Annotated in this window: 46 protein-coding genes, 1 pseudogene and 1 riboswitch (1 of these 48 running past the window's edge); of the genes and pseudogenes, 17 read left to right on the top strand and 30 right to left on the bottom strand. The window is 55.2% G+C overall.

Annotation, left to right across the window (positions count from 1 at the left end):
* Positions 1–10 precede the first annotated feature (10 nt).
* Positions 11–1,321 carry an IS3 family transposase gene (locus PG722_RS08160; protein WP_330674669.1) on the bottom strand — a complete coding sequence of 437 codons (1,311 nt, stop codon included), beginning with the start codon at positions 1,319–1,321 and terminating at the stop codon, positions 11–13.
* Between the two features lie 479 nt (positions 1,322–1,800).
* On the opposite strand from PG722_RS08160, the pseudogene PG722_RS08165 reads away from it, so the two are divergent.
* A pseudogene (locus tag PG722_RS08165) lies at positions 1,801–2,972 on the top strand (IS256 family transposase).
* Between the two features lie 211 nt (positions 2,973–3,183).
* On the opposite strand, the gene PG722_RS08170 reads toward PG722_RS08165, so the two are convergent.
* From PG722_RS08170 to PG722_RS08205, 8 genes are all read right to left on the bottom strand, one after another.
* Entirely contained in the window at positions 3,184–3,795 is a 612-nt protein-coding gene (locus PG722_RS08170; protein WP_110436750.1) for an ECF transporter S component, read from the bottom strand.
* 90 nt (positions 3,796–3,885) lie between these two features.
* Positions 3,886–4,017: riboswitch (FMN riboswitch) on the bottom strand.
* A gap of 109 nt (positions 4,018–4,126) precedes the next feature.
* The gene (argF, locus tag PG722_RS08175) at positions 4,127–5,041 is read right to left on the bottom strand and encodes an ornithine carbamoyltransferase (RefSeq protein WP_270385745.1); all 915 of its coding nucleotides are present in this window, start codon (positions 5,039–5,041) and stop codon (positions 4,127–4,129) included.
* A gap of 113 nt (positions 5,042–5,154) precedes the next feature.
* Positions 5,155–6,336 (bottom strand): aspartate aminotransferase family protein, encoded by a 1,182-nt coding sequence (locus PG722_RS08180; protein ID WP_270580236.1) that lies wholly within the window; start codon positions 6,334–6,336, stop codon positions 5,155–5,157.
* A gap of 65 nt (positions 6,337–6,401) precedes the next feature.
* Positions 6,402–7,274 (bottom strand): acetylglutamate kinase, encoded by an 873-nt coding sequence (argB, locus tag PG722_RS08185; protein WP_270580237.1) that lies wholly within the window; start codon positions 7,272–7,274, stop codon positions 6,402–6,404.
* A 149-nt stretch (positions 7,275–7,423) separates the two neighbouring features.
* A complete protein-coding gene (argJ, locus tag PG722_RS08190) occupies positions 7,424–8,632 on the bottom strand; it encodes a bifunctional glutamate N-acetyltransferase/amino-acid acetyltransferase ArgJ (protein ID WP_270580238.1) in 1,209 nt (402 codons plus the stop codon).
* A gap of 21 nt (positions 8,633–8,653) precedes the next feature.
* Positions 8,654–9,574 carry an N-acetyl-gamma-glutamyl-phosphate reductase gene (gene argC / locus PG722_RS08195; RefSeq protein ID WP_270580239.1) on the bottom strand — a complete coding sequence of 307 codons (921 nt, stop codon included), beginning with the start codon at positions 9,572–9,574 and terminating at the stop codon, positions 8,654–8,656.
* Complete coding sequence (gene argH, locus PG722_RS08200; RefSeq protein ID WP_188886199.1) at positions 9,564–10,958, bottom strand: argininosuccinate lyase; 1,395 nt, start codon at positions 10,956–10,958, stop codon at positions 9,564–9,566. The genes argC and argH overlap by 11 nt, the downstream gene beginning before the upstream one ends.
* 70 nt (positions 10,959–11,028) lie before the next feature.
* Positions 11,029–12,282, bottom strand: a complete 1,254-nt coding sequence (locus PG722_RS08205) for an argininosuccinate synthase (RefSeq protein WP_118564137.1) — start codon at positions 12,280–12,282, stop codon at positions 11,029–11,031.
* 252 nt (positions 12,283–12,534) lie between these two features.
* Between PG722_RS08205 and PG722_RS08210 the strand changes: the two genes are divergently transcribed.
* Positions 12,535–13,977 carry a nicotinate phosphoribosyltransferase gene (locus PG722_RS08210; RefSeq protein ID WP_110436742.1) on the top strand — a complete coding sequence of 481 codons (1,443 nt, stop codon included), beginning with the start codon at positions 12,535–12,537 and terminating at the stop codon, positions 13,975–13,977.
* A 272-nt stretch (positions 13,978–14,249) separates the two neighbouring features.
* On the top strand, positions 14,250–15,458 hold the full coding sequence (locus PG722_RS08215; RefSeq protein ID WP_270580240.1) for an MFS transporter: 1,209 nt from the start codon (positions 14,250–14,252) through the stop codon (positions 15,456–15,458).
* Positions 15,459–15,503: 45 nt separating this feature from the next.
* Here PG722_RS08215 and PG722_RS08220 read toward each other — a convergent pair whose 3' ends face one another.
* A complete protein-coding gene (locus tag PG722_RS08220; protein WP_270580241.1) occupies positions 15,504–16,490 on the bottom strand; it encodes an alpha/beta fold hydrolase in 987 nt (328 codons plus the stop codon).
* A 255-nt stretch (positions 16,491–16,745) separates the two neighbouring features.
* Here PG722_RS08220 and PG722_RS08225 point away from each other — a divergent pair, with 255 nt between their 5' ends.
* The 3 genes from PG722_RS08225 to ftsH all read left to right on the top strand — a co-directional run bounded on the left by PG722_RS08225 (position 16,746) and on the right by ftsH (position 19,543).
* Positions 16,746–17,087: a phenylpyruvate tautomerase MIF-related protein gene (locus PG722_RS08225; RefSeq protein WP_110436739.1), complete on the top strand. Its 342-nt coding sequence runs from the start codon at positions 16,746–16,748 to the stop codon at positions 17,085–17,087.
* Positions 17,088–17,252: 165 nt separating this feature from the next.
* The gene (locus tag PG722_RS08230) at positions 17,253–17,708 is read left to right on the top strand and encodes a MarR family winged helix-turn-helix transcriptional regulator (RefSeq protein ID WP_270339103.1); all 456 of its coding nucleotides are present in this window, start codon (positions 17,253–17,255) and stop codon (positions 17,706–17,708) included.
* Complete coding sequence (ftsH, locus tag PG722_RS08235) at positions 17,705–19,543, top strand: ATP-dependent zinc metalloprotease FtsH (protein WP_270580242.1); 1,839 nt, start codon at positions 17,705–17,707, stop codon at positions 19,541–19,543. Before PG722_RS08230 ends, ftsH begins: the two co-directional genes overlap by 4 nt.
* 127 nt (positions 19,544–19,670) lie before the next feature.
* On the opposite strand, the gene PG722_RS08240 is transcribed toward ftsH, so the two are convergent.
* Together PG722_RS08240 and PG722_RS08245 are read right to left on the bottom strand one after the other, a co-directional pair.
* Positions 19,671–20,288, bottom strand: coding sequence for an HAD family hydrolase (locus PG722_RS08240; protein WP_118729818.1), 618 nt, complete (start codon positions 20,286–20,288; stop codon positions 19,671–19,673).
* On the bottom strand, positions 20,285–21,259 hold the full coding sequence (locus PG722_RS08245; protein WP_270580243.1) for an ROK family protein: 975 nt from the start codon (positions 21,257–21,259) through the stop codon (positions 20,285–20,287). Before PG722_RS08245 ends, PG722_RS08240 begins: the two co-directional genes overlap by 4 nt.
* A 200-nt stretch (positions 21,260–21,459) precedes the next feature.
* On the opposite strand from PG722_RS08245, the gene PG722_RS08250 reads away from it, so the two are divergent.
* Positions 21,460–21,777, top strand: a complete 318-nt coding sequence (locus PG722_RS08250) for a hypothetical protein (RefSeq protein WP_270580244.1) — start codon at positions 21,460–21,462, stop codon at positions 21,775–21,777.
* A gap of 332 nt (positions 21,778–22,109) precedes the next feature.
* On the opposite strand, the gene PG722_RS08255 is transcribed toward PG722_RS08250, so the two are convergent.
* Together PG722_RS08255 and rpe are read right to left on the bottom strand one after the other, a co-directional pair.
* Positions 22,110–22,907, bottom strand: a complete 798-nt coding sequence (locus PG722_RS08255) for a hypothetical protein (RefSeq protein WP_270580245.1) — start codon at positions 22,905–22,907, stop codon at positions 22,110–22,112.
* A gap of 76 nt (positions 22,908–22,983) precedes the next feature.
* Positions 22,984–23,667, bottom strand: coding sequence for a ribulose-phosphate 3-epimerase (gene rpe / locus PG722_RS08260; protein WP_270580246.1), 684 nt, complete (start codon positions 23,665–23,667; stop codon positions 22,984–22,986).
* A 446-nt stretch (positions 23,668–24,113) separates the two neighbouring features.
* On the opposite strand from rpe, the gene PG722_RS08265 reads away from it, so the two are divergent.
* Positions 24,114–27,845: a phosphoribosylformylglycinamidine synthase gene (locus PG722_RS08265; RefSeq protein ID WP_270580247.1), complete on the top strand. Its 3,732-nt coding sequence runs from the start codon at positions 24,114–24,116 to the stop codon at positions 27,843–27,845.
* 532 nt (positions 27,846–28,377) lie between these two features.
* On the top strand, positions 28,378–28,794 hold the full coding sequence (locus PG722_RS08270; protein ID WP_270580248.1) for an acyl-CoA thioesterase: 417 nt from the start codon (positions 28,378–28,380) through the stop codon (positions 28,792–28,794).
* A 46-nt stretch (positions 28,795–28,840) separates the two neighbouring features.
* On the opposite strand, the gene PG722_RS08275 is transcribed toward PG722_RS08270, so the two are convergent.
* From PG722_RS08275 to PG722_RS08285, 3 genes are all read right to left on the bottom strand, one after another.
* Entirely contained in the window at positions 28,841–29,608 is a 768-nt protein-coding gene (locus PG722_RS08275) for a tRNA threonylcarbamoyladenosine dehydratase (RefSeq protein ID WP_270417947.1), read from the bottom strand.
* Positions 29,609–30,312: 704 nt separating this feature from the next.
* On the bottom strand, positions 30,313–31,632 hold the full coding sequence (locus tag PG722_RS08280; RefSeq protein WP_270580249.1) for an MATE family efflux transporter: 1,320 nt from the start codon (positions 31,630–31,632) through the stop codon (positions 30,313–30,315).
* A gap of 148 nt (positions 31,633–31,780) precedes the next feature.
* Positions 31,781–33,121, bottom strand: a complete 1,341-nt coding sequence (locus tag PG722_RS08285; protein ID WP_270580250.1) for an S-layer homology domain-containing protein — start codon at positions 33,119–33,121, stop codon at positions 31,781–31,783.
* Between the two features lie 206 nt (positions 33,122–33,327).
* Between PG722_RS08285 and PG722_RS08290 the strand changes: the two genes are divergently transcribed.
* Positions 33,328–34,704: an MBOAT family O-acyltransferase gene (locus PG722_RS08290; RefSeq protein WP_270580251.1), complete on the top strand. Its 1,377-nt coding sequence runs from the start codon at positions 33,328–33,330 to the stop codon at positions 34,702–34,704.
* Between the two features lie 13 nt (positions 34,705–34,717).
* Positions 34,718–35,875, top strand: a complete 1,158-nt coding sequence (locus PG722_RS08295) for a DHHW family protein (protein ID WP_270580252.1) — start codon at positions 34,718–34,720, stop codon at positions 35,873–35,875.
* Between the two features lie 84 nt (positions 35,876–35,959).
* Here PG722_RS08295 and PG722_RS08300 read toward each other — a convergent pair whose 3' ends face one another.
* The 4 genes from PG722_RS08300 to PG722_RS08315 all read right to left on the bottom strand — a co-directional run bounded on the left by PG722_RS08300 (position 35,960) and on the right by PG722_RS08315 (position 41,153).
* Positions 35,960–37,117, bottom strand: coding sequence for a Gfo/Idh/MocA family protein (locus PG722_RS08300; RefSeq protein ID WP_270580253.1), 1,158 nt, complete (start codon positions 37,115–37,117; stop codon positions 35,960–35,962).
* Positions 37,118–37,258: 141 nt separating this feature from the next.
* Positions 37,259–38,131 (bottom strand): mechanosensitive ion channel family protein, encoded by an 873-nt coding sequence (locus PG722_RS08305; protein ID WP_270580254.1) that lies wholly within the window; start codon positions 38,129–38,131, stop codon positions 37,259–37,261.
* A gap of 434 nt (positions 38,132–38,565) precedes the next feature.
* Positions 38,566–39,498 (bottom strand): DUF975 family protein, encoded by a 933-nt coding sequence (locus tag PG722_RS08310; protein WP_270580255.1) that lies wholly within the window; start codon positions 39,496–39,498, stop codon positions 38,566–38,568.
* Between the two features lie 20 nt (positions 39,499–39,518).
* Complete coding sequence (locus PG722_RS08315; RefSeq protein WP_270580256.1) at positions 39,519–41,153, bottom strand: VanW family protein; 1,635 nt, start codon at positions 41,151–41,153, stop codon at positions 39,519–39,521.
* A gap of 239 nt (positions 41,154–41,392) precedes the next feature.
* On the opposite strand from PG722_RS08315, the gene PG722_RS08320 reads away from it, so the two are divergent.
* From PG722_RS08320 to PG722_RS08330, 3 genes are all read left to right on the top strand, one after another.
* Positions 41,393–42,580, top strand: a complete 1,188-nt coding sequence (locus PG722_RS08320; RefSeq protein WP_270580257.1) for a cation:dicarboxylate symporter family transporter — start codon at positions 41,393–41,395, stop codon at positions 42,578–42,580.
* Between the two features lie 77 nt (positions 42,581–42,657).
* Entirely contained in the window at positions 42,658–43,233 is a 576-nt protein-coding gene (locus tag PG722_RS08325; protein WP_117750898.1) for a phosphatase PAP2 family protein, read from the top strand.
* The gene (locus PG722_RS08330) at positions 43,230–44,648 is read left to right on the top strand and encodes a lipopolysaccharide biosynthesis protein (protein ID WP_270478277.1); all 1,419 of its coding nucleotides are present in this window, start codon (positions 43,230–43,232) and stop codon (positions 44,646–44,648) included. Before PG722_RS08325 ends, PG722_RS08330 begins: the two co-directional genes overlap by 4 nt.
* A 217-nt stretch (positions 44,649–44,865) precedes the next feature.
* Here PG722_RS08330 and PG722_RS08335 read toward each other — a convergent pair whose 3' ends face one another.
* Positions 44,866–45,291: an RrF2 family transcriptional regulator gene (locus PG722_RS08335; protein ID WP_110436718.1), complete on the bottom strand. Its 426-nt coding sequence runs from the start codon at positions 45,289–45,291 to the stop codon at positions 44,866–44,868.
* Positions 45,292–45,361: 70 nt separating this feature from the next.
* The gene (locus PG722_RS08340; protein ID WP_270580258.1) at positions 45,362–47,929 is read right to left on the bottom strand and encodes a translation factor GTPase family protein; all 2,568 of its coding nucleotides are present in this window, start codon (positions 47,927–47,929) and stop codon (positions 45,362–45,364) included.
* Between the two features lie 242 nt (positions 47,930–48,171).
* On the opposite strand from PG722_RS08340, the gene PG722_RS08345 reads away from it, so the two are divergent.
* Positions 48,172–49,365 carry an aminotransferase-like domain-containing protein gene (locus PG722_RS08345; RefSeq protein WP_270580259.1) on the top strand — a complete coding sequence of 398 codons (1,194 nt, stop codon included), beginning with the start codon at positions 48,172–48,174 and terminating at the stop codon, positions 49,363–49,365.
* A 5-nt stretch (positions 49,366–49,370) separates the two neighbouring features.
* Positions 49,371–50,369: a D-isomer specific 2-hydroxyacid dehydrogenase family protein gene (locus PG722_RS08350; RefSeq protein ID WP_118645633.1), complete on the top strand. Its 999-nt coding sequence runs from the start codon at positions 49,371–49,373 to the stop codon at positions 50,367–50,369.
* A 12-nt stretch (positions 50,370–50,381) separates the two neighbouring features.
* On the opposite strand, the gene PG722_RS08355 is transcribed toward PG722_RS08350, so the two are convergent.
* The gene (locus PG722_RS08355) at positions 50,382–51,236 is read right to left on the bottom strand and encodes a LysR family transcriptional regulator (RefSeq protein WP_270384891.1); all 855 of its coding nucleotides are present in this window, start codon (positions 51,234–51,236) and stop codon (positions 50,382–50,384) included.
* A 43-nt stretch (positions 51,237–51,279) separates the two neighbouring features.
* Here PG722_RS08355 and PG722_RS08360 point away from each other — a divergent pair, with 43 nt between their 5' ends.
* Complete coding sequence (locus tag PG722_RS08360) at positions 51,280–52,194, top strand: AEC family transporter (RefSeq protein WP_270580260.1); 915 nt, start codon at positions 51,280–51,282, stop codon at positions 52,192–52,194.
* Positions 52,195–52,277: 83 nt separating this feature from the next.
* On the opposite strand, the gene tyrS is transcribed toward PG722_RS08360, so the two are convergent.
* The 6 genes from tyrS to dxs all read right to left on the bottom strand — a co-directional run.
* Positions 52,278–53,501 (bottom strand): tyrosine--tRNA ligase, encoded by a 1,224-nt coding sequence (gene tyrS / locus PG722_RS08365; RefSeq protein WP_270580261.1) that lies wholly within the window; start codon positions 53,499–53,501, stop codon positions 52,278–52,280.
* Positions 53,502–53,606: 105 nt separating this feature from the next.
* A complete protein-coding gene (gene recN, locus PG722_RS08370; protein ID WP_270580262.1) occupies positions 53,607–55,286 on the bottom strand; it encodes a DNA repair protein RecN in 1,680 nt (559 codons plus the stop codon).
* Positions 55,287–55,304: 18 nt separating this feature from the next.
* Positions 55,305–55,760 carry an arginine repressor gene (locus PG722_RS08375; protein ID WP_118761548.1) on the bottom strand — a complete coding sequence of 152 codons (456 nt, stop codon included), beginning with the start codon at positions 55,758–55,760 and terminating at the stop codon, positions 55,305–55,307.
* Positions 55,761–55,793: 33 nt separating this feature from the next.
* Positions 55,794–56,645 (bottom strand): NAD(+)/NADH kinase, encoded by an 852-nt coding sequence (locus tag PG722_RS08380; protein ID WP_118285992.1) that lies wholly within the window; start codon positions 56,643–56,645, stop codon positions 55,794–55,796.
* Complete coding sequence (locus PG722_RS08385; protein ID WP_442867839.1) at positions 56,642–57,463, bottom strand: TlyA family RNA methyltransferase; 822 nt, start codon at positions 57,461–57,463, stop codon at positions 56,642–56,644. Before PG722_RS08385 ends, PG722_RS08380 begins: the two co-directional genes overlap by 4 nt.
* Positions 57,438–57,671 carry the end of a 1-deoxy-D-xylulose-5-phosphate synthase gene (dxs, locus tag PG722_RS08390; protein WP_270580264.1) on the bottom strand. It continues 1,644 nt past the right edge of the window, so the window shows 234 of its 1,878 coding nt (coding positions 1,645–1,878); the start codon falls outside the window, past its right edge; its stop codon occupies positions 57,438–57,440. The genes PG722_RS08385 and dxs overlap by 26 nt, the downstream gene beginning before the upstream one ends.

Raw genomic sequence — 57,671 nt, forward strand, 5'->3', positions numbered from 1 at the left:
AAATCTTGGACTATGCCGATAGGCCGAGTTTTTGTCTATACTCCAGCGGACTAAGTCCACCAAGAGATATCTTAATTCGCTTTTCCCGATACCAAACCATATAATCTTCGACTGTATGAATGAACTCCTCTATTGAAACGTTTAGCCAGGAAACCCCATAAAACATCTCGTTCTTCATTCGCCCAAAGAAACCTTCACAGGCTGAATTATCAGGCGAGCACCCTTTCTTGGACATGGATCGATGCAAATGCGCTGCTTCCATACGACTGATCCAGCCTGGCCAGCGATAGTGGCACCCACGATCCGTATGGACAACTGGGTGCTCTCCGACTTTTAGAAGAGAAATCGCTTTGTCCAGCATTCCGTTTGTCAACTCTGCGTTCGGGCTGATGCCAATGCTCCAACAAACAGGCATGCCATCAAAGCAGTCGATGATTGGAGAAAGATAAACCTTGCCTGCAGGGATTGCAAATTCCGTAATATCTGTCAGCCACTTTTCATTGGGACGATTTGCGTGGAAATCCCGTTTTAGAAGATTGGGGACAGCTGGCGTGATTTCTCCCTGATAGGAACTGTAGCTTGTCTTCTTTCTGTTCACTCCCTGCACTCCTACTTGCTTCATAAGACGGCGAATTACCTTTTCGGATAGCCGCAAGCCCTCTTTTTTCAGCGTAGCATAAATTCGCCGATATCCATAATAGCGATGATTCGATTCAAAAATATCCTTGATTTTCTCTTTGACATGGCAGTATTTATCCTGCTTCTTTGCGCGCTTTTGCTTGTAATAATAGCTGCTGCACGGGCAGTGTAATGCGGACAGAAGTTCCGGCAGCGAATACTTATTTTTCAGGGCATCGATAATCGCTGCCTTCTCCTGGTTCCGGAGAGCTGTCTGATCGATGCCGGGGTCTTTTTTTAATACATTGATCGTTTCCTTTAAAATATCAATCTGCATCTGCATTTCCTGCACCTGCGCTTTAAGCTCAGCAATATCCTCTGTAGCCGAGAATGTTCCGGGTACGAGTTCCTCGCGAGGATCATCTGACGGATTCATGAGTGCAACCAGTCCTCTCTGGAGATACTTTCGGCGCCAGTTATAGATGCTGGCTCTGCTGTAACCGATCTCCTCTGAAACTGATTTTACATCTTCCCCGTGTTCAAAGCAACGGTGAAGCACCTGTAGTTTTACCTCAACCGATGGATGCCGCGGATGATCTGGTGTATTTTCCCCGCGTTTGGTCGATCTGACTTTCTCTGGTTGCCCTTTCTCGGAGATCCATCGATATAGCGTTGCTCGTTCTGGGTAGCCCAGGATGCGTATTGTCTCAGTTACAGAATGGGTTTGCTCATATAATTACAGGGCGCGGACTTTCTTTTCGTATGTGAACAATATACCTATTTCCTCCTTGCGGCCTCTGCTTTGTCCAACTTTTCGTCCGCACCCCAGAGTCCGCCCAATCTAGCCTTTACCAGACTGATTCTAACAGATGAAATGCTCAACTTGATATTGCAATTTGCGATTCTTTTTGTGAGCCATTAAGGTCTCTCCTTTGCATCATGATTTTTTCGACAACTATCATTTTACAGGAGCCCTAATGGCTTGTCTATTCTCTGTTTGCTTTTGCGAACTTGATTATGCACTATCGTTTAGTTTCTCCATAAATCCATGCTATTCTTCCTGATTCATATGATAAGGTACAATAAGTTGCGCAAATTGAAAACCGCATAAAAGAAGACATAGCTTGCAGGCTCTGGTAGAAGGAAGTTACCACACACCATTCTGAAAGGAGACAACAAACTATGTCCGAGAGAATTGTACAGCTGAATGAGGAAATTATCAAGGGGAAAAACAAGGAATTGGTCCGCAGCAGCGTGGAGGAAACCCGGAATGAGCTGCTGGAAAAGGAGACGGGGTCCCTGACACAGGCTGCCCGCTACGAGCGCAGCAAGGTCTGTCAGGGCTACCGCAGCGACCACTATGACCGGAATCTCACCACCGCCTCTGGTGACGTCACGCTCCATATGCCGCGACTCAAGGGCGTATCCTTTGAGACTGCCATCATCGAACGGTATCTCTGCCGGGAGAGCAGCTGGAGGAGGCCCTCATCGAGATGTATCTGGCAGGCGTCTCCGTGCGCCGTGTGGAGGACATCACGGAGGCACTGTGGGGCAGCAAGGTTTCGCCCGTCACCATCAGCGAGCTGAACAAGAAAGCCTACGTTCACATCGAGGACTGGCGGAACCGTTCATTGCAGGGCGGTAGGTATCCGTATGTCTACATGGATGGCATCTATCTGCACCGCAACTGGGGTGCAGAGTATGAAAATGTAGCCATTTGGGTGGCAATCGCCGTGAATGATGACGGTTTCCATGAGGTTTTAGGCGCCGCCGAGGGAATGAAAGAGGACAAGGCCAGCTGGGTCAGCTTCTTTCAGTGGCTCCGCGGACGCGGCTTGGACGGCGTAAAACTCATCGTCGGCGACAAGTGCATGGGGATGCTGGAGGCCGTAGGCGAGGTGTTCCCAGACGCCAAATACCAGCGCCGCACAGTGCATTTCTATCGCAATGTTTTCTCTGTTGTGCCTAAATCCAAGGTCAAAATTGTGGCAAAAATGCTCAAGGCGATCCACGCCCAGGAGAGCAAAAAGACATCCCGCGAGAAGGCTAAAGCGGTCGTTGCCGAACTGCGCGCCATGAAGCTGAAGGAGGACGGCATTGAGGAAACGCTGACCTACTGCGATTTTCCCAGCGAGCATTGGACATGCATCCGCACCAACAATGTGATCGAGCGGCTGAACCGTGAGATCCGCCGCAGAACCCGCGTGGTGGGAACATTCCCTGACGGCAACTCTGCTCTGATGCTGGTCTGCGCTCGGCTTCGCCATGTGGCGGGCACGCAGTGGGGCAGCAAAAAATGTATGAACATGAAGCACTCGGAGACGGCGCTGGACGATGCCTTCATTGCCGGCTGACTTCACTCAGACGGAGAACCTGCAAACAATTTTGCGCACAAATCTTGACGGGACCGAGTCTATTAGATGCACGCATGTGATATAATCTTGGCCACGCATTTTGTCAATTCGTATACAGATCTTTGTCGAAATCATAGATGCTACCGCACTGTTTTCGATTATTGAACAAAAAAGTGCTCTCCGCTTGCTGGAGAGCACCTTCGTTTTTTACTTAGCCGACACGCTGTCTGGAGTGGTGCAATTCGATCTGCTTGGACTTGATGAACACGCTCAGCTTCTTGTAGGCAAGCATGGTAATCGCAGTCAGGATTGCGCCTTTGATGAGATTGAACGGCAGAACGCCGAGCAGCAGATAGCCCTGCATGCCGGTCACATACGGGTTGATCGCGTTGCATGCATCAAAGATAGCCTGCAGCGGCATAACCTGCGAATAAAACGGAATGATAAGAAAATAGTTGGTCAACATGCCGACACACGCCATAGCAACCGAGCCGGCTGCACAGCCGAGGACAGCCATCTTGCGGCTCTTGTGTCCGCGGTACAGCAGCACGGCGATAACAACGAGCGTGGAAAGCATCAGAAAATCTGCGACCTCACCGGAGCCGCCGGTCTGGGTCTGGGTCAGATGAATAATGTCCTTGATGCCGATCATCGTGATTGCCGGAGCGATGCCGAAAATAAACGCACCGATGAGCACGACCGCGCCGGACAGATCCACCTTGAGGAACGGCGGCATGAACGGAATCGGGAATTCAAAGTACATCAGCACGGTTGCGATAGCCGCAAAAATTGCGGTGTAGGTGATTTTGCTGGTTTTTGTCATTGCTGTTTTTTCTCCCTTTCAGGAGTCCTGTTCCATAAATAAAACAAGCCCCTGGATTGCTCCAGAGGCATACAGACGTAGCGATAGGTACATCTGTTTCTCTCATCCGGACTATAACCGTCGGTTGGGATTCTAACCCATCATGCCTTGCGGCTCGCAGACTATCAGGCTCGAAGCCTGTATACTGCCGGTGGAGACTTTCACTCCGCCCTGAAACAGAACTGATTTATTTATATTGCTATTATAGTCACCAGTAAAGGACTTGTCAACACTTCAGCAAGAAAAAACATAAAAGCCGCCTTCCCTTGCGAAAGCGGCTTTTTATCAGAAATCAGTCTTCCTTGCTGCTCATCAGAGTAACCATAACGGCCTTCTGTGCGTGCAGGCGGTTTTCTGCTTCCTCGAAAATCTCGTTTGCGTGCTCCTCGAACACCTTGGTGGTGATCTCCTGCTCACGATATGCCGGCAGGCAGTGCTGCACCATGCAGCCCGGCTTTGCAGCAGCCAGCAGCTCATCATTGACCTGATAGCCCTGGAATGCCTTCATGCGGACTTCCTTCTCGGCTTCCTGACCCATGGACGCCCATGTATCAGTGATAACAACGTCTGCGTTCTCAGCAGCCTTCATCGGGTCATCGGTGATGAAGAAGTTCGGATTCGGCTCTGCGAATGCCATAACCTCAGCGTCCGGACGGTAGTCCACCGGCGTTGCGATGGAAACCTTCATGCCGGTCTTGAGACCGCCGACGATCAGCGAGTTGGCCATGTTGTTGCCGTCGCCGATGTAACACAGCTTGAGACCCTCAAGAACGGCAAACTTCTCGCGGATGGTCATGAGGTCCGCCAGAACCTGACACGGATGGCAGAAATCAGTCAGACCGTTGATGATCGGAATAGAGCCGTAGTTTGCCAGATCCTCTACTTCCTTCTGCTCGTAGGTGCGGATCATGATGCCGTCCAGATAGCGGCTGAGTACGCGGGCCGTGTCCTGTACCGGTTCACCGCGGCCGATCTGCAGATCACGGTTGGACAGGAACAGCGCCTGACCGCCCAACTGATACATGCCGGTCTCGAAGGAAACACGGGTACGGGTGGAGGACTTCTGGAAGATCATGCCAAGGCTCTTACCTTCCAGGTGACGATGGGAAATGTTGTGCTTTCTCTCATACTTGAGCTGATCCGCCAGATCGAGCAGACCGATGATCTCCTCGGTGGAGCAGTCAAGCAGCTTCAGTAAATGCTTCATTGTAATAAACCCTTTCTGCAAATTAGCAATGAATAATTAGTAGTTAGTAATTATTTGGGTGCTGCTGCACCAGTGCGATAATCACGTTAATTACTAATTGTCAAGGCCTTTGATTAAAATACCTTTGCCATGATAGCGAGTGCTTCATCCATTTCTTCCTTCGAAATGGTGAGCGGCGGGAGCAGACGAACGGCATTTTTGCCGGCGGTGATCGCCAGAACGCCGTTTTCGATCAGCTTATTGGCAAACACGGAGTGCTTTCCTTCCTCAACGATGATGCCGAGCATGAGACCCATGCCGCGCACGCCCTTGATATTCGGCGAGCCAAGGGACAGGATGCCGTTGCGAAGGTACTCGCCCTTTTCGCGTACTTTCATCAGGAACTGGCCGTCACCGACGGTATCAAGCACGACGTTTGCTGCGCAGCAGACAATCGGCGTACCGCCGAAGGTGGTCGCGTGTGTGCCCGGCGTGAGCACGTTGCAGCAGGTATCCGCCGCCATGACAGCGCCGATCGGCATGCCGCCGCCAAGGCCCTTCGCCATGGTGACAACGTCCGGCTTGATGTCGTACTGCTGGAAGGCAAACAGGCTGCCGGTACGGCCGATACCAGTCTGCACCTCGTCGATGATGAGCAGCATATCCTTCTCGCGGCAGAGCTTCTCTACCTCCTTGACGAACTCGCGGTCAAGCGGCAGAACACCGCCCTCACCCTGGATCAGCTCCATCATGATGGCGCAGGTCATATCGTCCGCCTTTGCGCGTACCGATTTGATGTCGTTGGCAACCGCGTAATCAAAGCCCTCGGTAAACGGGAAGAAATAGTTGTGGAAACGCTCCTGACCGGTGGCCTTCAGCGTGGTTACGGTACGTCCGTGGAAGGAATTGATGAGCGTCAGCACCTTGAAGCGGCCCTCGCCGTACTTGTCGAACGAGTACTTGCGCGCCAGTTTGATGGCACCCTCGTTTGCCTCGGCGCCCGAGTTGGCAAAGAATACCTTGCCGCCCAGATGCGTCTTTTCTACCAGCTTCTTGGCAACCTGAACCATCGGCTCGGTGGTGAACAGGTTGGAAACATGCATCAGCTTGTGCGCCTGCTTATCGATCGCGTCAATGATTGCCGGATTGGCATAACCAAGGCAGTTTACACCGATGCCGGAAGCAAGATCGATGTACTTCTTGCCCTCAACGTCCCACAGGGTCGCACCCTCGCCGTGGTCCAGCGCAATCGGAAACCGACCATAGGTGTTCATTACATATTTATTTTCTTCGCTTTTTAATTCATTGTAAGTCATAGGGTATCACCTTTTATCGGAGATACAGAGCGAATCATTCTCCATTCTCCATTTTCAATTCTCAATTACTGAAACATAGTGCCTGCGCCGACCTTGGAAAGCAGCTCGATCAGAATCGAATGCTTGACACGGCCGTCCAGAATGGTGGCACGCTCAACGCCCTTGCGGACTGCCTCAACACAGCAATCTACCTTGGGGATCATGCCGCCCTTGATGATGCCGTCACGCGCCAGCTTCGGCACCTCGGACACCTTGAGACGGTGAATGACACTGTCCGGATCGTTAATGTCCTGCATCAGACCGCGTACGTCGGTCAGCAGAATCAGCTTTTTTGCACCGAGTGCAACTGCCAGCTTGCTGGCTGCTGTATCAGCGTTGATGTTGTAGTTGGTTTCATCGTCGATGCCCTGTGCAACGGTCGAAACGACCGGAATATAGCCCTGCTGCAGCACATCGATAACCGGAGACGGGTCTACGTCCATAATGTCGCCGACGTAGCCGTAATCCGTACCCGAGCGGTCGGTCAGGCGCTTCGCCTGAAACAGGCCGCCGTCCATGCCGCCGAGACCGATGCCGCGGCCGCCTGCCTTCTCGATCAGGGTTACAAGGTCCTTGTTGACCTTGCCGCACAGCACCATCTGGACGATATCCATGGTTTCACGATCGGTATAGCGCAGGCCGTTGACAAACTTGCTCTCCTTGCCGATCTTTCCCAGCATTTCATTGATCTCCGGGCCGCCGCCGTGTACGATAACGACCTTGACGCCGACCAGATTGAGCAGTACCAGATCGTGGATGACCGCGTCCTTCAGCTCCTCATTGATCATTGCGTTGCCGCCGTATTTTACAACAACGGTCTGACCGTAATATTCCTGAATATACGGAAGTGCTTCGACCAGAATATTGGCGCGCAGCTCCGCATCAAGTTGAGTATCCATACTAATTCGTTCCTTTTCAAAGGGAATTTCTTATCATTTTCACAATCTTCCTAAGCAAGAGAAATCGTGTCAGCCGAGGAAGCCGCGCCCGCCGCGTACATCGGTACGCAAGGGTACGGGTGACGAAGGATCACGCGATCTATCGCCGCTTAGGTTCTGTAATCTCCGTTGATCTTAACGTAATCGTAAGTAAGATCGCAGCCCCATGCAGTAGCGCTGTCCTCGCCCTCATTTACGTCAACTGCAATGGTAACCTCGCTCTCGGAGAGCACCTTCTTCGCCAGTTCTTCATCAAAATCCAGAGCCGCACCCTTGTCGCAGACTGCTACGCTGCCTGCTGCGGACTCGAACGCCACAGAAACGTACTCCGGACGGAACGGTGCCTTGGAGTAGCCCATTGCACACAGTACACGTCCCCAGTTTGCATCTGCACCGAACATAGCCGCCTTGACGAGGTTGGAGCCGACAACGGCCTTGGCCAGTCGCTCAGCTGCCTCCTCGGAGCGGGAGTTCTTAACGGTGCAGGTAACCAGCTTGGTTGCACCTTCGCCGTCTGCAGCAATCTGGCGTGCCAGACGGGTGTTCACCTCGTTCAGCGCCTTGCAGAACGCCTGATATTCCTCGTCCTGCCACTCGATGAGCGTGTTGCCGGCCATGCCGTTTGCGAGCACGATGCACATATCGTTGGTGGAGGTGTCGCCGTCAACCGTTACGCGGTTGTAGGTCTTCTTGACGTTCTCCTGCAGGGCGTCGGTCAGCATTTCGTGCGTGATAGCGCAGTCGGTTGTGATGAAGGACAGCATGGTGCCCATGTTCGGATGAATCATGCCGCTGCCCTTGCAGATGCCGCCGATGCGGCAGGTCTTGCCGCCGATGGTGAACTCAACAGCCGCCGTCTTGGGCTTGGTGTCGGTGGTCATGATGGCACGATTTGCCTTCTCGGAGGCGTTGTCCTCCAGAACCAGTTCCGGCAAGTGCTCCTCGATGCACTCGATGTTCAGGCGCTGACCGATCACACCGGTGGATGCAACGGCAACATCGGTTTCGGCTACGCCGAGCAGCTTGGCCGCTGCCTGCGCCATACGGCGAGCGTTCTCCATACCGTCCGGTGCACAGGCGTTCGCGTTGCCCGCATTGGTAACGATCGCGCGTGCTACGCCGTCCTCGAGGTGCTCCATGGTAACGTACAGCGGAGCCGCCTTAACGCGATTCATCGTGTAAGTGGCAGCCGCGGTGCATTCGCATTCGCTGAAAATGATCGCGGTATCATCATTGGTTCGGCTTTCCTTGACGCCGCAGCGCACGCTGCCCGCCTTGAAGCCCTTTGCGGCACAAACGCCGCCTTCGATAATCTTCATAACTGTTTCCTCCTGCTGAAATCAGAGGTTTAAGCCGGTCGTTTCATCCAGACCGAGCATGATATTCATATTCTGCACGGCAGCGCCCGAAGCGCCCTTGCCGAGATTGTCAAACAGCGCGGTGACGATCGTCTGCTCCTCGTGGCCGCAGACAATGAGCTTTAAGCTGTCGTGACCGGCCAGCGTGTTGGCGTAGATCATCGGCTCTTCCCCGCCGAACGGCGCCACGGTGACGAGCTGCTGGCCCTCGTAGTGCTTCATGAGCGTTTCGTGAACGCGGTGTGCATCCACGCCGGGCAGCATGACGGTGGTCGCCATGCCCTTGTAGAAGTCGCCGACAATCGGAACGAACACCGGCGCCTGCGTCAGACCGCAGATGTAGCCCATCTCCGGCAGGTGCTTATGATGCAGGTTCAGGCCGTAAATGCGCTCAGAATCGTGCCGCGGATCGCGGTTCTCGTCCTGATACTCCGCGATCATCTTCTTGCCGCCGCCGGAGTAACCGGTCAGTGAAGCACAGGTAAGCGCGGTGTCCTCGGCAATGATGCCGTTTGCTACCAGCGGGTAAACCGAGGAAATAAATCCGCTCGCGTGGCAGCCCGGATTAGCCACACGCTTAGAGTTCTTGATGGCTTCGCGGTGCGCCTTGGAAAGCTCGGCAAAGCCGTAGTCCCAATCCGGGTCGGTGCGGTGCGCGGTCGATGCGTCAATAACGCGGGTCGTGTCGTTCTCGATGAGCGAAACGGCCTCGCGTGCCGCCGCATCCGGCAGGCACAGAAACGCAATGTCGGCTGCATTGAGGAACTTGCGGCGCTCCTCGATGTCCTTGCGCTTGTCCTCGTCGATGAGCAGCAGCTCGATATCGTCGCGGCCGCCGAGACGCTCATAAATCTGCAGACCGGTCGTGCCTTCCTTGCCGTCGATGTAAATTTTAGGCTTCATCGTCCTCAACCTCCGCGATGAACTTGTCGATCTTGTCGATCTGGCGGGTTACCTCCTGCGGAGCCGGACCGCCGATGACCTTACGCTCGGCAACACAGGTGCGCAGGTCGAGTGCGTCGTATACGTCGTCGCCGAACTTGTTGGAAATCGCTGCAAAGTCACGCATGGTCATGGTCTCAAGGGTCTCATCGGCCTTGATGCACTGGTTGACCAGACGGCCGACCGTCTTGTACGCATCGCGGAACGGAACGCCCTTCTTGGTCAGGTAATCGGCGCAGTCGGTCGCGTTGATGAAGCCGCGGGAAGCTGCCTTGCGCATGTTGTCGCGGCGGAGCGTCATGGTGGAGAACATCGGCGTGAATACCTCAAGGCACTGCTTTACGGTGTCGATAGCGCCGAATACAGCCTCCTTGTCCTCCTGCATATCCTTGTTATACGCCAGCGGCAGACCCTTGAGCACGGTCAGCATGGTAGTCAGCGCACCATAAACACGGCCGGTCTTGCCGCGGATCAGCTCGCAGACGTCCGGGTTCTTCTTCTGCGGCATGATGGACGAGCCGGTGGAGTATGCGTCGTCCAGCTCAACGAACTTAAACTCCCACGAGCACCACGAAATAATTTCCTCGGACAGACGGGACAGGTGCATCATCAGGATGGACAGCGCGGAAAGCAGCTCCACGCAGTAGTCACGGTCGGATACGCCGTCAAGCGAGTTATCGGTCAGGCGGGCAAAGCCAAGCTGCTGACGAACGAAGTCACGGTCGATGGGATAAGTGGTCGAAGCCAGTGCGCCCGAGCCGAGCGGCATTTCGTCCATGCGCTCGTAGCAGTCCTGCAGGCGGGATACGTCGCGCTTAAGCATGTTGGCATACGCCATCATATAATGTGCAAAGGTCGTCGGCTGTGCGCGCTGCAGATGGGTGTAGCCCGGCATAACCGCATCGAGATTCTCACGGCTCTTTACAGTCAGCGCCTTCATAAAGCCAAGGATCAGCTTGATGATCTCCTTGATCTCCTTCTTGACGTACAGACGCATATCGAGTGCAACCTGATCGTTTCTCGAACGGCCGGTGTGCAGACGCTTGCCGGTATCACCGATGCGCTCGGTCAGCAGCTGCTCGACGTTCATGTGGATGTCCTCGTAATCGAGTGAGAACTCAACCTTGCCGTCCTCGATATCCTTGAGGATGCCCTTCAGACCTTCGACGATCTTTTCGGCCTCATGCTCCTCGATGATGCCCTGCTTGCCCAGCATGGTAGCGTGAGCGATAGAGCCGGTGATATCTTCCTTATATAAGCGGCAGTCAAACAGGATGGAAGAGTTAAAGTCGTTTACCACCAGATCAGTTTCCTTCTGGAAACGTCCTGCCCATAATTTTGCCATATCTATGTTACCTCACAAAACACTCATAGGGCGGCACACGACGGGCGTGCCGCCCTATGATTTCTTTTACTTACTTTTCAACAGACGGGAAATGCTCACCGGTCTTCTTGTACAGGATCTGATCGTTCAGGGCACGAACCTTGAGCGGCAGACCGAACAGGTTGATGAAGCCTGCGGAATCTGCCTGATCGTAGCAATCATCCTCGTTGAAGGTTGCCATATCCTCGGAGTACAGGCTGTACGGAGAGGTTACGGAAGCCGGGATGATGTTGCCCTTGTACAGCTTCAGCTTAACATCGCCGGTAACGGTCTCCTGCGTGGAATCGACGAATGCGGAGAGCGCCTTGCGAAGCGGCGTGTACCACTGGCCGTTGTAAACCAGCTCGCCGAACTTGAGAGCAACCTGATTCTTGTAGTGCGAGGTTTCCTTGTCGAGGGTGATCTCCTCCAACTTTGCATGTGCTGCATACAGGATCGCACCGCCCGGAGTCTCATAAACACCGCGGCTCTTCATGCCGACCAGACGGTTCTCAACGATATCGAGGATACCGATGCCGTTCTCGCCGCCCAGCTTGTTCAGCTTCTCGATCAGGGCAACGGACTCGAGCTTCTCGCCGTCAACTGCGGTCGGAACGCCCTTTTCGAAGTGGATGGTAACATAGGTCGGCTTGTCCGGAGCCATTTCCGGAGAAACACCCAGCTCGAGGAAACCCGGCTTGTTGATCGGTGCTTCGTTGGACGGCAGCTCGAGGTCCAGACCCTCATGGCTGAGGTGCCACAGGTTCTTATCCTTGGAGTAGTTGGTCTCCTTGTTGATCTTCAGCGGAATGTTGTGTGCTTCCGCATACTCGATCTCCTTCTCACGGCTGTTCAGCTCCCAGAAACGCCACGGAGCGATAATATCCATCTGCGGTGCAAATGCGTGAATAGCCAGCTCGAAACGAACCTGATCGTTGCCCTTGCCGGTGCAGCCGTGGCAGATTGCGTCAGCGCCTTCCTTCAGCGCGATATCAACAATACGCTTTGCGATGATCGGACGAGCGAACGAGGTACCCAACAGGTACTGCTCGTAGGTTGCGCCCGCCTTCATGGTCGGGATGATGTAGTCATCAACGAAGTCCTTGGTCAGGTCCTCGATGTACAGCTTGGACGCGCCGGTCTTGAGCGCCTTCTCCTCCAGACCGTCCAGCTCGGTGCCCTGACCGACGTTGCCAGAAACCGCGATAACCTCACAGCCATAATGCTCCTTCAGCCACGGAATGAGTACCGAAGTATCCAGACCGCCGGAATATGCCAGAACAACTTTATTATATTTCTTTTCCATGTTTTTCGACCTCGCATTCTGCGTTTTTTTCGATGGTTTTATTATACTACCGCCATACTCATTTGGCAAGTAAAATTTATAATTATTTTCTCTATTGTATATTTATGCATGCTATGAATTTGAATTTGATAAATAATGCTTGCACTTTCTGTAAAAACGTACTATTATATTATAAATGCACTGTGTCAAGACAGATTGCACGGAATGAATAAAAGCGCACAAAAAATGGTGCGCAAAGGGGCGTTTTTCGCAATGACCGAAAGAAATTTAACCATGCTCACTGACTTTTACGAGTTTACGATGGCGAACGGATACTTTGAAAAGGGTATCGGCAACCGCCGCGCATACTTCGATATGTTCTTCCGCCGTGTACCGGACGGCGGCGGATATGCCATCATGGCAGGCGTGGAACAGCTGATTGAATACTTCAATAACCTGCATTTTTCCGAAGAGGATATTGCATATCTTCGCAGCCGCAAGTGCTTCTCGGAGTCCTTCCTCAATTATCTGCGCGATTTTGAGTTTGAATGCGACGTATGGGCCGTACCCGAGGGTACGCCGGTATTTCCTGGCGAGCCTCTCGTAACGGTGGCCGGTCCGATGATCCAGGCACAGTTTGTCGAAACCATGATCCTGCTGACCATCAACCACCAGACCCTGATCGCTACCAAGGCAAACCGCATCACGCGTGCGGCAGAGGGCCGTACTGTGCTCGAGTTCGGCTCCCGCCGTGCACAGGGCTACGACGGCGCTATCCTCGGTGCCCGCGCTGCCTACATCGGCGGCTGTCAGGGCACGGCCTGCGTTCTGTCCGACCGTGACTACAAGATTCCGGCCGGCGGCACGATGGCACACTCCTGGGTGCAGATGTTTGACAGCGAGTACGAAGCCTTCAAGGCTTATGCGGATATTTATCCGGATAACTGCGTATTCCTGGTTGACACTTATAATGTACTCAAGTCCGGTGTGCCAAACGCAATCCGCGTTGCCAAAGAACTGGAAGCGGAGAAGGGCATCCGCGCACGCGGCATCCGTCTGGATTCCGGCGATATCGCTTACCTTTCTATCGAGGCCCGCAAAATGCTCGATGCCGCCGGCTTTGAGGACATGCAGATCATGGCGTCCAATTCGCTCGATGAGTATCTGGTACGCGACCTGCTCGTGCAGGGTGCCCGCGTAGACTCATTCGGCATCGGTGAGCGGCTCATCACCTCCAAGTCCGAGCCGGTATTCGGCGGCGTATACAAGCTGGCTGCCGTTGAGGACGAAAACGGCGAGATCATCCCGAAGATCAAGGTTTCCGAGAACGTCGAGAAGATCACCACGCCGCACTTCAAGCAGGTGTACCGCCTGTTCGACAACAAGACCGGCAAGGCACTTGGCGATGTGCTCACCGTACACGACGAGCAGATCGATGCTTCCCTGCCGTATGTGCTGTTCCATCCTGTCTACACCTGGAAGCAGCGTATTGTTACCGATTATACGGTTCGTCCGCTGCGCGTACAGCTGTTCAAGCACGGCAAATGCGTTTACAACAGCCCGGATGTTGAGGACATCCGCAAGTACTGCATCCGTGAGGTTGATACTCTGTGGGATCAGATCAAGCGTTTCGAGAATCCGCAGACCTACTTCGTGGATCTCTCCAAAAAGCTGTGGAGCTGCAAGAACGAGCTTCTTGAAGCCTGCCGCATCTAACAAGCAAATTTGCAGACAGCGAACCGCAACGGTTCGCTGTTTCTTTGCGCCATCATCGCAAGATTGTATAAAAGCTGTGCAGCACCCCTGCACAGAATTTTACTACTATAGCCTGTTTCAGCAGTTTTTTCGCAGAAACACGCTATCTTTTCGCAGATGTAAATCGCAAGAATTTAGTAGCACATCGCACCGCAGGAGATTATACTAATAATCGTAATCGCGGTCAAAAAAAAGAAAACCGCATATTCCACACAAATTGAAGGGACACATCAATGAAAGCATTTTTATCTTCCCTGAGCCGCAGCAAACGCTATGTTGTCGCGGAACTGTTTCTTGTTTATTTCGCACAGGGACTGAGCTCCATCATGCTCGGCTCCGTGCTGCCGGATTTACGCGCGGCCTACGCGCTGGATTACCAGATCGGCGGTACGCTGCTGTCCGCGCAGTCGATCGGCTATCTCGGCATCGGCCTGCTGTCCGGTCTGGCTGCCATCAAATGGGGACTCAAACGCGCGTACCTCATCCTGTATTATGTATTCGCGGTCGGCTTTGTCATGCTGCTGACCAACGGCTCGCCGGTCTGGCTGCTGGCGGCCATGTTCCTGACCGGCATTTCCAAGGGCGCTATCACGGATTACAACAACCGCGTAATGAGCGAATACGCGAACGGCAGCGCGACCCCGCTCAACATGATGCACGCGGCGTATGCATTTGGTGCGTGTGTGGCGCCGCTGGCCGTACTCGCCTGCCATAAGCTGGGCGGTGACAACGGCTGGCGTCTCGCGCTCGAGATTTCCATTGTGCTGCTGACGGCTTCGTTTATCTTCGGTCTGTTTATGAAGATGGATGACGATAAATCCACGAAAACCGAGCAGAAATCCGCAACCGATTACGGCTTTTTCCACGAAAAGCTGTTCTGGCTGTGCACAGCGCTCTGCTTTTTCTACGAGGCTGTAGAGGCTTCCATGATGGGCTGGCTGACCAGCTTTTACATTGATTCCGGCGTGCTCGCCGCAGACGCTGCACAGATCATCACTTCCCTGCTGTGGGTTTCGCTGTTGATCGGCCGCTTCTCGTGCAGCGTGATCGCTGCGAAGTTCCGTCCGTGGCAGATGATCACGGTCATGTGCTTCGGCGTGGCGGCGTTCCTCGTGCTGCTTGTCACCGGAACCACGCTGCCGATTCTCGCCGTTGCGACGATCGGTCTGGGTCTGTGCATGTCCGGCATGTACGGCACAACGGTGGCCAATGCCGGAGATTTGTTCTCGCGCTATCCGGCATCCATGGGCATTTATGTTACACTTAACGGCTTCGGCGCAGCTATGGCTCCGGCTGCGATCGGCATCGCTGCCAACCGCGCGGGTATCCGCTGGGGTTTTGCTACCCTGCTGATCGCAGGCGTGCTGCTCGTTGTCTCGGCAGTGCTCAATGCACGGTATTTCAAGGGCAGACAGCATAGCAAGGCAGTTTCCCGCGCCTAAAAAGCACAAAAACCTCTCTCAAGCGTTTTGAGAGAGGTTTTATTTTTATTCCGCTGCTGTTTCCGGCTCCTGCTCGACAGCCTGCCTTGCAGCTCTTGCGGCAAGGTGTGTCTCCAGCCAACGGGAAATATCTCCGAAGGTTTCAAGTCTGTCAAGCTCGTTGAGCACCTCGTGGCGCGCATCCTTATAAAAGATGACCTCGATATTTTTCACGCCGCTGCCGCGATACAGATTGACCGTACGGCGCACACCCTCACCGTACCGCCCGACCGGGTCCTTATCACCCGAGATGAACAGCAGCGGCAGGTCCTTCGGTGTTTTTCGGAAGGTCACCGGATTGTTCGCCTTGGTGATGAGCGTAAACAGGTCGCGGAATCCGGTCGCGGTAAACACGAAATTGCACTTTTCATCCGACTGATAGAGCGACACGACCGCCTCATCGCGGCTGAGCCAGTCAAACACGGTTTTCGGCTGCTTGATTTTCCTGTTGAAGCCCTTGAACACCAGATTGGACAGCAATCCGCTGCGATAGGTGATGCCGCGCGAGCGCGCTACCGAATCCGCAAGATGTACGATGCTGCCGGAGGCAGCGATCGGACCGACCGTGCCGATGAGGATGCAGCCGGACAGCTTCTCTCCGTAATCGAGCAGGTACAGCCGCGCGATCAGCGAACCCATCGAGTGCCCGAGCAGGAAATACGGCAGGTCGGGATAGCGGCGCTGCATCAGGTCGGTCAGGTGCTTGACATCCTCAACAAGATACTTCCAGCCGTCACGAGCGGCAAAAAATCCGAGATCCGCCGTGCGTGAGACCGATGCTCCGTGTCCGATATGATCGTTTCCGCAGACAATAAAGCCCAGTCCGCAGAGATACTTCGCAAATGCGGTATAGCGCGAAAAATACTCGCACATGCCGTGAGACAGCTGTACGATACCGCGCACCTCTACTCCCTCAGGAGCAAGAATATAATAGGTGACATTGGAAACACCATTGGCACTTTTGTAAATATTTTGCGTACACTTGATATTCATATGCAACACCCGATCATGGACTGTACTTCTTCACTGTTAATACTATACCACAAATACACTTATTGTGCACCTGTTTTTGATAAAGTTCACAGTTCATTTAAAAATACACTGTCAAAAACTGCTGATTTTTAAATACCTTCCCCGACTGCAAATTATGCAGGATTACGATATTGCAAACAGCGACCGATGTGCTACAATAAAATAAATCACGGGCAGTGCTGTATTGCCCAATCCAAAAGAAAGAAGGATATACCCATGCCGTATATTGCTGTTACCACTTCCAAGGCCCTGTCCGACGAGCAGAAGGACGAGCTGAAGAAGACCATCGGCCAGAAGATTTCCCTGATTCCGGGCAAGACCGAGGCTGCTCTGATGGTTGACATCTCCGACAACCACACCATGTACTTTGCAGGTGAGAAGCGCAAGCTGGCGTACGTTGATGTTCGCTGCTACGGTTCGACCGAGTTTGAGAACAAGAAGGCGCTGACCGAGGCACTGTTTGATGCTGTCGAGCTGCACACCGGTCTGCACGATGACAGCATTTACCTGACGTACACCGAGTTCTCCAACTGGGGCACCCGCGGTACCATGAAGTAAACTGCAGAAAGACGCTGAGAGGGTTCTCGGCGTCTTTTTTGGTTTCGGATGGAGAATTGCGAATGTCTGAATTTTCAGAATGTTCACATTTGAGCGATTGACGTTCGCCCGCTTTCGGTCTATTATAGTTTACAAGTAAACCGTTTGCCGAAAGGAGGACACCGCATGTCCGGCTCTCCCCATGATTTTGCCGCCGATGCGTTCCACGCGGGTCAGCTATACCGCAGCTGCTTCCGCGAGCTGACCGAAAACTGCGGCTTTACGCCAAATGAGATGTTCGTGCTGCTGTTTCTGTACCGCAACGCGCCCGAGCAGGACACCGCAACTGTCATTGCACAGGCGTGGAACGTTTCCAAGCCGCTGGTGACGCGCAGCGTAGACGGACTGCAGAGGCGCGGTCTGCTCTACTGCGTGCGCGACGAGAACGACCGCCGTCTGGTGCACCTGCACCTGTCTGATGAAGGACACGCTGCCGCCAAAGCGCTCCATCACCGCTGCGAAACCTTTGCGCTGACACTGCAGCAGGGCATCTCCGAGCAGGAAATGCAGACCCTGTGCAGTGTGATGCAGAAAATGCAGCGAAACCTCAACGATTTACTCGAAAGGACGAAACTCACATGAATAACAACCCTAAAGGGGCGAAAAATCCCAAAAAACCGCTGATCTTCTATTATGCTGTCATGCTGCTCGTGCTTATGATGCTCAACTGGCTGCTGTTTCCGAGCTTGCTGCAGCGACAGGTGACCGAAGTCGGCTACGACGAGTTCATCGCCATGGTGGACGACGGCAAGGTGCAGACCATCGCCTACGACAAGCAGGATCAGGAAATTACCTTTGAGGCCACCAATGACAAGGGCAAGGACGCACTCTACAAGACCGGCATTTTCCCGGATGACGAGCTGGTCGGCCGCTTGCTGAAGGCCAATGTCAAGTTTGCTGCCGAGATTCCGACCCAGACCTCTCCCCTGCTGAGCATGCTCATCAGCTACGTTGTGCCAATTGTGCTCATTATCGCGGTCGGTCAGTGGCTGCAGAAAAAGATGATGAAGAACATGGGCGGCAACATGATGAGCTTCGGCAAATCCAACGCCAAGATTTACGCCGAGACCGAGACCGGCAAGACCTTTGCTGATGTCGCCGGTCAGGATGAAGCCAAGGAGGCCCTCACTGAGATCGTGGACTTCCTGCACAACCCGAACAAGTACGCTTCCATCGGTGCAAAGCTGCCGAAGGGCGCACTGCTGGTCGGCCCTCCGGGCACCGGCAAGACCTTGCTGGCGAAGGCCGTTGCCGGTGAGGCACATGTGCCGTTCTTCTCGATTTCCGGCTCGGAGTTCGTCGAAATGTTCGTCGGTATGGGCGCGGCCAAGGTGCGCGATCTGTTCAAGCAGGCCAGCGAAAAAGCACCGTGCATCGTGTTCATCGACGAGATCGATACCATCGGTAAAAAGCGCGACGGCGCAGGCATGGGCGGAAACGATGAACGCGAGCAGACGCTCAACCAGCTGCTGACCGAGATGGACGGCTTTGACGGCACCAAAGGCGTCGTTATTCTGGCGGCGACCAACCGTCCGGAGTCGCTTGACCCGGCTCTGCTGCGTCCGGGCCGTTTTGACCGCCGCATTCCGGTGCAGCTGCCCGATCTGCAGGGTCGTATCGCAATTTTGAAGGTGCACGCTAAGGATGTTCACATGTCCGGCAATATCGACTTTAACTCGATTGCCCGCGCAACCTCCGGCGCTTCCGGTGCTGACCTTGCCAACATTATCAACGAGGCGGCTCTGCGTGCCGTTCGTCTGGGACGAAACAGCGTCATTCAGGCCGATCTGGATGAGAGCGTCGAGACCGTCATTGCCGGTGCGCAGCGCAAGAACGCCGTACTCAGCGCCAAGGAGAAGGAGATTGTTGCGTACCACGAGATCGGTCACGCACTGGTGGCTGCCAAGCAGACCGACTCCGCGCCTGTCACCAAGATTACCATTGTACCGCGCACCTCGGGTGCACTCGGCTACACCATGCAGGTGGATGAGGGCGAGCACAATCTGATGAGCAAGGATGAACTGCTGAACAAGGTGGCAACGCTCACCGGCGGCCGTGCAGCCGAGGAGCTGATTTTCGGCTCGATTACCACCGGTGCATCCAACGACATCGAGCAGGCCACCAAGCTGACGCGCTCGATGATCACGCGCTACGGCATGAGCCGCAAGTTCGATATGGTTGCGCTCGAGACCGTGACGAATCAGTATTTGTCGGGCGATACCGCGCTCGCTTGCTCGGCGGAGACCGCTGCGAAGATTGATGAGGAAGTGATTGCCACCGTCAAGACCGCGCATGAGAAGGCCATCGGCATCCTGCAGAATAATATGGATGCCCTGCACCGTCTGGCGCACTTCCTTCTGGAAAAGGAAACCATCACCGGCGAAGAATTTATGGATCTGCTGCATAAATCCGAGTAAATCTGTGCAAAAGGAAACCCTCTCTCGTAATGAGGGAGGGTTTCCTTTTGCCTATACCCATAACAAGGAACAGACCAGAAAGAGAGGGCGGACACATTGGTCCGCCCCTAAGCATATACAATTATATTTATCTGAGCGACAGAATCTCTGCCGGATGCTCAAACCTCATATCCGACATTAACTTCTCCGCCTCGGAGCACCCCCACAGGGCGAGGACGCTCTTGACGCCTGCACTTTTCGCGCACTGCATATCATACTCGCTGTCGCCGATATAGACAGCGTCCTCGGGTTTACAGCCGAACCGACGCAGACACTCGAGCAGAGCGTCCGGCGCAGGCTTGGGATGCTCGACATCATCCGCACAGATGATCTCATCAAACCACGGCGTGAAGCCAATGGGTTCAATCCCCTGCTTGAGCTGCAAACGTGTCCGCGAGGTGACAATGCCACACGAACAGCCGGATTTTCTGAGTTCCTCTATCGTTTCGGGAATGCCGTCGTACATCGGGATTTCGTCCAGACGGTCATACGCCAGCGCTTCCCAGCGAGCCATGATTGGCTCAACCCGCTCGGCCGGAATGCCTAATTTCGCCAATGCGCGTCTGCCCGGCATACCGAAGGAGAAGATCAGCTGCTCGTAGGTGAACTCATAGCCGAACTCGGCAAGTGCAGTGCGCATGGCCCACTGATCTACCTTTGAGGAGTCGATCAGCGTGCCGTCAATGTCAAAAACAAAGTATTTCATGTGGTTTCCTCCATCTTTTTCGCCAAGGTAAATAACCCTCGGGTATAGTCCTGCTCGAAGGACTGAGACAGCTCTATGGTCGGCATAGCCTGCTCCGGCAGCGCTTGCGCACAGCTTTCGCGTATCCGCGATGCCTTATCGGTCAGACGGGAATCGGCATACAGCACCACCCTGTCCGGATTGATGAGCGCCGCACAGCCGCAGATGACCTTGATGAAATAGTCGCTTATATCCGCGCCTGCAAAGTGATTCTGCGCGTATTCGAGATTGTGTTCGATTGGAAGATAATGCAGTTCGCCGGCAAAGCCTGCGGCACCGCCCCAGACCTTTCCGTTCAGCACGATACCTGCGCCTGCACCCAGCTTGCCGATGTAAATGCACACAGCGGCTTTCGGTGCGGGCGTGTACTGCGCCGCGTAGCCTGCAGCCACGACCTGCATATCACGGGCCGCCATGCACGGCAGACCGGTTTTATCGTGAAGATACGCACTAAGGCTTACGCCCCGCAGCTCAGGGTAGCCAAAGCTCTCGGTGACAATGCCGTTATGCATTGTTCCGGCAAAGCCGAGCATCACCGCTGCAAGCCGCGGGTAACGCGCCCTAACACGCATCAGAAGCGTGTCGAGAAATTCGCGCACATCGCCGGAGCAGGTCTGCTGTTCCTGTTCGAGTGATGTGCCGTCGAGGTCACACACAAACCAGTGCAGCGTGTCCTGCTCCAGTCGCAGACACAGGAACAGCCGGTACTGCGGGTTCAGCCGGTACTGCATGGCGCAGCGTCCGCCGGTGGAGGCTGCCGTGCCGATTTCTTGCGCTTCTCCGCGCTCAACCATCTCATCCACAATGCGGCTGACGGTCGGAAAGCTGAGATGTGTCAGCCGCGCAAGATCGTTCTTGCCGGCAGAGCCGTGCTGCATCGCCTGCCGAAGCAGAGCCGTGTTCTCCCGCTTGAGTTTTCCTGTGTCTGCCATGGTGCGCCTCTTTTCAAAACACTTTTTAATAGTGTGTTAATTTCTATATACAGTATATCCTCTGTGGGCGGTTCTGTCAATGCTGAATTAGCAATTAAGCGTTAGGAATTAACGTGAGGGTTTATTGGCTGCGTAATATTGTCCTTTCCATTCCACCCATAATATGTTATATTGTTCGCAAAGGAAGGAGGAGACAAAAAATGTCCACTACAATTTCAATCTCGGTGATGTGCTCTGTGGGGAGCCTGACCTGCGGTATACTTTCACTTGTACTGCCGCTCATTGCACTGGCCAAACAGAAAAATGCACTACCGTTTGCAGCGGTCAGTATGGGTTTGTGCTCACTGGCGTTGCTCGGGCAGATTTTCGAGTACAATGTCCGCGTATATGCACAGGATTTCAGCGCCCTTCTGGATACATCGTTCGCTATTCGGTTCTGCGCAGTCGTACTGTTCCTGTTGGCGGCTGTTGTAAATGCAGGCGTATGCATATACCAGATGAAACGCAGCGTAAAATAACACCCGCAACATTAATTTACCATGGAAAATACATAATAAAACCGCCTTTGCAGGCGGTTTTATTATTTCGACAGGGTCTTACAGCTGCCGGTTTGAGCCGGATTGACCTTGCAGGTCTGACAAGATTTGAAACCCACGTTTGTCACTCCCTTTAGGAAGTGTTTGAGTTTATGCTGCTCGGGAGACCAATGGTCTCCCCTGCGATTAGGTCTATGCAGATGAGTTGCAGGCGATGTGCCAAGCCAACGTACCCTATGGTATACCTTTAATAATAAGATAGAATCATGTGAAGAAGGGTAAATCGCTACGTTATCTTCACTCTCCACTCTTAATTACTCCGTTGATTTCCGCTTCGGCAGATTGAAGTCAATCCCGGTGAGCATTTTCACAATCCACAGCAGGAACAGCAGTACGAGCACCGGCAGCACACACGAGGTAACGATCAGCACAGCGAGTGCCTCCATGACATTGCTGAGCAGTTTTTCGAACTTTTCCGTCACGCCGGAGACCGCATTCTGCACCGAGGACGTGATACCCGACCAGAAACCGTTCTTTTCGCTGTCCGAATCCGAGTCTGAACCCGCACTGGTATCGATAGCATCCGCTGCACTTTGCGCGTCCTCAATGGTCTGCGACAGCGAGGTTTCATAGGTGGCCTCGATCATGCGCGATACTGTGATGCCGCCCGGAACGGCAAGCCAAACCGCCATGCCGAACAGCGCCAGCTTGAATGCGAGTTTCGCCAGAATCTCACTGCTGCGGAACTGACGGACGATGAGCAGCACGCACGCTGCCGGTAAAATAAACCGAAAAACCGCGTATCCGGTAATGGTGAGCAGGTATTTCTCCAGCATAATGGCGCACAGTACGATCAGAAAGTCCGACGTGAGATCAGCCAGCTTTTCTGCGATAGCGCTGCCCGTGTCTCCCGGCAGAGCCGAAACAGCTGCAGATGCTGCCGTGGAAGCCGCAGTCAGCTTCATCACAGTCGCCTGCTTTTCGTTTAAATATTCAATGCTCGTCCGGTGCGTCTCCGGTGAAGACTGCCATCCCGAAATGCCGAAAAAGCACCCGAGTCCGATCATCAGCAGTAGCACACACGAAACGATTCGCTTTGTCAGTTCGTTCATTTTATCCCTCATCTCTATTAGGAAACCCCCAACGGTCAGACAGACTAACGATTGGGGGTTGTTCACACTTATATGATTACTTGCTCCAGGCTGCCTTGGCTGCGCCTTCCCTGAACACCTCATGGAAGCCCTTGACATTGGCTGCAATGTCACCGCCGAACACGGCAGAACCTGCTACGATAACGTCTGCACCGGCGGCTACGATGTCGGCGGTATTGTTCAGCTTTGCGCCGCCGTCGATCTCCAGCTCGCACTTATAGCCGTTCTTCTGGATTTCCGCGCGGACAGCCTTGATTTTGTCCATGCACTCCGGGATAAAGCCCTGACCGCCAAAGCCCGGCTCAACGGTCATGATGAGCACCATATCGCAGTACGGCAGCAGCGGGAACAACACCTCAGCGGGGGTTTTCGGCTTGATAACGCAGGCTGCCTTGACACCGGCTGCGCGGATTTTCTTCAGCTGCTCAAGCGTATCACCGTTGGACTCGTAGTGTACGGTGATAATATCCGAGCCGGCCTTGATGAAGTCGTCCAGATACTGATCGGGGTCCGAGATCATCAGATGTACATCGAGCACCTTGTCGGTCGCCTTGCGCAGCGCCTTAACCACCGGAGCGCCGATGGTGATATTCGGCACGAAGTGACCGTCCATAACGTCAACGTGAACGTATTCCGCACCGGCATCGGTGGCAATTTTAATATCGCGTGCAAGATTTGCAAAATCTGCGGACAGAATAGACGGTGAGAGCTTGATTTCCATAACAGTTCCTCCTGTAACCGCAGAGTGTTCCGCGGCATAATTTGATACCAGACGCGCCTGTGTGTTCAACCGGTTTGCACGGCGCCGTCTTTTTGAATACGAGGGCGGCATGTACAGTCGCCCTCCTCTTGACTTACATTATATCACACCTCTTTGGAAATTGAAAGAAAAGAGTGAGGAGCGGAGATCACCTCACGGCTTCATCTTCTTCCCACCGCTGCATCTTGTCACATCCTGCGGCTGCCATTTTTAATACGATATAACCATACGAAGAAGGCTGCACCCCCATCAATCACTGCTTACGAATGCCTGATTACTAATTTGTTCTAACGGTATAGAAAACTTCTCCATCGAAATCAACAATATTTTGTCGCCCTCACCGATTGATTTATCTGTGTGAAAAATGTAGAATAGAAGTATCATGCAATAAAGGAGCGAACACGATCATGAGCGTCAATCGTTGTTATTCCGAGAAAAAAAACGGCTTCGATGTCGAAGCACGCAGCCTGTTCTCCAGCCTGCACGACCTGTTGGAAATCAAAAACCTGACTCATGTGCGCTATCTCTGCCGCTACGACGCAGAGGGACTTGCACCTGAGACCTACGAGAAGGCAAAGGGCATCGTATTCTCCGAGCCTATGGCTGATGTGTGCTACGACGAGGACTTTCCCCGTCCGGAAGGCGCTCACACCATCCTTGCGGTAGAGCCGCTGCCCGGTCAATTCGATCAGCGCGCCGATTCCTGCGCACAGTGCATCCAGCTGCTCACCGGCGGCGAACGCCCGACCGTTGCAGCCGCTAAAATTTACGTTCTGGAAGGCGAACTCACCGCTGAGGACATGGACAAGATCCGCGGCTATCTGATTAACCCCGTAGACACCCGCGAGGCTTCGATGGACAAGCCTGCTACCCTCAAGGTAGAATACGCTATCCCGACCAGCGTGGCATCGGTTGTCGGCTTTACTCACATGGACGAGACGGCTCTCTCTGACCTGCTGCATAATATGGGTCTGGCGATGGATCTGGACGACCTCAAGTTCCTGCAGACCTACTTCCGCGACACCGAAAAGCGCGACCCGACCATCACCGAGGTTCGCATGGTCGATACTTATTGGTCCGACCACTGCCGCCACACCACCTTCCTCACCCAGATCGATGACGTAAAGTTCGAAGATCAGATGGTGCAGGACGCATTTGACCGCTACATGGCTGCCCGCGTAGAAGTCTACGGCGAGGAAAAGGCTGCGAAGCGTCCGGTAACGCTGATGGACATGGGTACGATCGCGGCTAAGGTGCTCAAGAAGCGCGGCTACCTGAAGAACATCGACGAGTCCGAGGAGATCAACGCCTGCTCCATTAAGGTAAAGGCGCTCGTGAACGGTCACTACGAGGACTGGCTGCTCATGTTCAAGAACGAAACCCACAACCACCCGACCGAGATTGAGCCGTTCGGCGGCGCTGCCACCTGTCTCGGCGGTGCGATCCGTGACCCGCTGTCCGGCCGCTCCTACGTTTATCAGGCAATGCGCGTAACCGGCGCAGGCGACCCGACCGTGCCGCTCTCTGAAACCCTCGAGCATAAGCTGCCGCAGCGCAAGCTGTGCCAGACCGCTGCTGCGGGCTACTCATCCTACGGCAACCAGATCGGCCTTGCGACCGGCCTCGTACACGAGATCTACCACCCGGGCTATGTCGCAAAGCGCATGGAGATCGGTGCTGTTGTCGGTGCAGCTCCGCTGGAGAACGTCATCCGCGAGGTACCCGAGCCGGGTGACATCGTCATCCTGCTCGGCGGCAAAACCGGCCGCGACGGCTGCGGCGGCGCTACCGGCTCCTCTAAGAAGCACACCGAGGAGTCCCTTGAGACCTGCGGTGCTGAGGTCCAGAAGGGCAATCCGCCCGAGGAGCGCAAAATTCAGCGTCTGTTCCGTGACGGCAATGTCACCCGCATGATCCGCCGCTGCAACGACTTCGGCGCGGGCGGTGTATCGGTTGCCATTGGCGAGCTGGCCGACGGCCTTGACATCGACCTGAATGCCGTACCGAAGAAGTACGACGGTCTGGACGGCACCGAGCTGGCCATCTCCGAGTCGCAGGAGCGCATGGCTGTCGTTGTCCGCGCAAAGGACGTCGATGCGTTCATTGCGGCTGCGGCCAAGGAGAATATCGAGGCTGTTGTCGTAGCCACCGTTACCGACAAAAACCGCCTGTGCATGACCTGGAACGGTGTTAAGATCGTGGATGTTTCCCGTGATTTCCTCAACACCAATGGCTGCTCCAAGCACGTTGACGCAGAGGTTGGCGCACTGCCGACTCCGTCTATCTCCTGTGCTCCGGCAGGCAATTCCGAGAAGGAAAAGCTGCTGAACCACGCCTCTACCCTCGGCATCTGCCTCGAGCGCGGTCTGGTCGAGCGTTTCGACGGCTCCATCGGCGCAAGCTCGGTATTCATGCCCTTCGGCGGCAAGTATCAGCTGACCCCGACGCAGGTCATGGCGGCTACCATGCCGGCACTGAACGGTCAGTGCGAAACCGCCTCTGTCATGGCGTTCGGCTTTGACCCCTACTTCACCGAGCAGAACCCGTATCTCGGTGCTTCTTCTGCGGTAATCGAGTCTGTAGCCAAGCTGGTTGCTGCCGGCTGTGACTTTGAGACCGCTTACCTCACCTTCCAGGAGTATTTCGAGCGTCTCGGCAAGGACCCGAAGCGTTTCGGCAAGCCGCTCTCCGCGCTGCTGGGCGCATACACCGCACAGGAGAACCTGTGTCTGGCAGCCATCGGCGGCAAGGACTCCATGTCCGGCTCGTTCGACGATATGGACGTACCGCCCACGCTGGTTTCGTTCGCCATCGCGCCGCAGGACGCTTCCCGCCTCATCTCTCCTGAGTTCAAGGCGGCAGGTCATCCGGTTTACTTCTTCGATGCACCGTACAATCAGGACGGCACGCCGGATTACACCACGCTCAAGTTCATGTGGAACGAGGTTGCAAACCTGATTGCGTCCGGCAAGGCGGTATCCGCATGGGCGCTGTCCACCGGCGGTATTGCCGAGGGTGTTTGCAAGATGGCGCTCGGCAACAAGATCGGCTTTAAGATGGACGACTCGTTCCCGGCTGACGCGCTGTACCTCAAGAACTTCGGCGGCATCCTGATCGAAGCCGCATCCGAACTCCCGGCTTACTGGCTGGTCGGCTATACCACCGACGATGAGAAGATCACGGTTGCCGGCGAGTCCGTAACGCTCGACGAGCTGACGAATGCCTTCGAGGGCAAGCTCGAGAGCGTGTTCCCGACTAAGGCGGCTGCTTCCGACGAGCATCTGACCAAGGTTTCCTTTACCGAGCGCAATGTATCCGCTCCGGCGGTTAAGAGCGCAAAGCCGCTGGCGGTTATTCCGGTATTCCCGGGCACCAACTGCGAGTACGACACCGCCCGTGCGGTCGAGAATGCAGGCGGTGCGGCTGAGATTGTCGTTGTCCGCAACTTCTCCGCGGATGCCCTCCGCGAGAGCGCTGAGCAGCTCGAAAACTCCATCCGTAAGGCGCAGATGGTTATCCTGCCGGGCGGCTTCTCCGGCGGTGACGAGCCGGACGGCTCCGGTAAGTTCATTGCATCCTTCCTGCGCGACGCAGGCATCAAGGATAGCATCCACGAGCTGCTGAACAAGCGCGACGGTCTGATGCTCGGCATCTGCAACGGCTTCCAGGCGCTCATTAAGCTGGGCCTGGTTCCCTACGGCGAAATCCGTGACGAGATGACCGGCGACGATCCGACGCTGACCTTCAACCTCATCGGCCGCCACCAGAGCCGCTACGCGACCACCCGCGTTGCGTCGGTTAAGTCTCCGTGGCTGTCCTCCTGCAATGTCGGCGACCTGCACTCCATCGCGTTCTCGCACGGCGAGGGCCGCTTCGTAGCACCGCAGAACGTCATCGACGACCTGATCAAGAACGGTCAGGTAGCGTTCCAGTACACCGATCTGAACGGTGACCCGTCCATGGACATCGCGTGGAACCCGAACGGCTCCATGTGCGCGATCGAGGGTATCACCTCTCCGGACGGCCGTGTGCTCGGCAAGATGGGTCACACCGAGCGTTACAGCCCGTTTGTCGGCAAGAATATCTACGGCGAAAAGTATCAGCCGCTGTTTGCAAACGGCGTGAAATACTTTAAGTAAAGCCTGTGCAGAAAGCGCCCTCAACGAGGGCGCTTTCCTATCAATAAATACAATATGAAAAAGCGGTTAAAAAAGAAATACTATAAGCGCATCATGCACGACGTTTTGGGGTATATCAGTTTATCCCCATATTGGCGACAAATTCTTCGAGATACTCCTGCATTTTCCCCAATTATATTAGAGAATGCCGATCTCGCACAGTTCGATTGTCATCTTGCTCATATTTGCCAACGAAATAGACTTTCTTTCGGTGTATATCGAATCGAATTTAATCCCATCAATAGTCACGAATGCTTGATCTTTATATATGCGAACGACTCATTTTGTTCGCATCTTTGTGCCGTTTCCTTCAATAATCTTGATTATTTATAACAGGAGCACCTACAACAGAAATTTATACAGAGCGTGGTTTCTATAACAGCTCCTATGAATTGTCTTTTCATGATCTATCCAAATATTCTTTAACGTCAAAGAACAAACTTGCAATCTAAAAACTTCGCAACTCACTTTCTTCCAATAACGAGGTATTTTTATGAACCCCTGTGAGCACAAAGTCCAATACTATGAAACCGATGGCATGGGCATCGTCCACCACTCGAACTACATCCGCTGGTTCGAGGAGGCGCGCGTGGATCTGCTCGAGCAGCTCGGCTTCGGCTACGACCGCATTGAAGAGGCCGGTTACAGCGGTCCGGTGCTGGAGGTTTCCTGCCAGTACAAAACCATGTCGAAATTCGGCGAAACCGTGCAAATCGAAGCATCTATCACGCAGTACAACGGCGTACGCATGACGCTGCACTATGATGTCTACGACAAGGCGACCGGCACGCTGCGCTGTACCGGCGACAGCCGCCATTGCTTTATCAACGCCGAGGGCAAACCGGCTATCCTCAAGCGGTGCTGGCCGGAGTTTGACGCGGCATTGGCTGCAAATATTGTCAAAGAGTAAAAAAAACCGTCATCTCTGCATTTGAGATGACGGTTTTTTGCCTGTGTTATCCTTTATTCTCCACGCCGGTCAGGTCCTGAACAACTTCACCTGCAATGATAAGACCCGCAACAGCAGGCACAAACGCCGTGCTGCCCGGAACCTGTCGGCGCTGTGTGCATTTTCTGGCAGTGCCCGGCGGACAGATGCAGTTCTGGCGGCAGCTGATCGCCATATCATCGATGGGCGTCATAGCCGGCTCCTTGGAGTACACGACCTTGAGCTTGCGGATGCGGCGCTTGCGCAGCTCGTAGCGCATAACACGCGCGAGCGGACAGCCGGAGGTCTTATAAATATCCGTCACTTCCAGCTTGTCAGCGTGAATCTTGTTGCCTGCACCCATGCAGCTGATGATGCGCGTACCGGCCTTGGTTGCCTGCTCGATCAGCTCGAGCTTGCCGGTTACGGTGTCGATCGCATCTACAACGTAGTCATACTGGGTGAAATCGAACTGAGAAGCGGTCTCAGGCGTGTAAAAGGTTTTGTAAACGTTGACCTTGCAGTCCGGATTGATATCGTGAATACGCTCGGCAGCGGCCTCTACCTTGTACTGACCGACCGTCCTGCGGGTAGCGATGATCTGGCGATTGATGTTGGTCAGGCACACCTTATCATCGTCGATGAGGTCAAGTGTGCCGACACCCGAGCGCGCCAACGCTTCTACTGTGTAGCCGCCTACACCGCCGATGCCGAATACCGCAACACGCGCGTTGTACAGGCGCTCCATTCCCTGCTTGCCAAGCAGCAGCTCGGTTCTCGAAAATTGATTGAGCAAGTTTTTTCTCCCTTTCGTGCAGTTTTTCGCTTAGTTATAAGTATAACGGGGAATGCCTACTGTGTCAATAGGAAAGCTGTCGTTTCCCTGCACTGATTGACCGGGGGGCTCGAACTGCGCAAGCGTGTTCGCCCCTGACGGGCGGGAAGTTTTTCGCTGAACCTCAGCGGGGGATTCGCCGTCTGCGGACGGCGGGAGAGCGCGGCACCCGCCGCGGGGGCAAAAAGGAAGGGACACCTGCGGTTTCCCTTCCTCTTTGAACTCCTACCTTTCCCTTATTTCTTAGTCTGACGCAAATCAGAGACCGGCGACCGCTGCGAAATAGAGGAACGACAGAGGATTTTTTCTCTGCTACGGACGAACTACCTGCGGAGTCCGTCCTCTTAAGCAACCTGTTCGCAGTGTCGGAGACCGTACTGCTACACAGGCGGTTTTGTCTCCGCAGGCGCGACATAACAGTGTCGCGCAAATCCTTGGCACGTTGTAACGCATGGCACCTACGGATTAGGTGTTTGATACAATTTATCTTCGCAGCCCTATCCGCTAACGAATTGCGCGGCATGATTATGCCGCGCTCTGCGCAGAGCAGTCCGTATGTGTAGCAGTATGTATCTGTGAACTGCGAATATGTTGCGAAACAAACAGAGTAGAAACCGCAGGTGTCTACCCTCTTGCCCACCGCCGCGGGCGCGGCGTCAGCGCAGTTACACTCGCTTCCAAGCGACCAATGCAACTCCTGCCGAGATAAACTCCGTCACCCAGAACGCATGCCAGACGCCATTCGCACCCATAATCTTACACAGCACGACCGAGATCGGCAGAATGACTACGGTATACCGGCACAGTGAAATCACGAGTGACGCCGTACCCTTTCCGAGTCCTTCCAGTGCGCCGGACGCCGTAACCGAAACCGCTGAAACAAGAAATCCCACACAGATAATGCGCAGCGCATGTGCACCGATAGCCACCGTCCGAACATTTTCGGTGAAAAGTGCCATCAGCGGAGACGCGAACGCCAGACACAGCACGGTGCCGATCATCATAATGCACGCACACAGCGCAAGCGCTACCTGAAAAATACGGCTGACGCGTTCCCGCTCACCCGCACCATAGTTGTAACCGATCACCGGACGCATCCCCTGAATAATGCCGCTCGCAGGCAGATACAGGAAAGTCTGCAATTTGTAATAGATGCCGAGCACGACCACATACGCCTGACTGAGCTCAGCCAGCAGCGCATTCAGACACGAGATGAGCAATGACGGCAGCGCCAGATTGAGTGCCGCCGGAATGCCGACCGCATACAGCCGTGCCGTGATGCCTCGAGTACCGTGCAGTCCCTTGCGTGTGATATGCACGGACACCGGCCGCAGCCGATATATCACCAGATAGAACGCCAGCGTTACCAGCTGGCCGATGCCGGTGGCGAGTGCCGCGCCGCGCATGCCGAGCTGCGGGAACGGCCCGATACCGAAGATGAGCAGCGGATCCAGCACGATATTTGTCACACAGCCGAACAGCAGCGCTGTCATGGTCACCTGCATGCGACCCATCGCCTGATAAATCTTCTCGAATGCGAGGCCGACCATGATAATCACCGAAAACGCGAACGCGATGGACGCGTACTGCGTACCCATCTCCGCTACCTGCTCAGAATCCGTGAACAGCCGCAGGAAACGCGGCATAACGGTGATGCACACGATCATGCTCACTACGCCGTGGATAACCGAGCACGCAATACCGCGCGTCGCCGCCGCGTCCGCCTTGTCGAGCTCACCGGCACCGAGATGATACGAAATCACTGCGTTAATGCCCACGCCGAAGCCGATAGCGAGCGCGTTTATCAAATTCTGTACCGGATAGACCAGTGACAGCGCTGTTATCGCGTCCTCCCCTATTTTTGCAACAAACAGGCTGTCGATGATGTTGTACAGCGAGTTCACCAGCATGGAAACCACCATCGGCAGCGCCATTGAGAGCAGCAGCGGCAGTATCGGCTTTTCCCGCATAAAGCGTTGGTTCACGTTCGGTTCCTCCCTTTTGTGCAAATAAAAAACCGCACGACCGGAATCCCGGTCGTGCGGCGAAAAAGAACATCTTGAGATGCTGTAAAAATCCACACAAATTTTAGTGAGATAAGTTTATCATAAAAGATGCGGAATTGTCAAGCCGTCAGTTAATCTCGGTCGGCAGATCGACATAGCTGCTCAGATCGGTCGGCAGCGTAATCTTAACCGCATCGCCGGTAGCGGTTACCTTAGCGGCTGCGTTCAGAGTTGCGCTGATGGTCTCGCCCTCTGCTGTAATATCAACCGTACCGGAAATCGCAGTATCGGTAAGCATGCCATTGACTGCCTTCGCGGTAACATTCATATCGCGGGTTTTGATGGAAACACCGTCCAGCATGCCGCCGAGCAGCTCGTCAAACAGGTCAGAGCTGAAGACACTGTTCATGTTGTACTTAACGGTCATACCGCCGCTGCCCTTGGTAATGCTCTCAATCGCGCTGACCGGAACAGAACTGTTCATAGCAGAAATCTCCATGCCGTTCAGCACATCATCAAAGGACATCGCCATTTTGTACTTGCCCTGTGCACCCATATCCATGTAGTAAGTGCCATTGGTGAAGTAATAGTTAATATCCTGCGAAATACTGGTATCGCCGCCGTTCGCCAAAGACGGGTCGATCGTCATGTTCAGCTTGCCGCTGAATGCCATCACGGACTTGTCCAGCTCCTTGAGGTTCATATCGGTCTTCATCGTCATCGGCATGGACATATCGAGCAGCTTGGTGCTGCCGAGTTTAACGCTTGCCTTGATGTTCATATCCATAGCCATCTTGGATTCCGTCGAGGTGTTCTTCGCAGCGGTGTTGAATGTGTCCGCGTCTGCGAAAAATGCGCCCAGAGAAGCAGCCTTGGTCTTGTCAACCGCACCGTCTGCAACCAGCTTATCGAGCAGAATGCTGTCACTGCCCTTGACATCGGTATCAAGCGCGGTCAGGCTCATTGCAACTACGTTGTCACGCAGGAAATTCTTGGTGCTGCAATTGACATCGTCCACCAGGCCAACCTGCTCACCGAAATCCAGTGCTTTGGCATAGGTAAAATCGCCCTTGGTATCCGAGTAGCCGAGTGCACGCAGCAGGAATGTGGTATACATCTGTGCAGAGCACTTGCCGGTCGGGTTATAGGCAGTCGCACTCATGCCGTTGGCAAGGCCGTTATCGTACAGGTACTGCACATACGGCTTTTCCCAGCCCTTCAGATCGGTAAACGGCGCGGTGTAGGTCAGCTTTTCCGCCTCGGCCTCCTTGCCCAGCAGGCGGACCAGCATTGCCGAAGCCTCGGCACGGGTGGGTGCCTTGTCAAGCTGGTAACCCTGATTCGTGCCCTGGAACAGCCCCACGTCCTTCAGGCGGTCCGCACAGTTTGTGAAGTTCGCCGCACCGGCTGTTGCCGTAATACCGGCAGCAACCAGCATGGATGCCAGTGCGATTCTCATCTTTTTCATATTGTCTTCCTCCTTTTAATCGAAACAGCCAATAGCTTATCCTTAATATAGCATAGTTCTTGGAAAAAGTAAACAACAATTCAGAAACGATGCGGCTATCTGATGCATGATTGCAAATCCGCGCAGAACATGGTAAACTAAAGGTGCTTTTTGTCGGTTGTTTTGCCTTTCTGACAGCAATTTTACCATACAGGGATGTTTGCTACATGGTTTTCAGCAGTCTGATTTTTCTATTTTTCTTTTTACCTGCGGCGCTGTTCTGCTATTATATCGTGCCGCAGAAATTTATCCGAGTGCGGAACGCGGTGCTGCTTTTATTCAGCCTGTTCTTTTATTTCTACGGAGAGCCAAGGCTGATCGGCATGCTGATTTTTTCGATACTGATGAACTACCTGTTCGGCCTGTCCATGCGCAGTACATACAGAAAACCACTGCTCATTTTGTGCGTTATCGCTAATCTGAGCCTGCTGGGCGTGTTCAAGTATCTCAATTTCTTCATCAGCACGGCGGACAGCCTGTTCGGACTGGGTATTCCGGTGACAGGCATTGTCATGCCGATCGGCATCTCGTTTTACACCTTTCAGGCGCTCAGCTACGTCATTGACGTATACCGCCGGGAGGTTCCGCCGCAGCACGACCCGTTTTCGCTGGCGCTGTACGTTTCCATGTTTCCGCAGCTGATTGCAGGCCCGATCGTACGCTACCACGATGTCAACGTGCAGCTTGCCGTGCGCAAGCACTCGTTTGCGCAGTTCTCCGAGGGTATCAGCCGCTTTCTGTTCGGTCTCAGCAAAAAGGTGCTGCTGTCCAATGTGTTCGCACAGATTGCGGACGGCGTATTCAAATATGCACCGAACGAGCTGTCTGCCGCCGGTGCGTGGATGGGCGCGATTGGCTATACGCTGCAGATTTACTTCGATTTCTCCGGCTACTCGGATATGGCGATTGGCCTCGGCAAAATGTTCGGCTTCGAGTTTCTCGAAAACTTCAACTACCCGTACATCAGCAAGTCGGTCACCGAGTTCTGGCGCCGCTGGCATATCTCGCTGTCCACCTGGTTCCGCGACTATGTGTACATTCCGCTGGGCGGCAACCGGTGCTCGCCCGCACGGCACATTTTCAATCTGCTTGCCGTATGGACACTGACCGGCTTCTGGCACGGTGCCAACTGGACGTTTATGGCGTGGGGTCTGTACTTCGGCGTGCTGCTCATTCTGGAAAAGGAATTCCTCGCCGGATGGATTACGCGCCTGCCGTCCATGCTGCAGCATGTCTATGCGCTGTTTTTTATCGTCATCGGCTGGGTGTTCTTCCGCAGCGATTCGATGGGACTGGCGGTGCAGTACCTCGGCAGCATGTTCACCTCGGCGGTGCCGCTCAACCGGTTCGTAATCGAATATCTGCTGCGGTTCTGGCCATACCTGCTGTTCGGTGTTGTATTGTCCGCACCGGTGTTCCCGCGTCTCAAGTCCACCCGTATCTGGCGTGTACTGGAGTTTCCGGTGCTGGCTGTCTTGTTCACGCTGTGCCTGATGCGCCTGCTCGCCAGCAGCTACAACCCATTTATCTACTTCCGTTTCTGAGGAGGGCTGAGACATGAAAAACGCGAAGCATATTGTCAAAACCGTGCTGTTCTGCGGTACACTGGCCGTTTTTTCGGCTGTCAGCGTATTCAGTCCGAAGGAAAAAGGCTCGTTTTACGAAAACCGCAGGCTGGCGGTCTTTCCGGTGCCAAGCGTCGATACCGTGCTGGACGGTACGTTTTTTTCCAATGTGGAAACCTATATCAGTGACCACTTTGCCTGCCGTGTTCCGCTGCTGCGGCTGAACGTCCGCAAGGAGCTTGCGCTGCACAATCCGGTCGTCAGCACCACGGTTATCGCGGGTGATACGCTGCTGCCCTATCACGGCAAGCCGCGCACCGATTACAACCATGAGGACATGCAGACCGTATTGGATGCGCTCTCGCAGGTAAACACGGCGTGTGAGACTGTCGGTGCAAAGTTCGTCTATCTGTCCATTCCCGAGCAGAGCAGTGCTTTGCGGTACAAATATCCGTCGTACCTCACGTCCGGCACCTACACGGATGATTCCATGCGCACGGACTTTCTCGCTGGACTGGATGCACGCGGCATTGACTGTCTGAACATGGCGGACTATCTCTGCACCGATCCGGAGAAATATTACAGTAAAACCGACCATCACTACAACTTTTACGGCGCGTATGAGACCTATCTGTGCACTATGGAGCACCTGCAGACGCTCGGCATAGACGCACCTGTCACCACCGATGTGACCATCGAGCAGATTGAGCGGCCGTTCCTCGGTTCCCGCTCCCGCAAGCTGCTCGGTGAGTACCCTACGAATGACAAGCTGTACCGCTTCACGCTTGGCACGCCTGTGCCCTTCACCCGCACGGATAATGGCAAACCGGTTGCCAGCACGGTGGTCAACGAGAATTTCAACAACGTATACGATTACTACATGGGCGGCGACATTGGCGAAACCATTATCAAGACAAACCGTCCCGGCCTGCCGCGTGTGCTCGTCGTCGGCGATTCGTTCACCAACCCCTTGGAGGGTATCCTGTATACCTCGTGCGATGAAATGCGCAGTCTGGATTACCGTCACTATGACGGAGAGAATATCCTCGACTATATCGCAAAATATCGGCCTGATGTCGTGCTGTATGTCCGCGATGATCTGACCTGCATCACCACCCAAGGCAACGGCACGATGGGACTTGCGGAATAAAAAAGACACCCCTTGGGGTGTCTTTTTCAGGTAGACATGCGGTGTAATTGAGAACGGAAAATCCTTCTCGGGCTTTTACTTCAATTACTGCCAATCAAGCGGCTTCGGCTGCTCAAATGTAGTTGTTGGCTCACAGAAGACGTGCTCATGCGCACTCTTGAGGATGCACTCCATCACCTCAAGCGAATGCAGCGCCATCTCGCCGGAGGCACGCGGCTTGCGACCCTCCTCGAGCGCGTAGACGAGATCCACCAGACCGATACCGCGCGGGTTCTCGGCGTGGCTGACCGAATTGTACGGATGGCTGTTCGGCACGACCGGCCACGGCGCGTTTACGTTCTCCGGACGGCGCTCGGCATCCGCCCAGCGGTACTGGTCGGGCGTGCGCATGAGCGTATCGCCGCCGAACAGGTTGGGACCGGAAATCGGGTCCTTCTCGTCAATGAGAACGGTTCCCTCGGTACCGTAAATCTCCATACGCGGCAGCTCGGAATCCCAGACGTCAAAACTGCAGGTCAGCGTCACCTGTGCGCCGCACACAAACTCAAGAATCGCGTTGATATGAGTATCCACGTCCACCGGCAGCACCTGTCCCTTGCTCGGGCCGGACGGCACGGTGCGCGTCTCTCCTGCCTTGGTAGCCATTGCGCAAACGCGCTTTACCGGGCCGAGCAGGCTGAGCAGCGCGGTGACGTAGTACGGCCCCATGTCGTACAGCGGGCCCGCACCCGGCTGATAGAAGAATGCCGGAGCCGGATGGTGGAACTCGTGCCCGTGACCGACAAACCACGCACCGCCGCCCGTGATGCGGCCCAGTCTGCCGCTGTCGATCAGCTCGCGGATGTTCTGCAAGCGACCGCCGAGGAAGGTGTCCGGCGCGCAGCCAATCAGCAGTCCCTTCTCCTTAGCAAGCGAAACCAGTTCCCTGCCCTGCTCAAACGTCATCGCCAGCGGCTTCTCCGTGTAGACATGCTTGCCCGCCTTCAAGGCTGCCAGATTATACTCATAATGTGCCTGCGGCGTCGTCAGATTGAGAATAATGTCAATATCCGGGTCAGCGATCAGCTCCATACCGGAGGCATATGCCTTGGGAATGCCGTGCTCCGCCGCCTTGCGCTGTGCCTTCTCCAGTCCGCGTGAGGCACACGCCACCACCTCGACTGTGTCATACTTTTTCAGATTGTTCAGGTAAACATTGCTGATGTCGCCAATGCCGATTACACCAACGCGTAATTTCTTCATCTTATGTTCCTCCCTTTGCTCTTTGACCATATTATAAAAGGAATGCGGATGGATGTCTTACAATATCTTGCGATTTCTTACAGGCAGGAGACAGGAGTTTCGATTGCGGTTTACCATCGTCCGCTCCTCACTTCTGCCTCCTCATTCCTCACTTTTTACGACTTGCATGTGCGGATATGCAATATCAATGCCTTCCGCGTCATAGGTGAGCTTAATGCCCTCGAGCACGGCACACTTCAGTGCGAATGCGGTGGCGTTATCCTTCGCCCACAGCGATGCACGCAGAACAACCGCGGAATCCGCCAGCTCAAGCACAACGACCGGCACATCGGGCACGCCGTCCTTTTTCTGCTGCTCGGTGCGAATATCGAGGAAGGTCGGCTGCTTCCGCACCTCGCGGGCGAGCAGCTCTTTGGCTTTTTTGAGGTCGCTTTCGTAGGTAATCCCCACTGTCAGGAACACGCAGACCTTGCTGTCCGCATAGTCGGCGTTCTCGATGATGGCACTGTTCATCTTGCTGTTTGGGATGATGACGCGCTTGTTCTCGAACGTGCGGACCGCAGTATGGTGCAGCGTGATCTCCTCAACGCAGCCGGTGATGTCATTATCGACATAGCGCACGACATCGCCCATCTTAAACGGCTTGAATGCGAGGATCATCATGCCGCTGACCACGCTGCCGAGTGCTTCCTGTGCTGCAAGACCGGCAACCACCGCAATCACACCGCCGGTCGCCAGCAGAGTACGCACCGCACTCGACAGCACCGGAATCGCGCCTACGATGACCATGCCGCCCGCAAAGTACACCGCAGCAACCGCTATGTAGCGCACAAATCCTAAGACAGTCGCAATACTGCTGTTCGTTTTCCGGTGACGGTCAACCAGCTTTTTCATCAGCCGATTGACCAGTCCGGCCGCCGCCAGCGTTAGGAGCAGCACCGCCACAGCCAGTATTCCCGTGGAAATCAGCTTTCCCAGCGGCGATTCCATAAATTCTGTAAACCATTCAAACATCAGGGTTCCCTCTCTTTCCGGAGATAGGTTTATTATAGCGTATCTGCGGATACGATACAATAGGAAAAGCCTCGGAGCATACATCTCCGAGGCTTGAGGCTGTCGAAAAACTATCGTTTTCCGAGCAGCCTCTCGCTCGAAACCACGCTTTCGAGCGAATACTGAAGAAAAACCGCGCCCTACGGGTACATTTTTTCTTCCCTTGTATAAATTCCGAGATACATGCTCCCGGAATTTATGAATTTGCTTCGCAAATTCTATTTTATGCGTGCTGCCGCACGAAGCGTAAAAATTAAAATAATACTTTTTTGACAGACTGAAGCCTCGGAGCATACATCTCCGAGGCTTTTCACACGTTCATAAATGATATCCTATCGTTTGCCTGATGCTATCACCGCATAACCTCCACGAATGCAGGTTGCCCGGCAGGATGCTTACCCTTCCGGATAAAACTCCGCCGACGGTTCGGTCAGATGCTCATACACACGCACGAACGAGCTTTCCATATACGCCGAAAGAAAACCGTTCAGCACAGCGGTCAGGCATAGCGCCGCCACCAGAGCCGCCGCGAATACCGCAATCGCCATGCCGGTGCTCATCGCAGTCAGGCCGACCGTACCGAGCAGGATACATCCCCACAGAACAACGGCGATCAGTACATACCAGCCGATAAAGCTGAGGTCGAACACAAACAGCTTCATCAGATTTCCGCGGAACGCCCATGAAGCCTCGCGCGTAGCTGCCCATGCACTGCGGTTCTCATCCTGCGCGAGCAGGAGCCAGCCTGCGTTATAAGTCTGCAGCTTAACGCGAATCGGAATCATCACCAGCAGGTACACAACCTGCAGCGCTCCCGCAATCACCTGATACTGTGCCGTATCCGAGACAGCCATAGCAGCCGCAAACACGATTGTCGAATAGATGACGGTCGGCACGATTGACCAGATAATGCCGCGCAGCCACAGCGTAAACACCATACGGATACCCGCCCAGACACTTTTCAGCGAGGTGAACGGGTACATGAGCATACCCACCGTCACATCCTCGCCGTGTGCGAGACCGATGTAAAAGTGCATGAGGCCGAACTGCAGGGGGCCCGTGATCGCCAGCATAAGCGCAATGCACAGCCATACCGTATTCAGTCCACGCGAGAGTGCCGCCATCAACTGGTAATCATTCGCAGAAACACCGCCTGCGATGAGCGCGAACGCTCTGCCGAACACGGAAACGTACAGGATCACCATCAGCAGCACATACGGCACGAGGTACATCAGCTGGATGCCGATACACCGTCCAAGGTTTTCCATTACACGCGTCTTCTGCTCCCGCTTAAGCTGTCTGCGGGTCTCAGCTGTAAAATTATTCATAAAATTCTCCGTTTTCTTTATCATTCACCGACGTACACGACCTCATCCCGCTTGGAATAGGTGGAGCTGTTGGCCAGCACCTCGGTCGTCTTGCCATTTTCAGTAATCTGCTTGTAGGTCTTGGTCGAGTAGCCCGTGATGCCCGAGGTCTCCACGCGGCTGTCGCCTGCCTCCATCGAGCTGTCCGTCTTTGTAACGGTCTCCGGCTTATAGGTCTCGAGCACCTCTGTGCGGGTCGTGACCGTCTTGTCGCTCGTTTTGGTGCCGACAATGGTCATGATCATCTGACCGTCGGTCTGCTCGGCAAGAATCTTGACCGGATACGCCGTATTGTTGACGAACCGGAAATCCAGATTGCCGTAATCCACGGTTGCGTCCTCGCCGAGCGGTGTGTAGGACACGGTAAACGAATGATTATGCCGTTCGGTCACCTTCAAATCGGCACGCAGTACAGCCATGTACAACGTCGAGGACGGCTGGCAGACACCGCCGCCGAACTCGTCAATAATCTTGCCGCCCGAGTAGGCATGCGCCTCCTGATAACCGCGTGCGGCTGTGCGCTCGCCAACCGTGCCGTTATAGGAAAACTCGTCGCCCGGATTGAGGATAGTGCCGTTGATGGCCTTAGCCGCCAGACGGATATTGTTCGTACGCGGTGCGTTGCCCTCATCGAGATTGGTTGCCGTGCGCGCGAGCGTATCGTGGAACAGCTTCGCCTTGAGCGCCTCTGCCGTGATGGACGGCTGGGTGATCGTCACAGGAATGGTGTAGGTCTCCTGCGAGCCGTCGCCAATGATCTTCCTGGCCTTGTCGGTGTCGAACGACACGCCTGCCTTGCCGGCGATGATGGTCTTGCCGTCCTCCTTGCTGACGGTAGCGTTGACCGGGTCACCGATAATGTCGGCTGCGATCTTGTCAACGTCAATCGCCGGAGCGGCTGTCACATCGGTCGAGACCTCATACGGCTCAAAGTCCATCAGGCGGATCTGATCAGTCAACGCCTGCTCTACCGCATCCGTGTCAAACTTGACGCCCGGCTTGCCGGAATGCACGATCAGATTGCTGTCCTGCAGCTCCCAGGTCGGATTGACCGGTTCGGTCAGCGCCGTGTCCGCGATTTCGTTAAGCGTGCCGCGCAGGCTTTCCTCATCTACAGTTGCCGCAATCTGCGCCTCTCTGTGGCCGCGCATTGCGCCGATGATATCGCGCACGCGCTCGAGCGGATTGCCGGTACGGCCTATTTCATAGGCGTTCTCGGCGGACTGGATGCCGTCCACGCTTTTCAGCACCTTATCGACCGGAATATCATAGTTGGAGCCGTAAATCGTCACCGTGACATTTTTGCCCTCGTACAGCGGCGCACTCTGGTCTTCAATGGTGTTTGCCGCGTCATCGCGGTTCATGCCCCCGACCGCGATCGGTCCGACAGTCACGCCCGGAAAAACATTCGGGTAGCAGTACACATAGCCGAATGCACCGGCTGCCGCCGCAATGACAACGCCGACGGCAATCTTTACACCGATAGGAACACGACGTTTCTTCTTCGGCTGCTTCGCTTCCGTCCGGATGACCTGCGCCGGTTTTTCCGGCTTTTTGGCCTGCTTTTTGATCAAATGCGCTCCCTTCTTCGGTTTGTTTGCGCTTTTATCTGCCATGAGTATACCTCTTAACTAATCTATGCTTGGAATATGCTTTGGATTCTCGATGCACCCGCCATTATTCGACAGGTATACCTTTATATTATAGCGCCCTGTATTCATGATAGCAACCACAAATTCGGATAAATTCGGTATACGCCGTCATAATCTGTCGCTTTAACTTGCTATCACGGCTCTTTTCTGCTATAGTATTATTAGTATGCTAAAATTTTTGTGAAAAAGAGGAGTAAATGCAAGTGAAACAATTAGGACTGTTAATTCGACTGATTATCGGCATCATCGCCGGTATCCTCATCGGTATGTGCGGACAGTGGTTCGGCATCGCGGACACTGGGTTCTTCGTTGCCATCATCCGCCTGCTGGCAACCTTTACCTCGCTGTTCTCAACCTTCCTGTCATTCATGATCCCGCTGATCATCCTGTCGTTCATCACGGTTGGCATGGCAGAGCTTGGCAAGAAGGCCAACCGTCTGTTCGGTCTGACCCTGCTGCTGGCCTACGGCACAACCGTTATTTCCGGCCTGCTGACCTTCTTCATCGGCAAGGCCGTTCTGCCGGGGATCATTCAGCCCATCACCGGCGATGTACTCGAGAGCAACGCCTTCGAGCCGCTGTTCTCCATCACGGTTGACCCGGTGTTCGGCGTTATGACGGCGCTCGTGTTCGCATTCGTGCTCGGCATCGGCATGGCAAACCTCAAGGGTGATTCCCTGCTGAACGTTTTCCGTGATCTGCAGAAGATCGTTACCGGCGTACTCAGCCGCATTATCATTCCGCTGATCCCGATCCACATCGCAGGTCTGTTCGCCAACATCGCAGCCGAGGGCCGTCTGGCGGCTACCGTCAAGATGTTCGCTTCCCTGTATGCCATTATTATTGTGCTGCAGCTGCTGTACATCGTGTCTCAGTTTGGTCTGGCAAGCATTGTCTGCCGCAAGAACCACTTCAAAAGCATGAAGAACGCCGCTCCGGCATACTTTACCGCACTCGGCACCCAGTCGTCTGCATCGACTATTCCGATTGCGCTGAACTGTGCATATAATAACAATATAAATAACGACGTTGCCGACTTTGTCGTTCCGCTGTGCGCTACCATCAACCTCAACGGCGATACCATCTGCCTCGTACTCGGCTCGATGGGTATCATGCTTGCAAGCGGCATGAACCCGACCTTTGCCATGTTTGCTCCGTTTGTATTCATGCTGGGCGTTACCATGGTTGCGGCTCCGGGTGTACCGGGCGGCGGCGTTATGTCGGCACTCGGCCTGATCACCTCGATGCTCGGCTTCACCGACCCGATGCAGCAGCTGATCATTGCCCTGCACTTCTCGCAGGACAGCTTCGGCACTGCTACCAACGTCACCGGCGACCAGGCGATTGCCCTCATCGTGGACAAGGTAGACCGTTCTGCTTCCGAAAAATAACCGAGAAGCTGTTTTCATAACCATCCCTCGGTCATAAAAACAACTTCTACTCTCCTGAAAGGCGGCGATTCCGGTAAATGGATATTCTGCTCGATATTGTGCATTCAGTTGACTACGGCGTTCTCGCGTACATCTCGGAGCACTGGCGCGGTGGTCTGTCCGACACGGTCTGGAAGGTGTTCTCCCTGCTGGGCAGCTATGGTGCTGTCTGGATTACGCTTGCCGTACTGCTGCTGTTCTTCCGGCGAACACGCCGCGCCGGCGCGGCGATGCTGATCGCGCTCGGCGTCGGTTTTCTGCTTGGCAATGTGTTCCTCAAGAACCTTGTCATGCGGCCGCGTCCGTTTGTCACCCACACCGACCTGACGGCGCTGCTCGTTCCGGAGGACCCGTGGTCGTTTCCGTCCGGGCACACGCTCAGCTCGTTTGCGGCAGCTTCGGCGCTGTACTTCTTCCACCATAAGACCGGTTTTCTGGCCTTTCTGCTGGCGGCAGCCATTGCGTTTTCGCGGCTGTATGCCAGCGTCCATTACCCGACCGACGTACTGGCCGGAGCGGTCATCGGCGTGCTGTGCGGCATCATCGCTGCATGGCTGACCGACCGCGTTACCGACCAGTGCCACACACTCCGGCTGAGAAAGGGCAAAAAATGAATCAATACAAACGCCTTCTCGGCAATACCTTTATCTTCGCGATAGGCACGTTCAGTTCCAAGATTCTCGTTATCCTCATGCTGCGTTTCTACACCGGCATGATGACGCAGGATGAAATGGGTGTCGCCGACCTGATCATCAAGACCACCAGTATTCTGTATCCGGTGGTGTCGCTGTCCATCGGACAGGCGGTCATCCGCTACGGACTTGAACGCAAGTATTACAAGCGCAGTGTGTTTACCATTGCGCTTGTGACCGTGCTGTGCGGCTTTATTATCGCACTGCCGTTCCATCCGCTGCTGAGTCTCATCCACTATAACACCTCGGCGGGTGTTACCGGCTCACTGCTTGAGTATCAGTGGATCATCTACCTGTATGTTCTGACCTCGTGCACGCAGAATGTGTGCAGCCAGTTCATCCGCGCGCTCGGACACGTCCGCCTGTACGCGATCGACGGCATTTTCCGTACGTTTGTCACCATCATGCTGAACATCCTCTACCTGAAGGTGTTCCGTTGGAACATCCTCGGCTATGTGTTCTCCATCATCTGCTCGGACGCGCTTTCCACTGTTTGCCTGTTCATTATCGCCGGTTTGTGGAAGTACGTCAAGCTCAAGCGTCTGGACATGCACCTGTGGCGCGGCATGCTGGCGTACTCGCTTCCGCTCGTACCGGATGCGATTCTCGTGTATATTATCGGCTTCTCCGATCAGGTGTTCCTCGCTTCCATGCAGGATACCGCAGTCAGCGCCATCTACTCGATCGCCTACCGTGTGCCGACACTGATCGCGCTTGTCGCGTCCATCTTTGTTGATGCATGGCAAATATCCATGGTCAACAACAACACCAAGGAGGAGCAGATCACGTTCTTCTCGAACGTCGGCAACACATACTCGTCCATCGTGTTCATCATCGCGTCCGGCGGCGTAATGTGCGCCAAGCTGGCTATGACCGTGCTTGCCGTGCCCAGCTACTATATCGGCTGGACGTTCATCCCGATTCTGGCGGTCGGCGCGGGCTTCAACTGCCTGTCCAGCTTCCAGAAAAGCGTGTACCTGCTGGAAAAGAAGACGGTCGCGTCCTTCCTGTCCACGGCGTTCTCCGCGGTTATTAACATTGGTCTGAACGCCCTGCTCATCCCGCGGATGGGCGGCACGGGTGCGGCGCTGGCAACGCTCATCAGCTATGTGGCTCTGTTCCTGTACCGTGCAATCGACAGCCGTCGATTCATGCCGGTCCGCTGGAAGGTGCCGCGCTTGGCGCTGACCGTGATTCTGCTTACCGCGCAGTCCATGCTCATGCTGCTTGAGCCGCCGCTGTGGCTCGTCTGGCAGATTGCGCTGTTCGGCGCAGTTGCGGCACTCAACAGCCGCGAGATGCTGCTCAGTGTCAAAAAGCTGCTGCATCGAGCATAAGCTTATATGCAAAGGGAATGCCTGTGGGGTGTTCCCTTTTTCTTTTGCTGTCTACACGACATTATCACGTTATATTGTAGGATGCGCCGACTCGGTGCACCGCCTGTAAACCACATGCACGCACACAGAAGATAAAACCGCATCGTTCATTCTCCATTCTCAATGCTCCATTACTCAACGAAAAAAAGACAGACGAAAAATCGTCTGTCTTTTTGCGTTAGATGGAAAAATTAAGCGTTCCGTTATTAACAAGATCCTCGAGCGTGACCGAATCAACATAGTTATTGATTGCGTCATACAATCCGCGCCAAAAGCTGAGCGTAATGCATTCATCTACACGAGGACAATCCACTGGCTCATGCTCCAAACAAGCCACCGGTGCAAGAGAGCCTTCGGTAATGCGCAGAATATCGCCCACGGTATACTCCGAAGGATGCCGCGCCAGCTGGTAGCCGCCCTGTGCGCCTCGTGTCGAGATAACAAAGCCCGCACGCGAAAGCTGCACCACGATCTGCTCCAGATACTTGGCCGAGATCTGCTGTCGCTTGGAGATATCGCGCAGCGGAATGTAGCCGCCTGCGTCATGCTGCGCCAAGTCGATCATCAGACGAAGCGCATATCTTCCTTTGGTTGAAATCTTCATAGTTGCAAATTCCCCTTTTTACTAATATACCACAGGTTTACTATGAATTCAAGTCCAAACCGATTTTTGTTTACAATTTTTTCAGAATTGCCTCAATATGCTCATTGGCCTGCTCCACTTCCCAGTGCAGCTCGGTCGCAGAGATACGCTCTGCGCCATGTCCGAGAATGATCATCTGCTCCATACCGTCCGATGTAGCCACGCGAACCCGGTGCTTGCGCGCCAGGTCGTAGGACGCCTGCTCAATGTACATATCCGCAGTTTCGGCCTCCTTGGTGTAGACAATATGGATGCCGCCGCGCTGCTCAATTGAGCCGGTGCCGCCTTTGACCTTATAGGCATCGAATACGAGAATAAGATGGCATCTGCGCACACTCTGATAATTGCTCAGCACGTTGACGAGCGCTTCACGGGCGGCGTTGACATCACAGGCGGCAATGTCGCGCAGCTCGTCCCACGAGAAGATGATGTTGTAGCCGTCCACGAGCAGATAATCGTCCTCACGGATGCGGGTGACGTACAGCTGCTCAAGCGTCGCGGCCTTTTTACGGCTCTGCTGGAAGGCTTCAAAGCCGCGGTTTTTGACCGGACCGTAGGTGCGTTCAAACAGAGCACGCAGTTCCGCATCGCCGCCGAAGCCGTCTCCGCCGCCTGTGCCGGAGGAACGCACCGGACGGACTTGTTCCGGCTCTTCTTCCCTAGGTTTAAGCACGTTTGAAGTATCAATATGCGCGTGCTCCGGCACCTCATTCCACTTGACAACATAGCCTGCACCGTGCGAGCAGAACACGGAATCCGGCGTATTCTCCACATCGGCGGTCGGGTCGTAGGCAGCTGCCGAGATGACTTCCTCCGCGTTGTGGCAGGGCGCATAGCCGTTCGGCGTGCACGACAGCCGACCGCGTCCCTTGGTGTACGCGGCAACCTCGGTCCAGTAGTTGCGCATGGTGGAAACCGGCGCCGTTCCGGTCAGAATCGAGCCGTGAGCACCCTGCTCGGGCGGCTCGAACGTGCCGTTCATTCGCTGAATGTCGGTCATGGCGCGTCCGACGCACTCGTCCGGCAGCTCCAGCCGAAATGCATAATACGGCTCAAGCAGCAGGCTTTCCGTGCGCATAAGGCCGTTGCGGACGGCACGGTAGGTTGCCTCACGGAAGTCGCCGCCTTCCGTGTGCTTGACGTGTGCGCGTCCTGCAAGGATGGTTATCTTCACATCCGTGATGGGTGCACCGGTCAGCACGCCTAAATGCGGTTTTTCCGCCAAGTGTGTCAGAATCAGGCGCTGCCAGTTCAGGTCGAGCACATCGGTCGGACACGCCGTTGACAGCTGAATGCCGCTGCCGCGCTCTGCCGGTTCAAGCAGCAGATGCACCTCGGCGTAATGCCGCAGCGGCTCGAAATGGCCGATGCCGATTACCGGCTCGGTGATGGTCTCGCGGTAGACGATGCTGCCCTCATCAAAGGTCACATCCACGCCGAAGCGTTCCGCGATAACGCTGGTGAGGATTTCCAGCTGCACCTCCCCCATCAGCTGCAGATGTATCTCACCAAGCCGTTCGTTCCACACCACCCGAAGCTGCGGGTCCTCCTCCTCAAGCTGGCGCAGGTTGCGCAGCATGACATGTGCGTCGCACCCTTCCGGCAGGCACACGCGATAGCCGAGAACCGGCTCGAGCACCGGCGGCAGCGCACCGGCTTCCGCGCCAAGACCCATACCCGGACGCGTGTGCGTGAGTCCTGTCACCGCACAGACCATGCCGCTCTCGACGCGCTCAGCCGTGCGGAATTTTTCACCCGAGTAGATGCGGATGCCGCTCACTTTTTCCTGCCATCCGCCGTCCTCGCCGCCCGAAAGCTGCTCACGCACGGACAGCGCACCGCCGGTGATTTTGAGATATGACAGGCGGTTGCCCTGTGCGTCACGCGCGATTTTGAACACGCGCGCACCGAAGTCCGCGCCGTACTGCGGTGCAGGAAGATAGCGTTCCAGACCATCCAGCAGCGCGTCCACGCCGTCCAGTTTGAGCGCCGAGCCGAAATAGCACGGGAACGCTTTTCGTTCCGCAACCAGCTGCGCGATCTGGCTGTCGTCCACCATTCCTGTCTCGAGGTACTGCTCGAGCAGACCTTCATCGCACACGGCAAGCTCCTCCGCCATTGTGTCCGTCGAAGTGAAGTCCACACAGCCGCTGTCCAGCCGCGATTTCAGCTCCTGCAGGAGTGCATTTCGGTCTGCGCCGTCCAAATCCATCTTGTTGATGAACAGAAACGTCGGGATTCCCTGCCGCGTCAGCAGCCGCCACAGCGTTTCCGTATGCGCCTGCACGCCGTCCGTGCCGCTGATGACCAGCACCGCACAGTCGAGCACCTGCAGTGTGCGCTCCATCTCCGCCGAAAAGTCAACGTGACCGGGCGTGTCCAACAGTGTCACCTCGGTGTGCGGCAGAGAGAACTCCGCCTGCTTGGAGAAAATTGTGATGCCGCGCGCGCGCTCGAGCGCAAACGTATCGAGGAACGCATCCTGATGGTCCACACGGCCTAATTTTTTCAGCGCACCCGCCTGATACAGCATGGCTTCCGACAGAGTGGTTTTTCCGGCATCAACGTGCGCCGTGATGCCAATACAGATATGTTTCATAGCAAAATTCGCTTTCATGTTCGAGTGATTCTAACTCCTACTATTATCGCAGGTTTTGCGTGATTCTTCAAGGCATAGCATGTATTCTTTCCCGTTATATCGTCATAAACAACAGATATTGGACAAATTTCTTGTGCAGGTTTACAATAGAACCATCAGCAAAGGCGCTGAAACCTACCGACTAAGGGGTTTCAGCACCTTTTTGTTTTCTTGCATTCCAAATCTTAACAGGAGCGATAGATATGCAGTATGAAATTTCCAACCGTATGAGCGATGTGCACGGCTCGGCCATCCGCGAGCTGTTCAAGCTGGGCGCGGACCCGAACATGATCTCGTTCGGCGGTGGCAACCCGTCCGCAGAGACCTTCCCGGTGCCCGAGATTGCGGACATCATCGCGGACGTCATGAAGAACGCACCGGTCTCTGTTCTGCAGTACGGTCTGTCCGAGGGCTACATGCCGCTGCGTGAGACCATGAAGGACTACCTCACCCGCACACAGGGTTTCGATTTTGAGGAAAATGAGCTGTTCATCCTGTCCGGCGGTCAGCAGTGCGCCGACCTGACCACCAAGGTTCTGGTAAACGAGGGCGATGTCATCCTGACCGAGGACCCTGCCTTTGTCGGCTGCCTGAACACATTCCGCTCGTATGGCGCCAAGCTGATCGGCATTCCGATGCAGCAGGACGGCATGGATACGGATGCGCTCGAGGCCGCCCTCAAGGCGCACCCCGAGGCCAAGCTGCTGTACACGATTCCGTCCTTCCAGAACCCGTCCGGCATCACGACTACGCTCGAAAAGCGCAAAAAGGTGTATGAGCTGGCGTGCGAATACGACATTGCCATCCTCGAGGACAACCCGTACGGCGAGCTGCGCTTCTCCGGCGAGGATGTGCCGACCATCAAGTCGATGGACATCGAAGGCCGCGTGCTGTACGCAGGCAGCTTTTCCAAGGTGATGGCTCCCGCGTTCCGACTGGGTTTTCTGGTATTCAACAAGTCGCTCACCATGCCGCTGACCATCGCCAAGCAGACCACCGATGTGCACTCTAACGTGCTGTTCCAATATGTCTGCAACGAGTACATGACCAAGTACGATTTTGCCGCGCACCTCGACAAAGCGCGTGACGTATACCGCGCAAAGTGCAGACTGATGCTGGACACCATGCGCCGCACATTCCATCCGGCGGTCACATTCCCGCAGCCGGAAGGCGGCCTGTTCGCCATGGCCTTCCTGCCGGACGGTATGGATTCGCAGCCGTTTGTCCGCGAGGCGATTCAGCGCGGTGTGCTCTGCGTGCCTGGCTCAGCGTTCCTGGCAGACGAAAAGCAGGTGTCCAACGCCTTCCGTCTCAACTATTCTACCCCGACCGATGAACAGATCGTCAAAGGCATCGAAATTCTCGGCAAGCTCACCCACGAATGGATCAAGGAGTAATAAAAATGAAAGTTATGGCATTCAACGCCCGTCCGGACGAACGCGCGTTTTTCGATCACTTCAGTCAGTCGCTTGATATGGACCTTACGCTGCAGAAGGACACGCTGACCCTCGATAATGTTGCGCTGACCCGCGGCTACGACGGCATTTCCTGCACTTGCGACCTGCCTGCGCCGATTCTGGAAAAGCTGGCCGAGAACGGTGTCCGCTATGTGGCCCTGCGCACCATCGGCTACGATAATGTAGACCTGAAAGCTGCAGAGCGTCTCGGCATCCGCGTATCCCACGCCGGATATTCGCCGTATGCGGTTTCCAACTATACGGTCATGCTCATGCTGATGTGCATCCGCAAGGCCGGCTACATCATGTTCCGCTCGCACACGGCGGACTATTCGCTCGGTGCATCCGGCGCAGCACGCGGCATGGAGATGCAGAACCTGACCGTCGGCGTCATCGGCACCGGCCGTATCGGCAAGGCCGTCATTCACAATCTGTCCGGCTTTGGCTGCCGCATTATCGCACATGACCCGTACCCGTCCGAGGAAATGAAGCAGATGGGCGTGGAGTACGTTTCGCTCGAGTCGCTGTACGCGCAGTCCGATGTCATCACGCTGCACACCTTCCTCAACGACAGCACCTACCACATGATCAACACCGAGGCTATTCAGCAGATGAAGCCGGGTGTTGTCATCATCAACTGCGCACGCGGCGCTCTGATCGACACCCGTGCTCTGATCGACGGCATTGAGTCCGGCCGTGTCGGCTCGGTCGGCGTGGACTGCTTTGAGGGTGAGGATGACGTGATCCGCGTCGATCACAATTACAACAGCCGTGTCACCAACCACGATTACATCATCCTGAAATCCTTCCAGAACACCATCGTTACCCCGCATGTTGCGTTCTTCACCGATCAGGCGGTGTTCGATATGGTTCAGTGCTCGCTTGAAAGCCTGCATCAGTTTGAACTCGGTGAAAAAGTTCCTCTCGAGGTCCACGCCGCATGATCTGCCGCGAGTTTACGCCATCTGCGCAAAATACCGCTCCAAATACGCAGTAAACGCGCGAATACTCTGCGTGCGGAACCGTCCGAGCGTCTGCACATAGATATACCGGCGGCACTGTGCGTCCTTGATGTGCAGCAGGCGCACGCCTGCGTCCTCGCAGACCTGCCGCCACTCGCCGGACGCGACCAGTGCAACACCCATGCCGCACGACAGCAGACGAATCTGCAGCGCCGCACTGTCGCACTCGATAGCGGCGTGCATCTCCACACCGGCTGACCGAAAAATATGCTCGGAAATCTGTCGGAACGACTGCGAATTGCTCAGCGCGATAAACGGATCGTCGGCAAGCTCAGTCAGCGATACGCTTTCCCGATCGGCATACCGGTGTCCCTCGGGCACAGCCACGCACATCTCCTCATCGTACAGCAGGACGGCGCCCGCAGGCACCTCGTCCCGCGATACCGCGGAATCGAGCAGCAGATCGCTGCCCTCGGGCGTACTGCTGATGCGCAGATCCAGATTGCCGTACTCGGTGGAAAAACCCGCGAGTATCTCGCTGATACGCTCCGCGCACGACAGCGCACAGATGCACAGACCACCTGTCCGGTGCAGGCTCTCCTCGATTTCGCCGCGTGCGTCGCGCTCAGCTTCCAGTATCGTCCGTGCGTACCGCAGCAGGATATCTCCCTGCTCGGTGCGACGCAATCCCTTTCCCGTTCGCTCGAATAACTCGGCTCCCAGCTCGCTTTCCAGATTCCGTATGGTTTTGGATACAGCGGGCTGTGCCACGTTCAGGCTCTCGGCGGCGCGCGTCATATTTTCGTATTTTGCTACGGCGGCAAACTGCCGAAGCTGATATAATTCCATCGCGTTCCCCTCCATTCTATGAAAGTACAGGAAAATTCCCCTTATGATTACTCAAATTCTGCTTCAGCAGACGATCATCATGTTTCTTTTGATGATGCTCGGTCTGCTCCTCTCCCGCCGCGGCATGATAACCGAACAGGGCAGCCGTGATCTATCCAACGTGCTGCTGTATGCGGTCATTCCATGCGTTATCCTGCGCAGCTACATGTCCGAGTTCAGCATGGACAAGCTGCGTGCCATGGGCATTTCGGCCGTTATCGCGGTGATTGCGTTTGCTGCGTCCATCGGCGTGGCGTACCTCACCTGCGGTACTCGGCACCGGATTGAAAACTTTGCAGTCGCGTTCGGCAACGCCGGCTTCATCGGTATTCCGCTCGTCACAGCCGTGTTCGGCGCGGAGGCGGCGTTCTACGTTGTCTCGTACAGCACGCTTGTCAATCTGCTGCAGTGGACGTACGGTATTGTTATTATATCAGGCAAAAAGGAAACCATCAATCTGAAAATGGTGTTCGTCAATCCGGTTTTCATCTCCATGGTGATCGGTCTCATCCTGTTTGTGGCTCAGCCGACGCTGCCCTCGGTCGTCACCGGCACGATCGGCTACATCGCGGATGCCAATACTGCTCTGGCGATGATTATTCTCGGTTTCTATCTGTCCAAGGTGCGCCTGCGCGACCTGTTCGTGAGTGCAAGGCTGTACGTTGTCTCTGCCGTGCGCCTGCTTGTCGTTCCGGCGGTGACGGTGCTCATCTTCCTGCTATTCCCCTTTGCCCGCGGCGAGATCACGCTGATTACGCTGATCGCAGCGGCAACGCCGGTTGCCAGCAGCACAGCCATCTTTGCGCAGAAGTTCGATCAGGACTACCGGCAGGCGGTGTCGTATGTATGCCTGTCCACCATTCTGTCCGTGGCAACGCTGCCGCTGGTAATGCTGGTGGCTGAACGCTTTCTTTCCTAAAACCAGATAACAAAAGCGGCGCAGACCGATCGGTCTGTGCCGCTTCTTTGCGTCTTCTTGAAAATGTCGTTCCGCGACAGACGTTATCCCAGAACAACCTTATGGAAAGTCTTTTTGCCCTTCTTGATCATGCACTCCTCGTTAAAGAAGTCCTTGGCAAGCTGCTGCTTGAAGTCCGCGACCTTCTCACCGCCCAGCGATACGCCGCCGCCCTGCACCAGCTTGCGCGCCTCGCCGTTGGAGGCTGCAAGGCCGCACTTCACGAGCAGCGTCAGCACACCGATCTGACCGTCGGTAAAGTCCGCGTCGGTCAGCGTGGTGGTCGGCATGTTGGCAGCCGCACCGCCGGAAACGAAGATCTCCTTGGCAGCGGTCTGTGCCTTCTCGGCCTCCTCCTTGCCATGCACCAGAGCGGTCAGCTCATAAGCAAGGATTTCCTTTGCCTTGTTCAGCTGTGCGCCTTCCCAGCTGTCCATCGCCTCGATCTCCTCAAGCGGCAGGAAGGTCAGCATACGGATGCACTTGAGCACGTCCGCATCGTCCACATTGCGCCAGTACTGGTAGAAATCGTAAGGAGAAGTCTTGTTCGGATCGAGCCAAACTGCGCCGGAAGCGGTCTTGCCCATCTTCTTTCCCTCGCTGTTGAGCAGCAGGGTGATAGTCATGGCATGCGCGTCCTTGCCCAGCTTGCGGCGGATCAGCTCGGTGCCGCCGAGCATGTTGCTCCACTGGTCGTTGCCGCCGAACTGCATGTTGCAGCCGTAGTTCTTGAACAGGTAGTAGAAGTCGTAGGACTGCATCGGCATGTAGTTGAACTCGAGGAAGCTCAGACCCTTCTCCATGCGCTGCTTGAAGCACTCGGCGCGGAGCATGTTGTTGACCGAGAAGCACGAGCCGATGTCGCGGATGAACTCGATGTAGTTGAGGTTCATCAACCAGTCGGCGTTGTTCACCATCTGCGCCTTGCCCTCACCGAATTCGATGAAGCGCTCCATCTGCTTCTTGAAGCAGTCACAGTTGTGCTGGATGGTCTCGACGGTCATCATCGAGCGCATATCGGTACGGCCGGACGGGTCGCCGATCATAGCGGTGCCGCCGCCGATCAGCGCGATCGGCTTGTTGCCTGCCATCTGCATGCGCTTCATCAGGCAGAGCGCCATAAAGTGGCCAACATGCAGGCTGTCCGCGGTCGGATCGAAGCCGATGTAGAAGGTTGCCTTGCCGTTGTTGATCATCTCGCTGATCTCTTTTTCGTTCGTTACCTGCGCGATCAGACCGCGCGCTTTCAGTTCGTCGTAAAGCTGCATTATTCTGTCTCCTGTATTTCAATTTGTTTGCATTCTATGATAAAAGAGTTCGAATACCGTTATGGAGCACGCTCTTTTCTGCGTTCGTCTATGATTACCACGGGTTCACGCCCCCTGTCCGGCCGCATCGAGCAGTTCCTCTGCATTGCGGCGTGCTGCATCCGAGATTTCCTCGCCGGAGAGCAGACGTGCAATTTCGTCTACGCGGTGTGCTCTGTCCATCGGGCTGACATCGGTGTAGCTGCGGCCATCACGCACGGATTTGGAAATGCGTAGGTGGTGGTCGCCCATGGCGGCAATCTGCGGCAGATGGGTAACGCACAGTGTCTGCTTCTTTTTCGCAATCGCGGACAGCTTGCGGCCGATCTGCTGAGCCGCATGGCCGGAAACGCCGGTGTCGATCTCGTCAAAAATCAGCATACCAACATCTTCGCCCGCTGTCAATACGTTTTTAAGCGCAAGCATAATTCGGCTCAGCTCGCCGCCGGAGGCCACCTTGGAGAGCGGCTTTTCCGGCTCACCCGGATTAACCGAAATCTCAAACGTCACGGTATCGCAGCCGTGCGCGGACAGCTTGGTGCCGGTGCGGACCGCAACCCGCATTTTCACCTTATCCATGTCGAGTTCGCTCAGCTCGCGCACGATTTCGCCCTCCAGCTGCTTGGCAGCCTTGCGGCGCTGCTCGGTGAGTTCAGCGGCGATGCCCTTGGCCTCCGCGAGCATGCCGCGGTACTGCTCCCGCAGTTCTTCCCTGCGGTCGTCCGCGTTCTCGAGCGTATCCAGTTCGGCGGTTATCTTCTCAAGGTACGCGAGGATTTCCGGAATCGTACCGCCGTATTTCTGCTTCAGGCGATAGATTTCATCCAAGCGCTGCTCGACCATCTCGCGCTCTGCCGGAGAAAAGTCCAGATTGTCCCCCTGACTTGCCACGCTGTCGCGCAAATCTGCCGCCAGCAGGCGCACTTCCTCGGCCTGCTCAGCCATGCCGTCGAAGGCGTCCGACACTTCGCGCAGGCTCTCGATGGCGTTTGCCGCCTGATCGAGCAATTCACACGCACCCGCAATTTCATCGTCACCCGAGAGCGCCATACGCGCCTGCTCGAGTGCACCCGCAATCTTGCCCGCGTGATCGAAATACGCCTTGCGCTGTGCAAGCGCCTCATCCTCATCGGGTCTAAGTACCGCCTGCTCGATTTCCTCCTTGTGGAAGGTCAGCATGTCAATACGCTGCAGGCGTTCCTGCTCGCCGGTCTCCAGCGCGGTAATCTCCCGCCGGAGTGTCACCAGTGCCTGATATTTCGGGCGGTATCGCTCGAGTATCTCAGCACAGCCTGCGTAGCCGTCCAGATATTCGATGTGATGCGCTTCATCGAGCAGCTTCTGGCCGTCATTCTGACCGTGAATGTCGATCAGGTACGGCGCCAGCTGCCGCAGGACAGCCGCACTGGCCGGCTTCATATTCACGCGGCAGGTGCTCTTGCCGTCTGCGGAAATCTGCCGTTGGACGTACAGCGTGTCAGGCTCGTCACCGGAAAGTGCAAGCTCGTCAAGCAGTTCGCGCAGAGCACGCGGCAGATCGGTGAATACCGCGCTGACAAAGCCCTTCTGCGCACCCGAGCGCACTAAATCGCGGCTGACGCGCTTGCCGAGCAGCGCACCGATCGAATCAATAACGATACTCTTGCCCGCGCCGGTCTCGCCGGAAAGCACGGTCAAACCCTTATCGAGTTCGATGTCTGCACGTTCGATGACCGCTATATTTTCAATGTGGAGTAATTGCAGCATTGCCGCCTTATCCCTCGCTTACTTTAGAATGTCTCTTGCCTGTTCGCAGAACTTTTGCGCGCTGTCGTTATCGCGCATAACGGCGAATACGGTATCGTCGCCGCCAAGCGTGCCGACCACATCGGGTGCGCGCATGGCATCAATCGCCATTGCCGCCGCCTGACCCAGACCGGGCAGCGTTTTAATAACGACCATGTTCTGCGCCGCATCAATATCCGTGACGCATTCACGGAAAATGTTGCGCAGACGCGTGGTGAAGCTATCCGCCGCCCCGGCGTTCGAGGAGGTGTACTTGTACTTGCCGGTCTCCGAGGAGAGCGTCTTGATAAGCCGCAGCTCCTTGATATCGCGCGAAATAGTCGCCTGCGTGGTGTTGTATCCAAGTGCCCGCAGATGTGCGGTCAAATCCTCCTGCGTTTCAATCTCAAACCGGTCGATGAGATCGAGGATTTTTGCCTGTCGTTGAAACTTCATCGTTCGCGTTTTCCTCTCTTATAGCAGCGCCGCTCACAGCTTCTGCTGTAAAATTCGATAAAAACTATTGCCTTTCAGACGAATCAGCCGCGTCTGCAGGTCGGAACGGGTGATAATGACCCGATCATCCGGCCGCACGGCAAAGCCCTGTCCGCCGTCTGCCGAAATGAACACCTCACTGCCGCCCTCACAGGCTGCGGTGATGGATACGCTGCGCTCGGGCGCAAACACGAACGACTTTGCCGCCAGTGCGTGCGCACAGATGGGAATAACAGCGATGTTTTCCGCGCTCGGCTCAATGACCGGGCCGCCTGCCGACAGACCGTAGGCGGTCGAACCGGTCGGCGTGGCTGCAATAACGCCGTCGCCGTTAAAGCGGGTGACCTCCTCGTTGTCTGCCGAAATACCAACGCGCACCACGCGGAACGCGGTGCCCTTTGCGATAACAATGTCATTGAGCGCGTCATTCTCGTACACGATACGCCCGCCGCGCTGCACGGCAACGTGCAGCATCATGCGGCTGTCCAGTGAAAATTCACCGGTAAACAGCTTTTCCATCTCGGGCAGCTCAGCCGGTTCCAGCTCGGTCATAAACCCGACATGACCCACGTTGATGCCGAGCAGCGGCAGCTGATTCTGCGCCGCCTCTCGTGCCAGACGGAGCATGGTTCCGTCTCCGCCAAGCACGACCGCCATATCCGCAAACTGCACGGCGTCCTCGGTTTTCATGTAATCCGCATCCTCAATGATGGGCGGCACGACCCGCATCTGCTTGGGCAGCATAAGCCGCACACCGTCACGCCGCAGCTGATCGCACACCGGCTGCAGGATATCGCGCGCGCTGTCCTTGCGCAGATTGGGATAGATGAAAATATTCTTCATCATGCCTTTGCGTCCAGCTCCTCATGTGCCTGACGGACAACCTCTGCCAGATCCGGAATGTGCTCCTCGCCCTGCTTTGCCAGATAGCCGAGAAATTCAATGTTGCCCTCAGGTCCCTTGATGGGAGAAAACGTCACATCAAGCACTTTAAAGCCTGCCGCATGCGCGTTTTCCACATAATTCTGCAGCACCTCGAGGTGAATCTCCGGCTCACGGACAACGCCCTTTTTGCCGACCTTGCCCTTGCCGGCCTCAAACTGCGGCTTGATAAGGTTGGCAACATGGCCGTCCTCGGTCAGCAGGCTGGAAACGACCGGCAGTACCAGCTTGAGGGAAATAAACGACACGTCGATGACACAGAACGACGGCGTTTCCTCCAGCATATCCGGCGTTACATAGCGGATATTGGTGCGCTCCATGCACTTGACACGCGGATCCTGACGCAGACTCCACGCCAGCTGGCCATAGCCGACGTCGATGGAATACACCTTGCGCGCACCGCGGCGCAGCAGGCAGTCGGTAAAGCCGCCGGTCGATGCACCAACGTCCATCACGACCAGATCGGTCGGGTCGATGTTAAAGTAGTTGAGCGCCTTCTCGATCTTCTTGCCGCCGCGGGACACAAATGCGTTCTCGTTGCCGCGAACCTCCAGTTCGGCGTTTTCGTCAACCATATCGCCTGCTTTGCCCGCCTTCTGGCTTGCAATGTAAACGATTCCCTCCATAATCGCAGTCTTTGCACGCTCCCGCGAGGGACAAAGACCCTTTTCAAACAGCAATACGTCCAGTCTCTTCTTAGCCAACGCTGTTCTCCTTCCCATTCCGATTTTTCATGATATATGCCGCAATGCCCTCGGCATCAATGCCGCAGTGACGGCACAGCTCGTTTACGCCGCCATGAGGCAGAAAGCGGTTGCCGGTGTTCAGAAGATCGGTACGCTCGCTGCGGTGCGCGGCAAGCCACTCGCCGACGCTGCCGTTCGGCACAACGTCCTCCGCAACGACACACCAGCCTCCGAGTTTTTCCTT

It is taken from the genome of Butyricicoccus sp. OF27-2pH9A, assembly GCF_027693185.1.
In the GTDB taxonomy this organism is placed as follows: Bacteria; Bacillota; Clostridia; order Oscillospirales; family Butyricicoccaceae; genus Agathobaculum; species Agathobaculum butyriciproducens.

Coding starts and splice junctions, on each gene's coding strand:
- PG722_RS08350 (WP_118645633.1), top strand. CDS start 49,371: ATGAAAGTTATGGCATTCAACGCCCGTCCGGACGAACGCGCGTTTTTC.
- PG722_RS08290 (WP_270580251.1), top strand. CDS start 33,328: ATGGTTTTCAGCAGTCTGATTTTTCTATTTTTCTTTTTACCTGCGGCG.
- PG722_RS08270 (WP_270580248.1), top strand. CDS start 28,378: ATGAACCCCTGTGAGCACAAAGTCCAATACTATGAAACCGATGGCATG.
- PG722_RS08240 (WP_118729818.1), bottom strand. CDS start 20,288: ATGAAATACTTTGTTTTTGACATTGACGGCACGCTGATCGACTCCTCA.
- PG722_RS08205 (WP_118564137.1), bottom strand. CDS start 12,282: ATGGAAAAGAAATATAATAAAGTTGTTCTGGCATATTCCGGCGGTCTG.
- PG722_RS08285 (WP_270580250.1), bottom strand. CDS start 33,121: ATGAAAAAGATGAGAATCGCACTGGCATCCATGCTGGTTGCTGCCGGT.
- PG722_RS08345 (WP_270580259.1), top strand. CDS start 48,172: ATGCAGTATGAAATTTCCAACCGTATGAGCGATGTGCACGGCTCGGCC.
- PG722_RS08340 (WP_270580258.1), bottom strand. CDS start 47,929: ATGAAACATATCTGTATTGGCATCACGGCGCACGTTGATGCCGGAAAA.
- PG722_RS08300 (WP_270580253.1), bottom strand. CDS start 37,117: ATGAAGAAATTACGCGTTGGTGTAATCGGCATTGGCGACATCAGCAAT.
- recN (WP_270580262.1), bottom strand. CDS start 55,286: ATGCTGCAATTACTCCACATTGAAAATATAGCGGTCATCGAACGTGCA.
- PG722_RS08170 (WP_110436750.1), bottom strand. CDS start 3,795: ATGACAAAAACCAGCAAAATCACCTACACCGCAATTTTTGCGGCTATC.
- PG722_RS08305 (WP_270580254.1), bottom strand. CDS start 38,131: ATGTTTGAATGGTTTACAGAATTTATGGAATCGCCGCTGGGAAAGCTG.
- PG722_RS08355 (WP_270384891.1), bottom strand. CDS start 51,236: ATGGAATTATATCAGCTTCGGCAGTTTGCCGCCGTAGCAAAATACGAA.
- PG722_RS08325 (WP_117750898.1), top strand. CDS start 42,658: ATGGATATTCTGCTCGATATTGTGCATTCAGTTGACTACGGCGTTCTC.
- argH (WP_188886199.1), bottom strand. CDS start 10,958: ATGGCAAAATTATGGGCAGGACGTTTCCAGAAGGAAACTGATCTGGTG.
- PG722_RS08375 (WP_118761548.1), bottom strand. CDS start 55,760: ATGAAGTTTCAACGACAGGCAAAAATCCTCGATCTCATCGACCGGTTT.
- PG722_RS08295 (WP_270580252.1), top strand. CDS start 34,718: ATGAAAAACGCGAAGCATATTGTCAAAACCGTGCTGTTCTGCGGTACA.
- PG722_RS08250 (WP_270580244.1), top strand. CDS start 21,460: ATGTCCACTACAATTTCAATCTCGGTGATGTGCTCTGTGGGGAGCCTG.
- PG722_RS08330 (WP_270478277.1), top strand. CDS start 43,230: ATGAATCAATACAAACGCCTTCTCGGCAATACCTTTATCTTCGCGATA.
- argC (WP_270580239.1), bottom strand. CDS start 9,574: ATGAAGCCTAAAATTTACATCGACGGCAAGGAAGGCACGACCGGTCTG.
- PG722_RS08220 (WP_270580241.1), bottom strand. CDS start 16,490: ATGAATATCAAGTGTACGCAAAATATTTACAAAAGTGCCAATGGTGTT.
- PG722_RS08255 (WP_270580245.1), bottom strand. CDS start 22,907: ATGAACGAACTGACAAAGCGAATCGTTTCGTGTGTGCTACTGCTGATG.
- PG722_RS08215 (WP_270580240.1), top strand. CDS start 14,250: ATGAAAGCATTTTTATCTTCCCTGAGCCGCAGCAAACGCTATGTTGTC.
- PG722_RS08265 (WP_270580247.1), top strand. CDS start 24,114: ATGAGCGTCAATCGTTGTTATTCCGAGAAAAAAAACGGCTTCGATGTC.
- tyrS (WP_270580261.1), bottom strand. CDS start 53,501: ATGCAGCTTTACGACGAACTGAAAGCGCGCGGTCTGATCGCGCAGGTA.
- PG722_RS08230 (WP_270339103.1), top strand. CDS start 17,253: ATGTCCGGCTCTCCCCATGATTTTGCCGCCGATGCGTTCCACGCGGGT.
- PG722_RS08380 (WP_118285992.1), bottom strand. CDS start 56,645: ATGATGAAGAATATTTTCATCTATCCCAATCTGCGCAAGGACAGCGCG.
- PG722_RS08310 (WP_270580255.1), bottom strand. CDS start 39,498: ATGAATAATTTTACAGCTGAGACCCGCAGACAGCTTAAGCGGGAGCAG.
- PG722_RS08315 (WP_270580256.1), bottom strand. CDS start 41,153: ATGGCAGATAAAAGCGCAAACAAACCGAAGAAGGGAGCGCATTTGATC.
- PG722_RS08180 (WP_270580236.1), bottom strand. CDS start 6,336: ATGACTTACAATGAATTAAAAAGCGAAGAAAATAAATATGTAATGAAC.
- PG722_RS08225 (WP_110436739.1), top strand. CDS start 16,746: ATGCCGTATATTGCTGTTACCACTTCCAAGGCCCTGTCCGACGAGCAG.
- PG722_RS08210 (WP_110436742.1), top strand. CDS start 12,535: ATGACCGAAAGAAATTTAACCATGCTCACTGACTTTTACGAGTTTACG.
- argJ (WP_270580238.1), bottom strand. CDS start 8,632: ATGAAGATTATCGAAGGCGGCGTTTGTGCCGCAAAGGGCTTCAAGGCG.
- PG722_RS08335 (WP_110436718.1), bottom strand. CDS start 45,291: ATGAAGATTTCAACCAAAGGAAGATATGCGCTTCGTCTGATGATCGAC.
- argB (WP_270580237.1), bottom strand. CDS start 7,274: ATGGATACTCAACTTGATGCGGAGCTGCGCGCCAATATTCTGGTCGAA.
- rpe (WP_270580246.1), bottom strand. CDS start 23,667: ATGGAAATCAAGCTCTCACCGTCTATTCTGTCCGCAGATTTTGCAAAT.
- argF (WP_270385745.1), bottom strand. CDS start 5,041: ATGAAGCATTTACTGAAGCTGCTTGACTGCTCCACCGAGGAGATCATC.
- PG722_RS08360 (WP_270580260.1), top strand. CDS start 51,280: ATGATTACTCAAATTCTGCTTCAGCAGACGATCATCATGTTTCTTTTG.
- ftsH (WP_270580242.1), top strand. CDS start 17,705: ATGAATAACAACCCTAAAGGGGCGAAAAATCCCAAAAAACCGCTGATC.
- PG722_RS08385 (WP_442867839.1), bottom strand. CDS start 57,463: ATGGGAAGGAGAACAGCGTTGGCTAAGAAGAGACTGGACGTATTGCTG.
- PG722_RS08245 (WP_270580243.1), bottom strand. CDS start 21,259: ATGGCAGACACAGGAAAACTCAAGCGGGAGAACACGGCTCTGCTTCGG.